Origin of the sequence: Cognatilysobacter terrigena, assembly GCF_004361065.1 — a bacterium.
GTDB classification, from domain to species: domain Bacteria; phylum Pseudomonadota; class Gammaproteobacteria; order Xanthomonadales; family Xanthomonadaceae; genus Cognatilysobacter; species Cognatilysobacter terrigena.
The window spans coordinates 1-56915 of sequence record NZ_SELT01000018.1 but is presented as its reverse complement, the minus strand read 5'-3'; the positions used below and the strand labels follow the sequence as shown (position 1 = coordinate 56915).

Annotated in this window: 53 protein-coding genes, 2 tRNA genes and 1 pseudogene (1 of these 56 running past the window's edge); 29 read left to right on the top strand and 27 right to left on the bottom strand. The window is 67.6% G+C overall.

The annotated features are described in order from the left end of the window. The 5 genes from EVS83_RS11150 to ykgO all read right to left on the bottom strand — a co-directional run. Positions 1-380, bottom strand: the 5' portion of a protein-coding gene (locus EVS83_RS11150; RefSeq protein WP_133501118.1) for a GNAT family N-acetyltransferase. The gene continues 169 nt to the left of window position 1, outside the view; the window shows 380 of its 549 coding nt (coding positions 1-380); its start codon is at positions 378-380; the stop codon falls past the left edge of the window. A 1-nt stretch (position 381) separates the two neighbouring features. After that, positions 382-1272: a carbon-nitrogen hydrolase gene (locus EVS83_RS11145; protein WP_133501117.1), complete on the bottom strand. Its 891-nt coding sequence runs from the start codon at positions 1270-1272 to the stop codon at positions 382-384. Continuing rightward, entirely contained in the window at positions 1272-2303 is a 1032-nt protein-coding gene (locus tag EVS83_RS11140; RefSeq protein WP_133501116.1) for an agmatine deiminase family protein, read from the bottom strand. The genes EVS83_RS11145 and EVS83_RS11140 overlap by 1 nt, the downstream gene beginning before the upstream one ends. 11 nt (positions 2304-2314) lie before the next feature. After that, on the bottom strand, positions 2315-2638 hold the full coding sequence (locus EVS83_RS11135; protein WP_133501115.1) for a hypothetical protein: 324 nt from the start codon (positions 2636-2638) through the stop codon (positions 2315-2317). Between the two features lie 176 nt (positions 2639-2814). Then, positions 2815-2940: a type B 50S ribosomal protein L36 gene (gene ykgO, locus EVS83_RS11130; RefSeq protein WP_010342887.1), complete on the bottom strand. Its 126-nt coding sequence runs from the start codon at positions 2938-2940 to the stop codon at positions 2815-2817. Between the two features lie 217 nt (positions 2941-3157). Between ykgO and cmk the strand changes: the two genes are divergently transcribed. From cmk to EVS83_RS11085, 9 genes are all read left to right on the top strand, one after another. Further along, entirely contained in the window at positions 3158-3829 is a 672-nt protein-coding gene (gene cmk, locus EVS83_RS11125) for a (d)CMP kinase (protein WP_133501136.1), read from the top strand. A gap of 195 nt (positions 3830-4024) precedes the next feature. Further along, complete coding sequence (gene rpsA / locus EVS83_RS11120) at positions 4025-5713, top strand: 30S ribosomal protein S1 (RefSeq protein ID WP_133501114.1); 1689 nt, start codon at positions 4025-4027, stop codon at positions 5711-5713. Between the two features lie 118 nt (positions 5714-5831). Further along, positions 5832-6134, top strand: a complete 303-nt coding sequence (locus EVS83_RS11115; RefSeq protein WP_027082170.1) for an integration host factor subunit beta — start codon at positions 5832-5834, stop codon at positions 6132-6134. Positions 6135-6212: 78 nt separating this feature from the next. Further along, entirely contained in the window at positions 6213-7388 is a 1176-nt protein-coding gene (lapB, locus tag EVS83_RS11110; RefSeq protein WP_133501113.1) for a lipopolysaccharide assembly protein LapB, read from the top strand. Then, positions 7295-8347: an MraY family glycosyltransferase gene (locus EVS83_RS11105; RefSeq protein ID WP_133501112.1), complete on the top strand. Its 1053-nt coding sequence runs from the start codon at positions 7295-7297 to the stop codon at positions 8345-8347. Before lapB ends, EVS83_RS11105 begins: the two co-directional genes overlap by 94 nt. A 13-nt stretch (positions 8348-8360) precedes the next feature. After that, positions 8361-10268, top strand: coding sequence for a polysaccharide biosynthesis protein (locus EVS83_RS11100; protein ID WP_133501111.1), 1908 nt, complete (start codon positions 8361-8363; stop codon positions 10266-10268). Between the two features lie 29 nt (positions 10269-10297). Next, complete coding sequence (gene galU / locus EVS83_RS11095) at positions 10298-11209, top strand: UTP--glucose-1-phosphate uridylyltransferase GalU (protein WP_133501110.1); 912 nt, start codon at positions 10298-10300, stop codon at positions 11207-11209. A gap of 38 nt (positions 11210-11247) precedes the next feature. Continuing rightward, the gene (locus EVS83_RS11090) at positions 11248-12537 is read left to right on the top strand and encodes an NAD(P)/FAD-dependent oxidoreductase (RefSeq protein ID WP_133501109.1); all 1290 of its coding nucleotides are present in this window, start codon (positions 11248-11250) and stop codon (positions 12535-12537) included. Between the two features lie 135 nt (positions 12538-12672). Then, a complete protein-coding gene (locus EVS83_RS11085; protein ID WP_133501108.1) occupies positions 12673-12984 on the top strand; it encodes a hypothetical protein in 312 nt (103 codons plus the stop codon). Positions 12985-13074: 90 nt separating this feature from the next. Here the strand turns inward: EVS83_RS11085 and EVS83_RS11080 are convergent, their stop codons facing one another. The 3 genes from EVS83_RS11080 to EVS83_RS11070 are packed head-to-tail and all read right to left on the bottom strand — an operon-like array spanning position 13075 to position 17375. Further along, on the bottom strand, positions 13075-14286 hold the full coding sequence (locus EVS83_RS11080) for an acetyl-CoA C-acyltransferase (RefSeq protein ID WP_133501107.1): 1212 nt from the start codon (positions 14284-14286) through the stop codon (positions 13075-13077). A 56-nt stretch (positions 14287-14342) separates the two neighbouring features. Next, positions 14343-16712, bottom strand: coding sequence for a 3-hydroxyacyl-CoA dehydrogenase/enoyl-CoA hydratase family protein (locus EVS83_RS11075; RefSeq protein WP_133501106.1), 2370 nt, complete (start codon positions 16710-16712; stop codon positions 14343-14345). A 24-nt stretch (positions 16713-16736) separates the two neighbouring features. Then, positions 16737-17375 (bottom strand): TetR/AcrR family transcriptional regulator, encoded by a 639-nt coding sequence (locus EVS83_RS11070; RefSeq protein WP_133501105.1) that lies wholly within the window; start codon positions 17373-17375, stop codon positions 16737-16739. A 208-nt stretch (positions 17376-17583) separates the two neighbouring features. Between EVS83_RS11070 and ndk the strand changes: the two genes are divergently transcribed. From ndk to tadA, 12 genes are all read left to right on the top strand, one after another. Next, complete coding sequence (gene ndk, locus EVS83_RS11065) at positions 17584-18009, top strand: nucleoside-diphosphate kinase (protein ID WP_133501104.1); 426 nt, start codon at positions 17584-17586, stop codon at positions 18007-18009. A 103-nt stretch (positions 18010-18112) separates the two neighbouring features. Next, positions 18113-19273 (top strand): dual-specificity RNA methyltransferase RlmN, encoded by a 1161-nt coding sequence (rlmN, locus tag EVS83_RS11060; protein ID WP_425456098.1) that lies wholly within the window; start codon positions 18113-18115, stop codon positions 19271-19273. Continuing rightward, a complete protein-coding gene (locus EVS83_RS11055) occupies positions 19260-20075 on the top strand; it encodes a tetratricopeptide repeat protein (protein WP_133501102.1) in 816 nt (271 codons plus the stop codon). Before rlmN ends, EVS83_RS11055 begins: the two co-directional genes overlap by 14 nt. Then, entirely contained in the window at positions 20072-20854 is a 783-nt protein-coding gene (locus EVS83_RS11050) for a helix-turn-helix domain-containing protein (protein WP_342774954.1), read from the top strand. The genes EVS83_RS11055 and EVS83_RS11050 overlap by 4 nt, the downstream gene beginning before the upstream one ends. A gap of 87 nt (positions 20855-20941) precedes the next feature. Next, the gene (locus EVS83_RS11045) at positions 20942-21565 is read left to right on the top strand and encodes a YfgM family protein (RefSeq protein ID WP_133501100.1); all 624 of its coding nucleotides are present in this window, start codon (positions 20942-20944) and stop codon (positions 21563-21565) included. 11 nt (positions 21566-21576) lie between these two features. Further along, positions 21577-22761 carry an outer membrane protein assembly factor BamB gene (gene bamB / locus EVS83_RS11040; RefSeq protein ID WP_133501099.1) on the top strand — a complete coding sequence of 395 codons (1185 nt, stop codon included), beginning with the start codon at positions 21577-21579 and terminating at the stop codon, positions 22759-22761. A gap of 91 nt (positions 22762-22852) precedes the next feature. Beyond that, a complete protein-coding gene (gene der, locus EVS83_RS11035; protein ID WP_133501098.1) occupies positions 22853-24250 on the top strand; it encodes a ribosome biogenesis GTPase Der in 1398 nt (465 codons plus the stop codon). 48 nt (positions 24251-24298) lie between these two features. Next, on the top strand, positions 24299-25426 hold the full coding sequence (gene moeB / locus EVS83_RS11030; protein ID WP_133501097.1) for a molybdopterin-synthase adenylyltransferase MoeB: 1128 nt from the start codon (positions 24299-24301) through the stop codon (positions 25424-25426). A 54-nt stretch (positions 25427-25480) separates the two neighbouring features. Next, a complete protein-coding gene (folD, locus tag EVS83_RS11025; protein WP_133501096.1) occupies positions 25481-26356 on the top strand; it encodes a bifunctional methylenetetrahydrofolate dehydrogenase/methenyltetrahydrofolate cyclohydrolase FolD in 876 nt (291 codons plus the stop codon). Between the two features lie 134 nt (positions 26357-26490). Then, the gene (guaB, locus tag EVS83_RS11020; RefSeq protein WP_133501135.1) at positions 26491-27948 is read left to right on the top strand and encodes an IMP dehydrogenase; all 1458 of its coding nucleotides are present in this window, start codon (positions 26491-26493) and stop codon (positions 27946-27948) included. 105 nt (positions 27949-28053) lie between these two features. Next, entirely contained in the window at positions 28054-29622 is a 1569-nt protein-coding gene (guaA, locus tag EVS83_RS11015; RefSeq protein WP_133501095.1) for a glutamine-hydrolyzing GMP synthase, read from the top strand. A gap of 118 nt (positions 29623-29740) precedes the next feature. Next, entirely contained in the window at positions 29741-30226 is a 486-nt protein-coding gene (gene tadA / locus EVS83_RS11010) for a tRNA adenosine(34) deaminase TadA (protein ID WP_133501094.1), read from the top strand. On the opposite strand, the gene EVS83_RS11005 is transcribed toward tadA, so the two are convergent. Continuing rightward, on the bottom strand, positions 30223-30681 hold the full coding sequence (locus EVS83_RS11005) for a DUF2721 domain-containing protein (protein WP_133501093.1): 459 nt from the start codon (positions 30679-30681) through the stop codon (positions 30223-30225). The two genes, tadA and EVS83_RS11005, sit on opposite strands and share 4 nt — an antisense overlap. A gap of 59 nt (positions 30682-30740) precedes the next feature. On the opposite strand from EVS83_RS11005, the gene orn reads away from it, so the two are divergent. After that, positions 30741-31313 carry an oligoribonuclease gene (orn, locus tag EVS83_RS11000; protein WP_133501092.1) on the top strand — a complete coding sequence of 191 codons (573 nt, stop codon included), beginning with the start codon at positions 30741-30743 and terminating at the stop codon, positions 31311-31313. Positions 31314-31755: 442 nt separating this feature from the next. Then, on the top strand, positions 31756-32001 hold the full coding sequence (locus EVS83_RS10995) for a hypothetical protein (protein ID WP_133501091.1): 246 nt from the start codon (positions 31756-31758) through the stop codon (positions 31999-32001). Between the two features lie 48 nt (positions 32002-32049). On the opposite strand, the gene EVS83_RS10990 is transcribed toward EVS83_RS10995, so the two are convergent. The 4 genes from EVS83_RS10990 to ppsR all read right to left on the bottom strand — a co-directional run bounded on the left by EVS83_RS10990 (position 32050) and on the right by ppsR (position 33701). Beyond that, positions 32050-32125 (bottom strand) — tRNA-Glu (locus tag EVS83_RS10990). 38 nt (positions 32126-32163) lie between these two features. Further along, positions 32164-32239: transfer RNA gene (locus tag EVS83_RS10985), tRNA-Ala, on the bottom strand. Between the two features lie 43 nt (positions 32240-32282). After that, a complete protein-coding gene (locus tag EVS83_RS10980) occupies positions 32283-32789 on the bottom strand; it encodes a DUF1249 domain-containing protein (protein WP_133501090.1) in 507 nt (168 codons plus the stop codon). A 90-nt stretch (positions 32790-32879) separates the two neighbouring features. Next, complete coding sequence (gene ppsR / locus EVS83_RS10975) at positions 32880-33701, bottom strand: posphoenolpyruvate synthetase regulatory kinase/phosphorylase PpsR (protein WP_133501089.1); 822 nt, start codon at positions 33699-33701, stop codon at positions 32880-32882. Positions 33702-33831: 130 nt separating this feature from the next. Between ppsR and ppsA the strand changes: the two genes are divergently transcribed. Further along, positions 33832-36207 (top strand): phosphoenolpyruvate synthase, encoded by a 2376-nt coding sequence (ppsA, locus tag EVS83_RS10970; RefSeq protein ID WP_133501088.1) that lies wholly within the window; start codon positions 33832-33834, stop codon positions 36205-36207. 72 nt (positions 36208-36279) lie between these two features. Here the strand turns inward: ppsA and EVS83_RS10965 are convergent, their stop codons facing one another. The 10 genes from EVS83_RS10965 to EVS83_RS10920 all read right to left on the bottom strand — a co-directional run bounded on the left by EVS83_RS10965 (position 36280) and on the right by EVS83_RS10920 (position 43593). Further along, positions 36280-37272 (bottom strand): tetratricopeptide repeat protein, encoded by a 993-nt coding sequence (locus EVS83_RS10965; protein ID WP_246022888.1) that lies wholly within the window; start codon positions 37270-37272, stop codon positions 36280-36282. After that, complete coding sequence (locus tag EVS83_RS10960) at positions 37272-37685, bottom strand: cytochrome c-type biogenesis protein (RefSeq protein ID WP_133501134.1); 414 nt, start codon at positions 37683-37685, stop codon at positions 37272-37274. The genes EVS83_RS10965 and EVS83_RS10960 overlap by 1 nt, the downstream gene beginning before the upstream one ends. Positions 37686-37710: 25 nt before the next feature. Continuing rightward, entirely contained in the window at positions 37711-38262 is a 552-nt protein-coding gene (locus EVS83_RS10955; protein ID WP_133501086.1) for a DsbE family thiol:disulfide interchange protein, read from the bottom strand. Further along, positions 38259-40229, bottom strand: a complete 1971-nt coding sequence (locus EVS83_RS10950) for a heme lyase CcmF/NrfE family subunit (protein ID WP_133501133.1) — start codon at positions 40227-40229, stop codon at positions 38259-38261. Before EVS83_RS10950 ends, EVS83_RS10955 begins: the two co-directional genes overlap by 4 nt. Before the next feature lie 11 nt (positions 40230-40240). Beyond that, positions 40241-40747 carry a cytochrome c maturation protein CcmE gene (gene ccmE / locus EVS83_RS10945; protein ID WP_133501085.1) on the bottom strand — a complete coding sequence of 169 codons (507 nt, stop codon included), beginning with the start codon at positions 40745-40747 and terminating at the stop codon, positions 40241-40243. After that, the gene (gene ccmD / locus EVS83_RS10940; RefSeq protein ID WP_133501084.1) at positions 40744-40914 is read right to left on the bottom strand and encodes a heme exporter protein CcmD; all 171 of its coding nucleotides are present in this window, start codon (positions 40912-40914) and stop codon (positions 40744-40746) included. The genes ccmE and ccmD overlap by 4 nt, the downstream gene beginning before the upstream one ends. Next, entirely contained in the window at positions 40911-41660 is a 750-nt protein-coding gene (gene ccmC / locus EVS83_RS10935; RefSeq protein ID WP_133501083.1) for a heme ABC transporter permease CcmC, read from the bottom strand. Before ccmC ends, ccmD begins: the two co-directional genes overlap by 4 nt. Positions 41661-41750: 90 nt before the next feature. Continuing rightward, a complete protein-coding gene (gene ccmB, locus EVS83_RS10930) occupies positions 41751-42437 on the bottom strand; it encodes a heme exporter protein CcmB (protein ID WP_133501082.1) in 687 nt (228 codons plus the stop codon). Next, complete coding sequence (gene ccmA / locus EVS83_RS10925; RefSeq protein WP_133501081.1) at positions 42434-43072, bottom strand: heme ABC exporter ATP-binding protein CcmA; 639 nt, start codon at positions 43070-43072, stop codon at positions 42434-42436. Before ccmA ends, ccmB begins: the two co-directional genes overlap by 4 nt. Before the next feature lie 32 nt (positions 43073-43104). Then, positions 43105-43593 (bottom strand): DUF3293 domain-containing protein, encoded by a 489-nt coding sequence (locus tag EVS83_RS10920; protein ID WP_166636885.1) that lies wholly within the window; start codon positions 43591-43593, stop codon positions 43105-43107. Between the two features lie 56 nt (positions 43594-43649). On the opposite strand from EVS83_RS10920, the gene EVS83_RS10915 reads away from it, so the two are divergent. Beyond that, on the top strand, positions 43650-44798 hold the full coding sequence (locus tag EVS83_RS10915) for a pyridoxal phosphate-dependent aminotransferase (protein WP_133501079.1): 1149 nt from the start codon (positions 43650-43652) through the stop codon (positions 44796-44798). Positions 44799-44836: 38 nt separating this feature from the next. After that, positions 44837-45637, top strand: a complete 801-nt coding sequence (locus EVS83_RS10910) for an amidohydrolase (RefSeq protein ID WP_133501132.1) — start codon at positions 44837-44839, stop codon at positions 45635-45637. Positions 45638-45649: 12 nt separating this feature from the next. Here the strand turns inward: EVS83_RS10910 and EVS83_RS10905 are convergent, their stop codons facing one another. Then, positions 45650-47053: a GntP family permease gene (locus EVS83_RS10905; protein ID WP_133501078.1), complete on the bottom strand. Its 1404-nt coding sequence runs from the start codon at positions 47051-47053 to the stop codon at positions 45650-45652. A gap of 167 nt (positions 47054-47220) precedes the next feature. Between EVS83_RS10905 and EVS83_RS10900 the strand changes: the two genes are divergently transcribed. Then, positions 47221-49443 (top strand): TonB-dependent receptor, encoded by a 2223-nt coding sequence (locus EVS83_RS10900; protein ID WP_133501077.1) that lies wholly within the window; start codon positions 47221-47223, stop codon positions 49441-49443. A gap of 163 nt (positions 49444-49606) precedes the next feature. After that, positions 49607-52921, top strand: a complete 3315-nt coding sequence (locus EVS83_RS10895) for a hybrid sensor histidine kinase/response regulator (RefSeq protein WP_133501076.1) — start codon at positions 49607-49609, stop codon at positions 52919-52921. Positions 52922-52924: 3 nt separating this feature from the next. Here the strand turns inward: EVS83_RS10895 and EVS83_RS10890 are convergent, their stop codons facing one another. Beyond that, positions 52925-53590 carry a response regulator transcription factor gene (locus tag EVS83_RS10890; RefSeq protein WP_133501075.1) on the bottom strand — a complete coding sequence of 222 codons (666 nt, stop codon included), beginning with the start codon at positions 53588-53590 and terminating at the stop codon, positions 52925-52927. Next, on the bottom strand, positions 53590-54369 hold the full coding sequence (locus EVS83_RS10885) for a 3-hydroxybutyrate dehydrogenase (protein ID WP_133501074.1): 780 nt from the start codon (positions 54367-54369) through the stop codon (positions 53590-53592). The genes EVS83_RS10890 and EVS83_RS10885 overlap by 1 nt, the downstream gene beginning before the upstream one ends. 95 nt (positions 54370-54464) lie before the next feature. Between EVS83_RS10885 and EVS83_RS10880 the strand changes: the two genes are divergently transcribed. Next, complete coding sequence (locus tag EVS83_RS10880) at positions 54465-56246, top strand: 3-hydroxybutyrate oligomer hydrolase family protein (protein WP_246022886.1); 1782 nt, start codon at positions 54465-54467, stop codon at positions 56244-56246. Between the two features lie 106 nt (positions 56247-56352). Here the strand turns inward: EVS83_RS10880 and EVS83_RS15690 are convergent. Further along, positions 56353-56915, bottom strand: a pseudogene (locus EVS83_RS15690) (hypothetical protein); the annotation flags it as partial.

Here is a 56915-nt window from a genome sequence, read left to right as displayed (position 1 = left end):
TTCGCCGCATCGCCGACGACAGCGATCATCTGCCGGTAGCCGAGCGCGGTGCAGTCGTCGATGAGCGATGTGAGAAGTGCCCGCCCGATGCCGAGCCCGCGCGCCGCCTCATCGACATAAACGCTGTTCTCGACCGTCCACCGGTAACCCTCGCGCGCGCGATACGCGCTGGCATACGCATAGCCGAGGACGCGGCCACCGACGGTGGCAACGCGGTGCGGATAACCCGCGTCGACGATCGCGCGCCAGCGGTCACGGAGCACGTCGACCGCCGGCACGTCGTACTCGTACGTCGCCGTGCCGTGCTCGACTTCGCGTGCGTAGATGCGATGGATCGCGTCGAGATCCGTCTCGCGGGCGGGACGGATCTCGGGCGTCATGTCAGTCGCGATAGCGCTTGAGCAGATCGCCGTAGGCGTCGATGCGGCGATCGCGCAGGAACGGCCAGATGCGGCGCACGTCTTCGCTGCGGCGCAGGTCGACCTCCGCCATCAGCACCTGCGACTGGTCGGTCGACGCTTCGGCGAGGACTTCGCCCTGCGGACCGAGCACGTGGCTCGAACCCCAGAAGTCGATGCCGCTGCGACCGATCGGCGACGGCTCGTGGCCGACGCGATTGCACGACAGCACCGGCAGCCCGTTCGCAACCGCGTGCCCGCGATGCGACAGGATCCACGCGCCGCGCTGGCGATCCTTCTCGTCCTGCTCGTCGTTCAGGTCCCAGCCGATCGCAGTCGGGTACAGCAGCATTTCGGCGCCCGCCAGCGCCATCAGGCGCGCGCCTTCCGGATACCACTGGTCCCAGCACACCATCACGCCGAGGCGGCCCACCGACGTATCGATCGGATGGAAGCCCATGTCGCCCGGCGTGAAGTAGAACTTCTCGTTGAAGCCCGGGTCGTCGGGGATGTGCATCTTGCGGTACTTGCCGGCGAGGGAGCCGTCGGCGTCGAGCACCACCGCGGTGTTGTGATAAAGCCCGGGGCCGCGACGCTCGAACAGCGAACCGACGATGACGACACCGTGCTGCTTTGCGAGCGCGGACAGGCGTTCGGTCGTCGGGCCGGGAATCGGCTCGGCGCTCTCGAATTCGTCGACGCACTGGTGCTGGCAGAAATACGCGCCGTTGTGCAGCTCCTGCAGCAGCACGAGCTTCGCACCGTTCTTCGCCGCGTCGCCGACGCGGCTGGCGATCACGTCGAGGTTGGCCTCGGCGGTGCCGTGATTCTTCTCCTGCACCAGCGCGACAGGCAGGACCTTCTTCTTCGACATCAGACCACTCCTTCCGGCAGCTGCATGGTGATGCAGTGCAGGCTGCCGTTCTGCCAGATCAGCGGACGACACGGGACCATCACGATCTCGCGGTCCGGAAACGCCTGCTGCAACACGGCCTTCGCGCGCGAGTCCGCCGCATCACCGTATGCCGGCGCGAGCACCGCGCCGTTGACGATCAGGAAATTCGCATAGCTCGCAGCGAGGCGACGACCTTCGTCGACGATCGGCTGCGCCCAAGTCAGTTCGAACAGCCGATAGGGACGGCCGTCCCTCGTGCGCAGCGCGGCGAGTTCCTCGCCCATCGCGCGCAAATGCGGGTAGTGCGAATCCGACGGATCGTCGCAGCCCTGGTAGACGATCGAGTCGGGCGATGCGAAACGCGCGAGCGTGTCGACGTGCGCGTCGGTGTCGTCGCCTTCGAGATAGCCGTGGTCGAGCCAGAGCACGCGATCCTGCGCCAGCCATTCGGCGAGGTGCGCGGACAGCATTTCGCGCGACGCCTCCGGATGACGCTGGTTGAGGCACTGCCACGTCGTCAGCAGGGTGCCGTCGCCGTCCGTGTCGATCGCACCGCCTTCAAGCGCGAACGGAATCGACTTGCGCTCGGCCCGCATGAACAGGCCACCGCGTTCCAGGGCTTCGACCAGCGCATCGTCACGGCTGGCCTCGAACTTGCCGCCCCAGCCGGTGAAACGGAAATCGAGCAGGCGGAAGCCGTCGTCCTTGCGCAACGTAATCGGCCCGGAATCGCGCAGCCACGTGTCGTCGTACTCGCTGCGCACGAAGCGCACGCGCGACAGATCGACGCCCGCGGCTTCCAGCAGCGAGCGCGCATGCGATTCAAGTGTGTCGTCCGCGACGCACACGATCGCGCGCTCGAAGCGAACGATCGCGGCGACGAGCGCGACGTACGTCGTCTCCACGTCCGCCAGGCGATCGGCCCAGTCGGTGTCGGCGTGCGGCCACGCGATGAGGACGGCGGACTGCGGCTCCCACTCGGCGGGGAGCCGTGCATCGTGTTGCGTCATCGAAATTCCTGTCAGCGGATCGCCGGCTTCGGGCCGATCTCTTCGGCGTCGACCTTGTTGGCGACGGCGTCGATCACACGGCCGTGTTCGAAGTAGACGGTGAAGGCGGGGTACACCCAGCGCTGGATCGCGGGCCACTGGCGCTTCTGGCCGCCGGCAGGATCGAGGCGCTGGCTCGGGGCGCCGTAGCGCTTCTCGACATCGGCGACGCGCATACCGCGCGCAGGCATCGCGGCGCTTTCCTGCTTCACGCGGTCGATGAGCAGGGTCTCGGCGCGAACGGTGCCGACGGACAGCAGGGCGAGGGCGGTGACAGCCAGAACGGTGCGAACCATGGAGTCTTCCTCGGGCGATGCCCGGAGCGGGATGAAGCCGCGATTGTATGCAGCGGCCGCATTGTCCGAAGGGCGGTCCCGGCGGACGGTGAAGGCGACGCAGCGATACGCACGTCCCAGAACGCGAAAAGCCGCCTTGCGGCGGCTTTTCGGCGAACCGGCAAGGTGTCGCGCGATCAGCGCTGACGGGCCTTGAAGCGCGGGTTCGACTTGCAGATCACGAAGACCTTGCCGCGGCGGCGGACGACCTTGCAGTCACGGTGACGGGCCTTCGCCGACTTCAGGGAGGACAGGACCTTCATGAGTAAAACCTCGGCAAAAGAGAAGAACGGGCAAACGAAGCCGCGCATTATAGCGGCCTAAGATTTTGAAAAACAATGGGATGTGCGGCCGACGCGATCCGGGCGGGTGAGAGTGTCGACCGGCCCGAATCACGGAGTCCGGATCCCGGAAGCGTCGACGGCCGCGGTCGCCCACGATGTCATGGGCATTTTCGCGTCGACCGGCGAGAATGGCGACATGGATCCCAACGTCCCCGTGCTCACCATCGATGGCCCGTCCGGTTCCGGCAAGGGCACCATCAGTCGCCTCGTCGCCCAGCGCCTCGGCTGGCATTACCTCGACTCCGGCGCGCTCTACCGCGCGGTCGGCGTCGCGGCCGGCTGGGCCGACCTCGACCTCAGCGACCCCGGCGCGCTGGTGCGCTGCGCCTTCGACAGCCGGATCGAGTTCATCGAGGTGCCCAACGAGGAACTCCGCATCCTCATCAACTCCCGGGACGCCACCGACGAGATCCGGACGGAGACGGCCGGGGCCGCTGCGTCGGCGATCGCCGCGATTCCGGAGGTCCGGACCGCGCTGAAGGAGCGGCAGCGGGTCTTCCGCCAGCCGCCGGGCCTGGTTGCCGACGGCCGCGATATGGGCACCGTCATCTTCCCGGACGCCGCCACCAAGGTGTTCCTGACCGCCAGCGCCGAGGAACGGGCCGAGCGGCGGTATAAGCAGTTGAAGGAAAAGGGAGTTTCCGTTAACTTGGGCGATCTGCTGCGGGAGATTCTCGCCCGCGACGCCCGCGATGCTTCACGCGCGGTGGCGCCATTGCGGCCGGCCGACGACGCCGTCTGCATCGACACCACCGGCACCGGCATCGAAGCGGTGGTCGAACGCGTGCTGTCCCTGGTCCAGCCATAACCGATACGAGCCGTTCGCGGCCTTCTCGGAAACGCTTCCGAACCAGAGCCTGTCAACGTCCGGCCGGCAGATCCGGCCCGTCGCGTCGTGCGACGGATCTTCCATACACGGTGCGATTTCCGCGCCCCCAACGGGTGGGCCCGCAATGACGCCACGGCGCATGCGAAGCCTGTGTGTCCAACAGAGCAATTTCCAATGACCGAATCATTTGCCGAACTGTTTGAACAGAGCCAGACCAATCTGGCGAAGCTGAAGCCGGGCTCGATCGTCACCGGTATCGTCGTGGATGTCCGCGGCGACGTCGTGGTGATCAACGCCGGCCTCAAGTCCGAGGGCATCGTGCCCATCGAACAGTTCCGGAACGACGCTGGCGAGATCGATGTCGGCGTGGGCGACGAAGTCAAGGTCGCTCTCGACTCGATCGAGAACGGCTTCGGCGAAACCGTCCTGTCGCGCGAGAAGGCCAAGCGCGCCATGGTGTGGGACGAGCTCGAGCAGGCGCTCGAGAAGAACGAGACCATCACCGGCCGCATCAGCGGCAAGGTCAAGGGCGGCTTCACCGTCGACATCAAGGACGTCCGCGGCTTCCTGCCCGGTTCGCTGGTCGACGTGCGCCCGGTGCGCGATTCGAGCTACCTCGAGGGCAAGGAACTCGAGTTCAAGCTCATCAAGCTCGACCGCAAGCGCAACAACATCGTCGTGTCGCGTCGCGCCGTCGTCGAGAGCGAGCACTCGGAAGAGCGCGAGCAGCTCATGGAGAAGCTGGTCGAGGGCGCGGTGCTCAAGGGCGTCGTCAAGAACCTCACCGATTACGGTGCGTTCGTCGACCTCGGCGGCATCGACGGCCTGCTGCACATCACCGACATGGCGTGGAAGCGCGTGCGTCATCCGTCGGAAGTGGTGGAAGTCGGCCAGGAGCTCGACGTCCGCGTGCTCAAGTACGACCGCGAGCGCAACCGCGTCTCGCTCGGCCTGAAGCAGCTCGGCGAAGATCCGTGGGACAACATCGCCCGTCGTTACCCGGCCAACAGCCGCGTGTTCGGCAAGGTCTCGAACGTCACCGATTACGGCGCGTTCGTCGAGATCGAGCCGGGCGTCGAGGGCCTGGTGCACGTGTCCGAGATGGACTGGACCAACAAGAACGTGAACCCGTCGAAGATCGTGCAGGTCGGTGACGAAGTGCAGGTCATGGTGCTCGACGTCGATGAAGACCGTCGCCGCATCTCGCTCGGCATGAAGCAGGTCACGTCGAATCCGTGGGAAACCTTCTCGGTCCTCCACAAGAAGGGCGACAAGGTCTCGGGCCAGGTCAAGTCGATCACCGACTTCGGCATCTTCATCGGCCTGGACGGCGGCATCGACGGCCTCGTGCACCTGTCCGACATCGCGTGGAATACCACCGGTGAAGACATCGTGCGCAACTTCAAGAAGGGCGACACGGTGGAAGCCGTCGTCCTGGCCGTGGATCCGGAGCGCGAGCGCATCTCGCTCGGCATCAAGCAGATGGAGCAGGACCCGATGGGTTCCTACGTCGCCACCAACTCGCGCGGCTCGATCGTGCGCGGCACGGTGACGGCGGTGGACGCGAAGGGTGCGACCGTCGAGCTCGACGGTGGCGTCGAGGGCTACATCCAGGCCCGCGACATCGCCCGCGAGCGCGTCGACGACGCCAGCACGCGCCTGAAGGTCGGCGACCAGGTCGAGGCGAAGGTGATCGGCAACGATCGCAAGTCGCGCCAGATGCAGCTGTCGATCAAGGCGAAGGACTACGCGGAAGAGAGCGAAGCGGTGGCGGACTACAACCGTCAGTCGTCGGAAGCCTCGAGCGGCACCACGCGCCTCGGCGCGCTGCTCCGCGAGCAGCTGGGTCAGAAGGGCGAGTAATCGCCTGCGGTAAAACCGGGACGGCCCGGCCCTGTCGGGCCGTCCTTTTTTATGCGGGGACGGTGATTTCGCCTCCCTGCGCACTCTTCCTATCCGACGCTCCCGAACCCGGCCGTTCATGACCAAGTCCGAGCTCATCGAGATCCTCGCCCAGCGACAGGCCCATCTGAAGGCCGAAGATGTCGAGCTGGCGGTGAAATCGTTGCTGGACATGATGAGCGGATCGCTGTCGGGCGGCGAGCGCATCGAAATCCGCGGGTTCGGCAGCTTCTGCCTGCATTACCGGCCGCCGCGCGTGGGCCGCAACCCTAAGACGGGCGAGTCGGTCGCGCTTCGTGGCAAGCACGTACCGCATTTCAAACCGGGCAAGGAACTGCGCGAACGCGTAAGCGGCGTGCAACCGATCGACGAGGACGTCTGACGTCCGCCGGCAGGGCGCGCGCCTTGCCATCCCGGCCCGGGCTGGGCGACTCTCCCGCCGACATCGACGGAGCCCACGATGGCGTTCATCAACGAATGGCTGTGGTTCTTCCTGCTGCTCCCGTTCGCCGCCCTGTCGGGTTGGGTGATCGGTCGACGCGGCGGCAAGCTGCACAGCGAAAGCCAAGTCAGTCGCCTCTCGACGACCTACTTCCGCGGCCTGAACTATCTGCTCAACGAGCAGCCGGACAAGGCGATCGAGCTGTTCCTGCACATCGCGGAGCTCGACAAGGAAACCTTCGAGACGCAGGTTGCGCTGGGCCATCTGTTCCGGCGCCGCGGCGAGGTCGATCGCGCGATCCGCCTGCATCAGGCGCTCGTGCAGCGCAACGACCTCAACGACGCACAACGCGTGCAGGCGCTTCTCGCGCTTGGCGAGGACTACATGAAGTCCGGCCTGCTCGATCGCGCCGAGACGGTTTTCAGCGAACTGGTGGCACTCGACATGTCGCCGCTGGCATTGCGCCATCTCATCGGCATTTACCAGGCCGAACGCGACTGGTCGAAGGCGATCGAGAACGCACAGCGCTTCGAATCGGCGACCGGCGAGCCGATGGGCAAGCTGATCGCGCATTTCGAATGCGAACTCGCGGATCGTTTCCGTGCGTCCGGTGATGTGGATGCCGCACGCGAGGCCGTGGCGCGCGCTTACGAAGCCGATGCGAACTCGGTGCGCGCTGGCATGCTCGAAGGCCGCATCGAAATGGACGCTGGACGCCATGCCGCAGCGATCCGTTCGTTCGAACGCGTCGCGCGCAGCGATCCGGACTATCTGCCGGAGGTCATGCCGCAGCTTCTCGAAGCGTACGAGGCGGTGGGCGACGTGCCGGGCGCGCGCAAGTTCCTCGCGGAGATGTGCGAGCACTATCGCGGCATTGCGCCGGTCCTCGCATTGACGAAGATGATCGAGAAGGAGGAGGGGGTCGCGCCTGCACGCGCCTACCTCGCCAAGGAATTGAAGGATCGTCCGTCGGTGCGTGGCGAAGCCGCGCTGATTGAGCTTTCGCTCGCCGAACAGGCGGATCCCACCGCGACGCTCGTCGACCTTCGCAACATCACCGACCAGCTACTCGTGCGGAATCCGAGTTATCGCTGCACGCGTTGCGGCTTTGGCGCTCGCAGCCACCACTGGCAGTGTCCGAGCTGCAAGGAATGGGGCTCGGTCAAGCCGCTGCTGAACTACGCGGTCGTGTGAGCCCGCTCCTGCTGACATTGACGGTGCTGGTCGTCTCGGCTGCCGGCACAGCGGTGGCGCGTGCTTATGCATTGCGGCGGCGCCTGGTCGACGAGCCGGGTGCGCGACGCAGTCATTCCATTGCGACGCCCCGTGGTGGTGGCGCCGGGCCCGGGGTGGCAATCGCCATCGCGATCTTGATGACCGCGGAGCGTAGCGAATTCGCATCCGTGGTGCTCTCGCTCGCTGGGTTCCTCGCAGTGGCCGCGATCGGCGCCTGGGATGACCACCGACCGCTGTCGGCCTCGTTGCGGCTCATCGTGCACGTCGGCGCCGGAGTACTGCTCGCGTTCGTGACGTTCGAGCCGTCGACGCAGCCGATGCTGTTCCTGGCGGTGATCGCCATGGCGGTCGTGCTGATCAACGTCTGGAACTTCATGGACGGCATCGACGGGATCGCGGCGTCGCAGGCGGCGATCGTTGCGGTTGCGGCGGCGGCACTAGGCGATGCGCCACTGGCGCTGGCCGTCGCCGCGGCATGCATCGGCTTCCTGCCGTTCAACTTCCCTCGTGCGCGCATTTTCATGGGGGACGTAGGAAGCGGCGCGCTCGGGTTCGTCATGGCGATGCTCGCGGCGCGGGCCGCGGCGCGTGCGCCGTCCGACGGCTTGCGCTTGCTGTTCCCGCTTTCTCCGTTCCTCGTCGACGCCGGCATGACCTTGCTTCGTCGGATGGTCCGTCGAGAGCGCTGGTGGGAAGCACACACGCAGCATCTGTATCAGGCTCTGGCGCGTCGCTATGGCCACGTTCGCGTAACGAGTGGCTACATCGCAGCGGCCGTCGTCGCATCGGTTATTGCGATTTCGATGCCGTCCGACCGGCCGGGCGTTACCATGGCGTCGCTGGGCGTGTGGTATACGGGCGCGGCCGTGCTCTGGCTGATCGCCCAGCGCGGCCCGCATGCGGCCGCCAAGGATTAACCGAGAAGGATCGATGCCCGGAACGCAGTCACTCTGGCAGGCCCGCCTGCCGCGCATCGCAGTCGCCGTCCACGACCTCGCTGTCGTCTGGGCGGTCTGGTACGGACTGCATTGGATGCGCTACGCGGTCGAGCCCAGCGCACCGGACCTTCCGCTGTGGTCGCTCGAGACCGCGCTCGTCTTGACGGTGCAGGGCGTCGCGTTCTGGCACGTCGGTCTCTATCGCGGCTTGTGGCGCTTCGCCAGCGTTCCGGACCTCTGGAACATCCTCAAAGCGTCGGTCATCGGCATCATCGGCGTGGTCGCCGCGTTGTTCCTCTACAACCGCATGGACGCCGTGCCGCGCGGCGTGCTCGTCCTTTACCCGATCGTGCTGGCGGCAATGCTCGGCGCGCCGCGCCTGATCTACCGCGCCTGGAAGGACGCCCAGTACGAAGGTCGCCGCACCTCGTCCACCCGCGTGCTCATCCTCGGCGCCGGGCAGGCTGCCGAAGCGCTGGTGCGCGACCTGCGCCGGTTCGGTACTTATCAACCGGTCGGGTTCCTCGACGACGCGCCGCGCCTTCGCGGCTCGAAGATGCATGGCGTCCCCGTACTGGGTGCGATCGACCAGCTTCCGGCCATCGCGCGCGAGACGGCCGCACAACTCGTGGTCATCGCGATCCCCTCGGCGGACGCGACCTCACTGCAGCGCATCGTCACGATCTGCGAGCGCAGTGGACTCCCATTCCGATCCGTGCCGCGCCTGCAGGACGTGCTCGAAGGTCGCTCGATGCCGGGCGAGCTCAAGGAAGTCGCGATCGAAGACCTGCTCGGTCGCAAGCCCGTGCTGCCGGACTGGAAGGCGATTCGAGGCTGGTTGGGTGGTCGGTCGGTTCTGGTGACCGGCGCGGGTGGCTCCATCGGTGCCGAACTCTGTCGTCAGTGCGCGCGCCATGGTGCGCGACGCATCGCGCTCGTCGAGATGGACGAGCTGGCGCTGATGACGACGGAGAGTGCGCTACGCCGAGATTTCCCCGACATCGAGATCATCCCGGTGCTCGGCGACTGCGGCGACACTGCAGCCATCGGCTATGCGATCGGCCTGGCGCAGCCGGAAGCCGTCTTCCACGCCGCCGCGTACAAGCACGTACCGGTGCTCGAAGCGCAGCTGCGCGAAGCGGTGCGCAACAATATCCTGGCGACGCATGCCGTCGCACAGGCCTGTCGCGACGCGTCGGTCGGCACCTTCGTCCTGATTTCGACGGACAAGGCGGTCGACCCGGTCAACGTGCTCGGTGCCACCAAGCGCATGGCGGAAATGGTCTGCCAAGCGCTGGCGGATTGTCCGACGCGCTTTGTCACTGTGCGCTTCGGCAACGTGCTGGACTCGGCGGGCAGCGTCGTTCCGCTGTTCCGCGAGCAGATCCGCGCGGGTGGTCCCGTCACCGTCACCGATCCCGAGGTGACGCGCTTCTTCATGACCATTCCGGAAGCCTGCCAGCTCATCCTGCAGGCGTCGGCGATCGGCACGCACGAAGCCGTCTATACGCTCGACATGGGCGAGCCGGTACCGATCCGTCTGCTCGCGGAGCAGATGATCCGCCTTGCCGGCAAGCAGCCCGGCCGCGACGTCGCGATCGTGTACACCGGCCTGCGTCCCGGCGAGAAGCTGCACGAGACGCTGTTCCACGCCGACGAACGCTATCGCCCGACGCAGCATCCGAAGATCCTCCAGGCCGAGCCGCGCACCGTCGTGTCGACGCATGTCGTGGATGCCGTGGCGCGTTTCCGCGACGCGTGCACGCGCTATGACATCGATGCACTTGCGCGCCTGCTGCGCGATGCGGTGCCCGAATTCGAGCCGCTGACGGCGTCGACCAATAGCGCATCGACCGCGACGGTCGTCGCATTTCCTGCACGGCAGTCGCGCAAAATCTGAGCGATTCCGGCCCCTCAAAAAAATCATCGATGACCCCGACTCCCCCGCGTCGCATTCGCAAGGCTGTCTTTCCTGTCGCCGGACTCGGCACGCGTTTCCTTCCGGCCACCAAGACGGTGCCGAAGGAAATGCTTCCGGTTATCGACAAGCCGTTGATCCAATACGCGGTGGATGAAGCGATCGAAGCGGGTTGCGACACGCTGGTGTTCATTACCAACCGCTACAAGCACGCGGTCGCCGACTACTTCGACAAGGCCTACGAACTCGAGCAGAAGCTCGAGGCCGCGGGCAAGTACGAGCAGCTCGAACTCGTGCGCCACGTGTTGCCGCCGGGCGTCAAGACGGTGTTCGTCACGCAGGCCGAAGCGCTCGGCCTCGGCCATGCCGTGCTGTGCGCCAAGGAAGTGATCGGCGACGAGCCGTTCGCCGTGCTGCTGCCGGACGACCTCATCTGGAACCGCGGCCCGGGCGCGCTGAAGCAGATGGCCGATGCCTCGGAGCAGAGTGGTTGCAGCGTGATCGCGGTGCAGGACGTCGCGCCGGAGAAGACGGCGAGCTACGGCATCGTGGCGACCACCGACTTCCAGAATCGACAGGGCCGCATCACGCGCATCGTCGAAAAGCCCAAGCCCGAAGATGCGCCGAGCTCCCTCGCGGTCGTTGGCCGCTATGTGCTGTCGCCTCGGATCTTCTCGTTGCTGGAGACCACCACGCCTGGCGCCGGCGGCGAGATCCAGCTCACTGATGCAATCGGACGGCTGTTGACTGAGGAGTTCGTCGACGCCTACCGCTTCCGCGGCACGCGTTTCGACTGCGGCACGCACATCGGGCTCATCGAGGCGACGATCCGCTATGCGCTCGATCACGAGAAGCTGAGCGACGCCGCGGCGGACATGATGCGCAACGCGCTCGTCGAACTCGGCGTCGTCGAGATCGCCTGAGGCTGGACAGGCCGGGCGGTGCGCGCCACGCTGGCGCGATGCCGCGATTCCAGGGTGACTACTACAACGCGAGCGCTGGCCCACCGCCGGCGCCGCGGCCGTTGGCGGGTGCCATCGACTGCGACGTCTGCGTCGTCGGCGGCGGATTCGCGGGTCTCAATACCGCGCTTGGACTGCTCGAACGTGGACGCGGCGACGTCGTTCTTCTCGAAGCGAAACACATCGGATTCGGCGCATCCGGGCGGAACGGCGGCTTCGTGTTCGGTGGCTATTCGCGCGGCGAAGATCGCCTGCTGGCGGACCTCGGCGCCGATGTCGCGCGCGAGGTCTATGGTTGGACGATCGATGCCGTACGACGCATCCGCGCGCGCATCGATCACTACGGCATCGACTGCGATGTAGTCGACGGCGGTGTGATCTGGGCGAACTGGTTCGAGGATCGCCAGCGACTGATCGCGCGCCAAGCCCTGCTTTCGGAACATTACGGCACCGAGTGGACGTGGCTGGATCGCGCGGCGATGCGCGAGCGCGTCGTCAGCGAACGCTATGCGGAGGGTCTGTTCGAGGCTGCGGCGTTCCATTTCCACCCGCTGCGTTATGCGCGTGGATTGGCCGGTGTGCTCGAAGACGGCGGCGGTCGTCTGCATGAGGCGACGCCCGCGATCGGACTGGATCGACACGGTGACGGCTGGCGCGTGCGCACGCCGGATGGCGAGGTGCGGGCACGCACGGTCGTGCTCGCGTGCGGCGGCTACCTCGCACGCCTGCATCAGCGCGTCGACGCGGCGGTGCTGCCGATCGCGACGTACGTGATGGTCACCGCACCGCTCGGCGATCGCATGCAGGACGTGCTGCGTACGCCGGCCGCCGTATACGACACGCGCTTCGCGTTCGACTATTACCGGCCGCTGCCCGACACGCGCCTACTGTGGGGTGGTCGCATCTCGGTGCTTGATCGTTCGCCTGCGGAGGTCGAAAAACTGCTCGTCGCGGACACGCTGCGGGTGTTTCCACAGCTGCGCGGTATCGCGATCGACTACGCGTGGTCGGGTCTGATGAGTTACGCGCCGCACGAGATGCCGCATGTGCTGCAGGCGGAGCCCGGCTTGTGGGTCGCGCAAGCATTTGGCGGGCATGGCGTGGCGCCGACCACAGCTGCGGGCGACCTGGTGGCGTCCGCCATCGCGGAAGGCGACACGCGATGGCAGCATCTCGGCCGATACGGGCTCGCGCCGGCGTTCAAGCCGGCCGGCTTCGTCGCTGCGCAGATGAGTTACTGGTGGGCGCAGGCCAAGGACGCCGCGAAGTCGCTTCGCGAACGCCGGTAAAGGCCTTGGCGTGACGCCAGCGACCCGTGCCGCGGTTGCTGCATGACGAATCGTTAATGCGGTCGCCATCGGCCGGTAGGCTCGCTATTGGCAACGTGCGAGGCGTGGCAATCCGCCACCCACAGGGCTTCCGCCATGCGCCGCTTGTTCGCCATTGCCGCTGCAGCCGTCCTCGCGATCAGCCTGTCCGCCAACGCGGCTCCGCCTGCGACCTCGACACCCCACACGAGCACGACGACGACTGCGTCCGCCAAGGCTGACGCCGCTGCAAAGAGCTCGACGCCAGCGACGCCGCGTCCAGCGCCGGCGAAATCCACAAGTGGCGCACCGAAGGCATCGCACTGCCGCGACGCTAAGGGCAAGTTCGTCGCATGCCCGACAACGGCCGTGGCCAAGAAGGCGCCGTGCCGCGACGCGAAGGGCAAGTTCGTCGCCTGCAAGACCTGACTGCACGCGTCGCACCAGGCAAAACGGGCGACCCGAAGGCCGCCCGTTTTGCATTTGCACCGTCGCGATCGACTGCGACCGGATCGCGCGTCAGATCGCTTCCAGGATCCCCGCCGCGCCCATGCCGGTGCCGATGCACATCGTCACCATGCCGTACTTCTGCTGGCGACGGCGCATGCCGTGCACGATGGTCGCGGTGCGGATCGCGCCGGTCGCGCCGAGCGGATGGCCGAGCGCGATTGCGCCGCCGAGCGGATTGACCTTCGACGGATCGAGTTCGCTGTCCTTGATCACCGCGAGCGCCTGCGCCGCGAACGCTTCGTTGAGCTCGATCCAGTCGAGCTGATCGCGCGTCAGGCCGGCCTGCTTCAGCGCCTTCGGGATCGCCGCGTTCGGGCCGATGCCCATGATGTGGGGCGGCACGCCGGCGACCGAGAAGCTTACGAAGCGGGCGAGGGGCGTGAGGCCGTACTGCTTGATGGCCGCTTCGGAGGCGATCAGCACCGCGGCCGCGCCGTCGCTCATCTGCGACGCGTTGCCGGCCGTCACCGAACCGCCGAACTGGCCGTTCTTGAACACTGGCCTGAGCTTGGCGAGGCCTTCCATCGACGTGTCGGCGCGCGGGCCTTCGTCGGTGTCGACGATGCGCTTCTTGAGCCGGATCGCATTGCCCGCCAGGTCGGGGACGTGCGAGACAACTTCGTACGGCGAGATCTCGTCCTTGAACTCACCCGCGGCGATCGCCGCAAGCGCCTTGCGATGCGATTCCACCGCGAACGCGTCCTGCGCCTCGCGCGAGATGTTCCATTCCTTCGCGACGTTCTCGGCGGTGATGCCCATGCCGTAGGCGATCGCGATGTGGTCCTCGTCCTTGTTGAAGACGCGCGGATTGAGCGCGATCTTGTGGCCCATCATGGGCACCATCGACATCGATTCGGTGCCGCCCGCGAGGATCAGGTCGGCATTGCCGAGCCGCACCTGGTCAGCCGCGAGCGCAACGGCCTGCAAACCGGACGAGCAGAAACGATTGATCGTCTGCGCGGCGACGACGTCCGGCAGGCCCGACAGCAGCACGCCGATACGCGCCACGTTCATGCCTTGCTCGGCTTCCGGCATCGCGCAGCCGATGATGGCGTCGTCGATCCGGTTGACGTCGATGCCCGGCGCCTGCGCGACCACGCTGCGCAGCACGTGCGCGAGCATGTCGTCGGGGCGGGTGTTGCGGAAGAAGCCGCGCGGCGCCTTGCCCACCGGCGTGCGGGTGGCGGCGACGATGTAGGCGTCCTGGACTTGCTTGCTCATGTTCGGTTCTCTGTGTCGAGGTTCGAAGGGGATTCGGAAGGACGGGCCTTCGAACCTCAGTTCCGCAGCGGCTTGCCGGTCTGCAGCATGTGCGCGATGCGCTGCTGCGTCTTCTCCATCTGCGCGAGCTCGACGAAGTGCTGGCGTTCGAGCTTGAGCAGCCATTCCTCGTCGACCACCGAGCCGCGATCGACCGCGCCGCCGCACATGACGGTGGCGATGCGCGTCGCGATCTCGTAATCGTGCGGCGAGATGAACATGCCCTCGAGCATGTTGATCAGCATCATCTGCAGCGACGCGATGCCGACATCGCCGGCGACCACGACGTTGCGCGCCGGCAGCGGCGGGCGGTAGCCGGCTTCGGCCATCGCGCGCGCCTGCGCCTTGGCGACGTGCAGCAGCTCGTGGCTGTTGAACGTCACGACGTCCGATTCCCGCGCGAGTTTCAGCGACTTCGCCTCGAACGCGGACGTCGACACCTTGGCCATCGCGACGCTTTCGAACGGCGCCTCGAGCTGCGCGAACACGTCGCCGCCCGGGCCCGCGGCCTGCGACGCGCGCACGGCGAACTCCTTCAGGCCACCGCCGGCCGGCAGAAGGCCCACGCCCGCTTCGACGAGGCCGACGTAGCTCTCGAGCGCGAACACGGTGCGCGCGGCATGCATCTGGAACTCGCAACCGCCGCCGAGCGCGAGGCCGCGCACGGCCGCGACGACCGGTACCAGCGAATACTTGATGCGCTGGCTGGTGCGCTGGAAGTTCTCGACCATCGCCTCGAAGCCGGCGACGTTGCCGGCCTGCAGCAGGCCGAGCGCACCGGCGAGGTCGGCACCGGCGGAGAAGGGCTCCTTCGGCTGCCAGATCACCAGGCCGCCGAAGTCGCGCTCGGCAATCCCGATGGCCTCCTGCAGACCGTCGAGCACCTTGTCCGACACCGTGTGCATCTTGGTCTTGAAGTTGACGACCGCGATGTCGTCGTCATCGGCCCACAGGCGGATGCCGTCGTTCTCGAACAGCGTCTTGCCGGGCGCGAACTGCTCGCCGAGCAGCGGATCGGGGAAACGCTGGCGTACGTAGACCGGATTCGACGAGCGCGCGACCGCCGCGTTCTGCGCCGGGCTGAAGCTGCCCGTTGCCTCGTGCACGCCGTTACGCGCGGCGACCCATGCCGGCAACGGCGCGTTCGCCATCGTCTTGCCCGCGGCGACGTCCTCGGCGATCCACTGCGCCACCTGCTGCCAGCCGGCCGCCTGCCACGTCTCGAAGGGGCCCTGCGACCAGCCGTAGCCCCAGCGCATCGCGAAATCGATGTCGCGCGCGGTGTCGGCGATGTCCTGCAGGTGGTAAGCGCTGTAGTGGAACGTGTCGCGGAATACCGACCACAGGAACTGCGCCTGCGGGTTCTCGCTGGCGCGCAGGGCGGCGAACTTCTTCGCCGGGTCGCGCTCCTTGAGGATGGCAGCGACGTCCGGATCGAGATCGCCCGCGGTCGGGCGGTAATCACGCGCCGCGACGTCCAGCACGAGGATGTCCTTGCCACGCTTCGTGTAGAAGCCTGCGCCGGTCTTCTGGCCGAGCGCGCCCTTCTCGACGAGGCCGGTGAGCCACGCCGGCGCCTTGAAGTGCTGATGCCATGGATCGTCCGGCAGCGTGTCCGCCATCGTCTTGATGACGTGCGCCATGGTGTCGAGACCCACGACGTCCGCGGTGCGGTACGTCGCCGACTTCGGGCGGCCGATCGCCGGGCCGGTCAGCGAATCGACCGTGTCGAAGCCGAGGCCGAGGCGCTCGGTGTGGTGCATCGCGGCCAGCATCGAGAACACGCCGATGCGGTTGCCGATGAAGTTCGGCGTGTCCTTCGCGATGACGACGCCCTTGCCGAGCGTGGTCGTGAGGAAGGTCTCGAGGCCGTCGAGCACCTCGCGATCCGTGGTCTTCGCCGGGATCAGCTCGGCGAGGTGCATGTAGCGCGGCGGGTTGAAGAAGTGCACGCCGAGGAAGCGGTGGCGCAGCTCTTCCGGCAGCACGTCGGCGAGCGCGTTGATGCCCAGGCCCGACGTGTTGCTCGCCAGCACCGCATGCACCGGCACGAACGCCGCGATCTTCTTGTAGAGATCCTGCTTCCAGTCCATGCGTTCGGCGATCGCTTCGATCACCAGGTCGCAGCCGCGCAGCAGCTCAAGCCCGGTCTCGTAGTTCGCCGGCGTGATGCGTTCGGCCAGCGACTTGTCGGCCAGCGGGGCAGGGCTGAGTTTTGCGAGGTTCGCGATCGCCTTGGTCACCACGCCGTTCGGATCGCCTTCCTTCGCAGGAAGATCGAACAGCACGGTATCGACGCCAGCGTTGGTCAGGTGCGCGGCGATCTGCGCTCCCATGACACCGGCACCGAGCACGGCAGCGCGGCGGACGAGCAGTTTCTTCGACATGTCGGTGGTAGTCCCGGTTGGGAATCAGGAAAGGTCGGCCGGACGGCAGCGGAAGCCGGCGGCGGCGAAGCGGATCAGTTCCCGCGCTGCGCTGGCGCGGTGGGCGGATTCGGAGGTGCCGGACGGACGCTTGATCAGCCCGAAATCGGACATCGCATAGGTGAGCGCCCCGGCGAGGAAGTCGAGGCGCCAGTACAGCTCCTCCTTCGACAGCTCCGGCACCACGGTCGCGATCGCCTTGGCGAACTCGCGCAGCACGTGGCCGTAGTGGTCGGACAGGAACTTGCGTAGCGCCTCGTTCTTCTCGGCGTAGGCGCGGGCGATGACGCGCATGAACGACGCACCGCCGTGGCGGTCCTGCGCCATCGCGAGCGCCGGCTCGACGAACGCGCCGAGGATCGGCTCGAGATCGTTGGCGCCTGCGTCTACAGCGGCCTTGAGCGCGGACAGGCGCTTCTCGCTCATCTCGTCCATGCGACGACGGAAGACCTCGTTGACCAAGTTCTCCTTGCTGCCGAAGTGGTAGTTCACGGCGGCGATGTTGACGTCCGCGCGGCTCGTGACCTGGCGCAGCGACGTGCCGGCGAACCCGTACTGGGCGAAGAGCTCCTCGGCGGCGCCGAGGATGCGGTCCTTGGTGGAGAAGGGGGCAGGGACGGACATGGACACACCGGAATCAAACGCTTGTTTGATAGTAGGGGTGAACCATACGGGGGTCAATGGTGAGCTGCAGCCGCTTTCATCGACCCCGCCTGAACGCGTAGAATCCGGCGCTGCCAGTTCGGCTAAACCCGCGTAGCTACGCGGGTTTTTCTTGTTATCTTGGGCGCTGAGACGCATCCGGCGCCCGCCAACCTCGGAGAGCAGTCCCATGGCGCTGGAGCGCACGATTTCCATCATCAAGCCCGACGCGGTCGCCAAGAACGTCATCGGCCAGATCTACGCCCGCTTCGAGCAGGCCGGCCTCAAGATCGTCGCAGCCAAGATGAAGCAGCTGTCGCGTCAGGAGGCCGAAGGCTTCTACGCCGTGCACCGCGAGCGTCCGTTCTTCAACGCGCTGGTCGAGTTCATGGTCTCGGGCCCGGTGATGATCCAGGTGCTCGAGGGCGAGAACGCGGTCGCCAAGAACCGCGAGCTGATGGGCGCCACCAACCCGAAGGACGCCGCGCCGGGCACGATCCGCGCCGACTTCGCGGATTCCATCGACGCCAACGCCGTCCACGGCTCGGACAGCCTGGAGAACGCCGCGATCGAGATCGCGTACTTCTTCCCGCAGACCGACGTCTACGCGCGTTGATCCGACTGCAGTGAGTGAAATGACGAACACGTCCCGCGACATTGATGCCACGCTGATCGACACGGCCTCCGCCGTGCCGGCGGACGCGGCTGCACGCGCGGACGTGGCCGTCGCCGCGCCCGAGGCGAAGAGGACCAACCTCTTCGACCTCGAGCGTGTGCAGCTCGAGGATTTCTTCGAGCAGGTGCTGGGCGAGAAGCGGTATCGCGCCCATCAGGTGATGAAGTGGATCCACCACCGCTACGTCACCGAATTCGACCAGATGACTGACCTCGGCAAGGCGCTGCGCGCCAAGCTCGAGCAGCATGCGCACGTGCATGCGCCGTCGGTGGTGTTCGACAAGGCCTCCGAAGACGGCACGCACAAGTGGCTGCTCGGCATGGACCCGAAGAACGCCATCGAGACGGTCTACATCCCCGACAAGGGCCGCGGCACGCTGTGCGTGTCGTCGCAGGTGGGCTGCGCGCTCAACTGCCAGTTCTGCTCCACCGCCACGCAGGGCTTCAACCGCAATCTGTCGACCGCCGAGATCATCGGCCAGGTCTGGGTCGCGGCGCGCCACCTCGGCAACGTGCCGCACCAGCAGCGCAAGCTCACGAATGTCGTGATGATGGGCATGGGCGAGCCGCTGGCGAACTTCGACAACGTCGTGCGCGCGATGAGCATCATGCGCGACGACCTCGGCTACGGCCTCGCGAACAAGCGCGTCACGCTGTCGACCGCCGGCATGGTGCCGATGATCGACAAGCTGGGCGAAGTCAGCGACGTGTCGCTTGCCGTTTCGCTGCACGCACCGAACGACGACCTGCGTAGCGAACTCGTTCCGCTCAACAAGAAGTACGGCATCGAAGAGTTGGTGGAGTCCTGCGTGCGCTATGCGCTGCGCAAGGCCGGCACGTCGGTGACGTTCGAATACACGCTGATGAAGGGCGTCAACGATCAGCCTGCGCACGCGCGCGAGCTGGTTCGCCTCATGAAGGCATTCGATCGCGCCGTGCAGATGAAGGGCGCGGCGAAGATCAACCTCATTCCGTTCAACCCGTTCCCGGGCACGCGTTTCGAACGTCCGACCGATCAGGCGATCCGTGCGTTCCAGAAGTTGTTGAACGATTCGGGCATGATCGCGCCGGTGCGCCGCACGCGCGGCGACGACATCGACGCGGCCTGCGGTCAGTTGAAGGGTCAGGTGATGGATCGCACGCGACGCAATGCGGAGTTCCGCAAGCAGGTCGCACAACGGGAGCGTGGTGATGCCGCAGCGTAAGGTCGTGAGGACGTCGACGGTCGTGTTGCTTCTCGGTTCCGTCCTCCTCGCGTCCGCTTGCAGCCGGCTCACCTTCGTCCGCCAGGACACATCGCGCGGCAAGTACGAGCAGATCGCGCCCGAAGTCCACATCGATCCGAAGAACAACGCGCGCGATACCGCGTACACCATGACGCAGGTCGCGCAGTCGCGCTTGATGAGTGGCAACACGCAGGGCGCCGTCGATGCCGCGGAGCGCGCGCTCAAGGCCGACCCGAATTCCGCCGAAGCACACAGCCTGCTCGCGCTGGGCCTCGATGCGCTGGGCCGTCCGCGCGAATCCGGTCCGCACCATCGTCGGGCTGCCGAGCTGGCGCCCGAACGCGGCGCGCTCCTCAACAACTACGGCATATGGCTGTGCTCGAACGGGCAGGCCGCCGCATCGCTGGACTGGTTCGACCGCGCGGCCAACGCCACCGGCTACGACACGCCGGACGCCGCGCTCGCCAACGGGGCCGCGTGCGCGCTGCAGGCCGGCGAGGGCATCCGGGCCGAGCGCAACGCGCGCCAGGCGCTGGCCGCCGTGCCGACCAACCCGCTGGCCTTGCAGACGCTGGCGCGCATCGAATTCAACGCCGGCCACGGCCTCGAAGCCCGCGCATTCATCCAGCGACGTCTCGCAGCGGCCGCCGCTGATCAGGAAACCTTGCAGCTCGCGTCACAGATTGAACAATCCCTCGGCGACACGGCTGCGGCTGCACGCTACGTTCAGCGTATGCGGACGGAGTTTCCCCCGGACTCCCGTCCCGTTGGGGAAAAATGATGACGACTACGCACTCCGCCGGGGCTGCCGCCGGCGAGCGTCTGAAGCGGGCCCGTGAAGCGAGCGGTGTGAGTCTGGCCGACCTGTCGGCACGGACGCGGCTTTCGGTGCATGTCCTCGAAACGCTGGAGTCGGGCGCCTGGGAGCGTCTGGGTCCACCCGTATTCGTTCGTGGCCAGGCACGCGGCTATGCCCGCGCGCTGGGCATCTGCGTCGATGACGAGGCGCTGCCCAGCCCATTCACGACGACGCAGATTCCAACGCTCGTCAGCCACGCGCACGTTCCGCGCTACCGTTACATGGCCGAACAGCTCGCACGCCGAGCGGTGTACGCCGTGCTGACGGTCGCGCTGGTGGTGCCGGTGTGGCTCGCCACGCGCAGCAACCACGGCGACAGCGCGCCGCCGGTGGAATCGCTCGACGTCGCGCCGTCGCAGGCGCAGGTCGTCGAAACGCCGGCACGCACGCCGATGGTCGCGTCGCTCGCGCCGATCGCGTCCGCGGCGCAGTCCGCCACGCCGCTTCGCATCGAAGTGGCCGGGGACAGCTGGGTCCAGCTGTTCGGGTCCGACGGCAGCGTCGTCGAGAAGGGCCTGATGCATGCGGGCGACGCCCGCGACGTACAGCCGGGCGAAATCTCGCGTCTGGTGCTCGGCAATGCATCCTCGGTGCAGGTCACGCTGCACGGCCAGCCCGTCGACCTGACGCCCTACATCCGAGCGAACGTCGCGCGCTTTACGTTATCCTCTGACGGTTCCCTCGCGCCGTCCGCGCCCTGATTCCGCCGCTCGGCCGGATCACCCGGCCGACACCGCGCGAGGCCCAGTCCTCCAGCGGTTCCTGCGCATGGCGCAGGGCGAGACAGCATGGCGATCGACGAACTTCTCGACGAACACGAACAAAGCCGCCGCGTCCAGGAATGGCTGCGTCGCAATGGCGGCGGCCTGATCGGCGGCGTGGCCCTTGGCTTGGCTGCGGTGGCGGGCTGGAAGTACTGGCAGCAGCATCAGGCGCAGGCGTCGATGCGCGAGGCCGACACCTTCCAGACCGCGATGGACTCGGTCGACCGCGACGGCGCCAAGGCCGCGCCGGCCGTCAACGGCTTGCCCGCGGGCACCTACCGCAGCCTCGCGGCGTTGCGCCTCGCGAAGTCGCAGGCGGACCTCAACGACAGCGCGGCCGCAATCGCGACGTTGCGCGGCTCGATGCCGCAGGACACCACGCTGCGCCCGATCTTCGAGCGCCGCATCGCACAGCTGCAGATCCAGTCGGGCAAGGCGCAGGACGCACTCGCGTCGCTGACGGCCAACGATGGCCCGACGCTCGACCTGCGCGGCGACGCGCAGTTCGCTCTCGGTCAGGTCGACGCCGCGCGCGAGTCGTACCGTAAGGCGCTCGCGCTGACCGACGTCGGCTCGCCGCAGCGCAAGCTGATCGAGCTCAAGTACACCCAGGTCGGCGGCACGCCCGCTCCGTCGCAGACACCGTGAGGCCCTCATCGATGAAGTCCGCCCGTTCCCTTTCTCCGTCCTTGCGCGTCGCGCTGCTCGCGGCCGCGGTCATCGCGATCTCGGGTTGCTCGACCGTCGGCGGCTGGTTCAGCAGCAAGGACAAGAAGGCGGCCAAGCCGACCGAACTCGCCGCGATCACGCCGACGATCAACGTCGCGCAGTTGTGGAGCGCGAACGTCGGTGGGGGCGAAGGCCGTCTCGGCCTGCGTCAGGCGCCGGTGGTCGACGGTGGTCACGTCTATGCCGCGGCGGTGAAGGGCGGCGTCTACGCGCTCGACCTGCAGACGGGCAAGGCGCTGTGGCATCACGACACCAAGGTGCAGGTCTCCGGCGGCCCCGGCGTCGGTGACGGCCTGGTCGTCGTCGGTGGCCTCGAGGGCGAAGTCATCGCGCTCGATGCGTCGACCGGCGAAGAGAAGTGGAAGGCGAAGGTCGGCAACGAAGTCATCGCCGCGCCCGCCATCGCGCAGGGCCACGTGTTCGTGCGTTCGGTCGATGGCCGCGTCACCGCGTTCGACTCCGCGAATGGCGAACGCCGCTGGTTCTGGAACCACGACCTTCCGACGCTGACCGCGCGTGGCAACGACGGTGTGACCGTCGGCCCGGGCGTCATCTTCGTCGGCAACGACGACGGCACGGTGACCATGCTCGCGGTCAACGACGGTCGCCCGCTGTGGGATCTGCCGATCGCGCAGCCTGAAGGCCGTAACGAACTCGAGCGCATGGCCGACGTCGACGGCACGCCGGTGCTGGAAGGCGGCACGCTGTTCGCCACCAGCATGAAGAAGACGACGGCCGCGATCGACGCACCGAACGGTCGCCCGATCTGGAGCGCCGAGCATGGCGGCCCGGGTCGTCCGGCCGTGTCGAGCGATCGTGTCGTCGTGACGGAAGCCGATGGCGGCGTGTTCGGCCTCGACAAGCAGAGTGGCGGTGCGCTGTGGCAGCAGCCGGGCCTGGTGCGTCGCGACGTAACCGCGCCCGCGGTTGCGGGCGATGCCGCGGTGGTCGGTGACCTCGAAGGCTACGTGCACTGGCTGCGCCTGTCCGACGGCGCGTTCGCCGCGCGCATGCGCGCCGGCAGCGATGCCATCCTCGCGCCGCCGGTCGTCGCAGACGGCATCGTGCTCGTGCAGAACGTCGACGGCCGCCTGACCGCGTTCCGCGCGCAGTAATCGTTCGCGCGGGCCGCGCAGGTGGCGACGCCACCGCGCGGCCCGTTCGTTTTTCGGATCCACCGATTTCAGACCCAACCGAGGTCGCACCATGCTCCCGCTCGTCGCCCTCGTCGGTCGTCCCAACGTCGGAAAATCCACGCTGTTCAACGTGCTGACGCGAACGCGCGACGCGCTCGTGCACGACGAGCCCGGCGTGACGCGCGATCGCAACTACGGCGTCGCGCGTCCCGAAGGGCGTCCTGCCTTCGCCGTGGTGGACACCGGCGGTATCGCCGGCGAGGACGAAGGCCTTGCAGGCGCGACTGCGCGCCAGGCGCGCGCGGCGGCGGAAGAAGCGGACCTCGTTCTGTTCGTCGTCGACGGCCGCGAAGGCCCGTCCGCGCTGGACGACGAAATCCTGCAGTGGCTGCGGCGTACCGGCCGGCCGACCCTGCTCGTGGTCAACAAGACCGACGGCATCGACGCGCACCAGGCGATCAACGAGTTCGCACGCTACGGCTTGGACGACCGCATCGCCGTCGCAGCGTCGCACCGCCACGGCATGGACGACCTGTTCGCGCGCATCTACAAGCGGTTGCCGGAAGAGGGCACCGCCCCGGTGCTGGACGAGGATCCGACGCGCATCCGCGTTGCGTTCATCGGCCGTCCGAACGTGGGCAAGTCCACGCTGGTGAATCGCCTGCTCGGCGAGGAACGCATGATCGCCTCGGAGGTGCCGGGCACGACGCGCGATTCCGTCGCGATCGACATGGAGCGCGATGGTCGCCGTTATCGTTTGATCGACACCGCCGGTTTGCGTCGCAAGTCGCGCGTCGATGAGGCGGTCGAGAAGTTCTCGGCATTCAAGACGCTGTCGGCGATCGAGCAGTGCCAGGTCGCGGTCGTGCTGCTCGACGGTTCGGAAGGCATCACCGACCAGGACGCCACGGTTCTCGGCTACGCGCTCGACGCGGGCCGCGCGCTCGTCATCGCGGTCAACAAGTGGGACGGTCTGACCGACTACCAGCGCGATCAGGCCGCATCGCTGCTGTCGCGCAAGCTCGGTTTCGTCGAATGGGCGGAAGCGGTGCGCATCAGCGCAAAGCACGGCTCGGGCCTGCGCGAACTGTTCGCGGCGATCCACCGCGCGCATGCGTCGGCGACGAAGGAATTCAGCACGAGCGATGTCACCCGCGCGGTCGAGATCGCCTACGAAACGAATCCGCCGCCGACGGTGCGTGGGCATGTCGCCAAGATGCGTTTCGCGCATCCGGCCGGCAGCAATCCGCCGACCTTCGTCGTGCACGGCACGCGCCTGCGCACGTTGAGCGACACCTACCGGCGCTACCTCGAGAATTTCTTCCGCAAGCGCTTCAAGCTCGTCGGTACGCCGGTGCGCTTCGTCTTCAAGGAAGGCAACAACCCGTACGAAGGCAAGAAGAACGTGCTGACGGAGAAGCAGGTCGCGAAGAAGCGCCGTCTGCTTCGCCACGTCAAGCGAAAGTAAGGCTTTCGCGACGCGGCGTTTCACTCGCGTCGCACCCAGCCCCGTGCACTGCGGGACAATCCATCGATGATTCCGACCCTTGCCCCGTCCGAAGCCTTCGAGCGCCAACGCGCTGGGGCGGTGCTGGTGGACGTGCGCGAGCGGCACGAACGCGCGAGCGGCATGGCGACCGGCGCCATCGCGTGCGCGGCTGGGGACATTGCGTCCACGTTGACCGATCGCAGCCGCGAGATCGGTGTGATCTGCGAGTCCGGCGTGCGGTCGGCGAAAGCCGTATCGCTGCTCCTCGATGCCGGTTACACGCGAGTGTTTTCCGTCGCCGGCGGCACGCGTCGCTGGCGTGCGGATGGTCTGCCGATCGTGCACCCCGAAGGCGATGCGGACTTCTTCGATCGCTACTCGCGCCACCTGCGGCTGCCGGAAGTGGGCGTCGACGGACAGGAACGTCTGCACCGTTCGCGCGTGCTCGTCATCGGCGCGGGCGGGCTCGGCTCGCCTGCTGCGTACTACCTCGCGGCAGCGGGCGTCGGCACGCTGCGGATCGCGGACGATGACGTCGTCGATCGCAGCAACTTGCAGCGGCAGATCCTGCACACTGATGCGCGGGTCGGTGTCGCCAAGGTTGAATCGGCGACGGCCGCACTGCATGCGCTCAATCCGCGCCTGCGTATCGAGGCGGAACGCGTGCGCGTCACATCGGACAACGTGGATGCGCTCGTCGACGGTGTCGACGTCGTCATCGACGGCGCCGACAACTTCCCGGCGCGTTACCTGCTCAACGACGCCTGCGTGCTCCACGCGAAGCCGCTCGTCTACGGCGCCGTGCACCGTTTCGACGGCCAGCTCTCGGTGTTCGACGCCGGCCGGCATCGCGGCGAATGCCCGTGCTATCGCTGCCTGTTCCCCGAACCGCCACCGGCTGAAGCCGCGCCGAACTGCGCGGAAGCCGGTGTGCTCGGCGTGCTGCCGGGCGTGGTCGGCCTCCTGCAGGCGACTGAAGCCATCAAGCTGCTGCTGGGCATCGGCGAATCGCTCGCCGGCCGCCTGCTTCACTTCGACGCGCTCGCCATGCGTTTCAGGGAGACGCGCCTGCGACCCGATCCGGATTGCCCGGTCTGCGCACCCGGCCGGCCGTTCCCCGGCTACATCGACTACGCCCAATTCTGCGCGGGCTGACCGGGCCGCGGTCCGAGCGGCGATAATGCGCGCCCGTTCGCAGCTTCCCCGCCGATGACCGACGCTCGCCCGACCGCCCGCATCCTCGACGGCAAGCGCATCGCCGAGACGCTGCTCGATGAGCTCAAGGCGCGGGTCGACACACGCCTCGCGGCAGGCAAGTCCGCGCCGGGCCTCGCGGTGATTCTTGTCGGCGATGACCCGGCCTCATCGGTCTACGTGCGCAACAAGCGCCGCGCCGCGCAGAAGGTCGGCATCCGGGCGGTCGACCACGACCTGCCGGCGGATACGACGGACGCGGAGCTGCTCGCGCTGATCGACCGCCTGAACGCGAACCCGGACATCCACGGCATCTTGCTGCAGCTGCCGCTGCCGGATCGGCGCGATGCATCAGCGCTCATCAACCGCATCGACCCGCGCAAGGACGTCGACGGCTTCCACCCGCAGAACGTCGGCGCGCTGGTGCTGCGCGAATTCGGCCTTCGCCCCTGCACGCCGCGCGGCATCACCACGCTGCTGGGCTACACGGATCGTCCGGTGCGCGGGCAGAGCGCGACCATCGTCGGCGTCAGCAACCATGTCGGCCGCCCGATGGCGCTGGAGCTGCTGATCGCGGGCTGCACCGTCACCTGCTGCCACCGCTTCACGCCTGCGGAAACGCTGGAGGCGGCGGTGCGCGGCGCGGACATCCTGGTCGTCGCGGTCGGGAAACCCGGCCTGATTCCGGGTGAATGGGTGAAGCCGGGGGCGGTCGTCATCGATGTCGGCATCAACCGGCTGGACGACGGCCGCCTCGTCGGTGATGTCGGCTTCGACGCCGCTGCGGAGCGCGCCAGCTGGATCACACCGGTACCGGGCGGGGTGGGGCCGATGACCGTCGCCACGCTGATGGAAAACACGCTGGACGCGGCCGAAGCGCTGGATCCCTGAGTCGGCCCGACGCGCATCGCGCGGGAGCCTGCACCCCGCGATTCCTCCCATAAGCCGGCGCGTTCCACGCAGCAGCGTGTGAAGGCGACCGCGCCCGCGTTACAATGACGCGCTTCATCCTCCCGGGGCCGCCCATGCTGCGCATCCAGGCTGAAGCGCTTACTTTCGACGACGTCTCGCTCGTCCCCGCGCACTCGACGGTCCTGCCCAAGGACGTCTCGCTCGCGACCCGCCTCACCCGTGACCTGACCATCCGCCTGCCGATCCTCTCGGCGGCGATGGACACCGTGTCCGAAGCGCGCCTCGCGATCGCGATGGCGCAGCTCGGCGGCATCTCGATCATCCACAAGAACATGGGTGTCGAGCAGCAAGCGGCGCAGGTCGCGCAGGTCAAGAACTTCGAAGCTGGCGTGATCAAGGAGCCGTTCACCGTCGGCCCGCAGACGACGATCGCCGAAGTGCTGAAGCTGACGCGCGCCCGCAACATCTCCGGCGTGCCGGTGGTGGACGAGAACGGCCAGCTGGTCGGCATCGTCACCAGCCGCGACATGCGCTTCGAAAAGCAGCTCGACGATCCGGTGCGCAACATCATGACGCGCAAGGATCGCCTGGTGACCGTCAAGGAAGGCGCGTCGGACGACGAAGTGCTCGGCCTGCTTCACAAACACCGCATCGAGAAGGTGCTCGTCGTCAACGACGACTTCGCGCTGCGCGGTCTGATCACGGTCAAGGACATCCAGAAGAAGCGCGACAACCCGAGCGCGGGTTATGACCCGAGCGGTCGCCTGCTGGTCGGTGCGGCGGTGGGTGTTGGTGGCGATACCGAAGCGCGCGTCGAGGCGCTGGTCGCCGCAGGCGTCGACGTCATCGTCGTCGACACCGCGCACGGTCATTCGCAGGGCGTGCTCGAGCGCGTGAAGTGGGTCAAGACGAAGTTCCCGAAGTGCCAGGTCATCGGCGGCAACATCGTCACCGGCGATGCCGCGCTCGCGCTGATGGATCACGGCGCGGATGCCGTGAAGGTCGGCGTCGGTCCGGGTTCGATCTGCACGACGCGCATCGTGGCCGGTGTCGGCGTGCCGCAGATCACCGCGGTCGACATGGTCGCCGAGGCCCTGCATGACCGCATTCCGCTGATCGCGGACGGCGGCATCCGCTACTCGGGAGACATCGGCAAGGCGATCGTCGCCGGCGCATCGAGCGTGATGATCGGCGGCCTGTTCGCGGGCACCGAGGAGTCGCCGGGCGAAACCGAACTGTTCCAGGGCCGCAGCTACAAGAGCTATCGCGGCATGGGCTCGCTTGGCGCGATGGAAAAGGGGTCGAAGGACCGCTACTTCCAGGACGCGTCCGACGCCGACAAGCTCGTGCCGGAAGGCATCGAAGGGCGCGTCCCATATCGCGGCCCACTGCGTGGCGTGGTGCACCAGCTCGCCGGCGGCCTGCGCGCGACCATGGGCTACGTCGGCTGCGCGACCATCGAAGAGATGCGCAAGAAGCCGAGCTTCGTGCGCGTCACCAGCGCGGGTACGCGCGAAAGCCACGTGCACGACGTGCAGATCACCAAGGAACCGCCGAACTACCGCACGTAGTTTGCGGCGCGCCGGCAACGGCGCCACACGATGTCGACGGCCGCGACGTCGGGCCGTCGGAGAGTTTCAGTCCCGCAGCGCGGGACGCACTGGAAGACCGAGCGCGTGCACGACATCCACAGCGACAAGATCCTGATCCTTGACTTCGGCGCGCAGTACACGCAGCTGATCGCGCGCCGCGTGCGCGAGCTCGGCGTCTACTGCGAGATCTGGGCATGGGACCACGATCCCGCGGAGATCGCGAAGTTCGCGCCGAAGGGCATCATCCTTTCGGGCGGTCCGGAATCGACGACGCTGCCGGGTGCGCCGCGTGCGCCGCAAGAGGTGTTCGACTCGGGCCTTCCGATCCTCGGCATCTGCTACGGCATGCAGACGATGGCCGTGCAGCTCGGCGGCGCGACGGAAGCCGCCGACGCGCGCGAATTCGGACATGCGACGGTCGAGCTCGTCGCGCAGGACTCGCTTTTCGGCGACCTCAAGGATCATCCCGGAGCGCCGCCGCGCCTCGATGTGTGGATGAGCCACGGCGACCACGTGTCGAAGGCGCCGCCGGGCTTCGTCGTCACTGCGCGCACCGATCGCATTCCGGTCGCCGCGATGGCGAACGAGGCGAAGCGCTGGTACGCCGTGCAGTTCCATCCGGAAGTCACGCACACGAAGTCGGGGCAGGCGTTGCTGAGCCGCTTCGTGGTCGACATCTGCGGCTGCGAGACGCTGTGGACGGCGGCGAACATCATCGAAGACCAGATCGCGCGCGTGCGTGCGCAGGTCGGCAGCGACGAGGTGATCCTCGGCCTGTCCGGTGGTGTCGACTCGTCGGTGGTGGCCGCGCTGTTGCATCGCGCGATCGGCGACCAGCTCACCTGTGTCTTCGTCGACACCGGCCTGCTGCGCTTCCAGGAAGGCGACCAGGTCATGGACATGTTCGCCGAGCACATGGGCGTGCGCGTCATTCGTGTCAATGCTCGCGACCGCTATTTCGATGCGCTGAAGGGCGTCGACGATCCGGAGGCCAAGCGCAAGATCATCGGACGCCTGTTCGTCGAGATCTTCGACGAGGAGTCGCACAAGCTCACGAACGCGAAGTGGCTCGCGCAGGGCACGATCTATCCGGACGTGATCGAGTCGGCGGGCAGCAAGACCGGCAAGGCGCACGTGATCAAGAGCCACCACAACGTGGGCGGCCTGCCGGAGGAGATGAACCTTGGGCTGGTCGAACCGCTGCGCGAGCTGTTCAAGGACGAAGTGCGTCGTCTCGGCGTCGAACTCGGCCTCCCGCGCGCGATGGTCTATCGCCATCCCTTCCCGGGCCCTGGTCTTGGCGTACGCATCCTCGGCGAAGTGAAGCCGGAGTACGCGGAGATCCTCGCCAAGGCCGATCACATCTTCATCGACGAACTGCGTCGCGCCGATCTCTACGACAAGGTCAGCCAGGCGTTCGCGGTGTTCCTGCCGGTGCGTTCGGTCGGCGTCGTGGGCGATGCGCGGGCGTACGAATGGGTGATTTCGCTACGCGCGGTCGAAACCATCGACTTCATGACCGCGCACTGGGCGCACCTGCCGCACGAATTCCTCGGCCACGTGTCGAACCGGATCATCAACGAAGTCCGCGGCGTGTCGCGTGTCGTGTACGACATCAGCGGCAAGCCGCCCGCGACGATCGAATGGGAATGAGCGACCTGCTTGCGCGGCACTGCCGCGCAGGTCGCTCATTGCCCCGCCGAGTAGGCGGGGCCGGGCGTTCGCACTAACCGTCGCGCGACAGATCGCTCTTGCCTCCGCGGCTCCCAGAATGACCCTCCTCAGCACCATCGACCAAACATTCATGCGCGAAGCCCTCGCGCTAGCCGAACACGCCCGCGACACCCACGACGAGATCCCCGTCGGCGCGCTCGTCGTGGACGCAAGCGGCGAGGTCATCGGCCAAGGCTGGAACCGCAACATCGGCGACAACGACCCGAGCGCACACGCCGAGATCGTCGCGATGCGCGAAGCGGGCAGGGCGCTCGGCAACCACCGCCTCGTCGGTGCGACGCTCTACGTCACGCTCGAACCTTGCGCCATGTGCGCAATGGCGATGATCCACGCGCGACTGGCACGCGTCGTGTTCGGTGCCTTCGATCCCAAGACCGGGGCAGCGGGCAGCGTGTTCGACCTGCTCGCGGACCCGCGCCACAACCATCGTGTCGATGTCACGGGCGGCGTCCTCGCCGACGAAGCCGGCTCGATGCTCACGAACTACTTCCGCGCCAAGCGCGGCAAACCTGCGACGTCCTAGCTGCGGTGCCGCTGGATCTCGTGATCCAGCTCCTCGTCGAAACTGCGCACCGCAAGGCTCACTTCGATGCCGAGCAGCAGGCTCGCACCCAGCAGCACGATCACGCCGACGATCGCAAGCGCGGTCGGCAGCACGTCGAGGTGGTAGCGCAGGAACGTGTCGATCGCGAGCGTCAGGCTGGTTCCAACGAAGCAGCCCAGCGCGATGTAGAGCATCTGGCATGCGCGCAGCACCAGATGGGCGCGACGTCGGTGGCGACGGATGCGCAGATCGCGCGCGGCCTGGTCCGGCGCCACGTGCTGCCATTCGACGATCAGCCCGCGCAGTCGGTCAACCACGCGGGCCAGTCGCGCGTTGGCGGACACCAGCATCGAACCCGTCGCCGTCATCAGCAGGGCCGGCGCCAGCATGGTGGTCAGGACTGCGTAGTGGCCGTCGTTGAGGATCGAATTCATCGCGTCGTGCCCCGGGGACGCTGGATTATGATGCGCAAATCACCGCAAGGACCATGCGCATGAGCGACCTCCGCACCCAAGGCCAGCGTCTCATCTGGATCGACCTCGAGATGACCGGCCTCGACACCGACAAAGATTCGATCCTCGAGATCGCGACCATCGTGACCGATGCGGAGCTCAACATCCTGGCCGAGGGCCCCGAGTTCGCGATCGCGCATCCGGTCGAGCGGCTGGAGGCGATGGACGACTGGAATCGCAACCAGCATCGCCGCTCCGGCTTGTGGGATCGGGTGGTGTCGCAGGGCGTGTCGATGGCGGAAGCGGAAGCGCGCACCGTCGAATTCCTCGACCAGTGGGTCGCGCCGAATTCGTCGCCGATGTGCGGGAACTCGATCTGCCAGGACCGCCGCTTCCTGCACCGCCTGATGCCGCGCGTGGAGAAGCACTTCCACTACCGCAACCTCGACGTCAGCACCATCAAGGAACTCGCGCGCCGTTGGGCGCCGCAGGTGCTGTCCGGCGTGAGTAAGGAATCTGCGCATACCGCGCTGAGCGACACGCGCGACTCCATCGCGGAACTGCGTCACTACCGTCAGTTCATGGGCGAACTCGGCGGCCCGAAGCAGGGCTGATCGCGGGGAACCGTCGCCGCGAGTCGCGGTCGATGCCTGTCGTGGACGACAGGAGTCGGCAATGGCGGAACGGAGGCGTGGGGATCGGGATCGCGTCGTTGCGGTTGTCGCGACGATCGTTTTGCAGCTCGCGCTGGGCGCTGCGGTGCTTCGCTTGAAGCCGGCGGTTTCGACCGCATCCGCATCGAAGTGGGATGATGCGATCCGCGTGGAGTTCATCCGACGCACGACAGCGCCACAGACAGCGACACGCGATACGCCTCGCTTGCCCGTCGGTGCGACCGTGGCGCGCACCGTAGCCGTCGTCCCGAAGTCAGCGGCCAGTCCGTTGAGGGACACGCCCGCTGACGCTCGCGATGATTCAAGTTCGACGGGTCCTGCGGCACTCGACCTGCACGTCCGCGAGCGCTCGTCGTCTTCGACGCGCGTCGACACACGTGACGTGTTCGAGCGTCGCCCCGGAGTCGATGCGCGACGCACTCGCTTCGAGCACGCATGGGCGCCGTCCGGGAATGTGCTGGAGCAGGCTCGCTTCCGATCGAAAGCCGCGGGGGTGGCGCTCGGCTTGTTCGGCGGGCCGCCGCGGAAATGTACGGAGGTCGAGCGGCGCCTGCGCAAGCCGGACTGCATCTCGCTTCACGGCCAGGAGCTCGACGACGAACTCGCGCGCACCGGGGGCGAGCCATGACCTTTTGACACATAAAAAAAGACCCGCTTTCGCGGGTCTTTGAAAAGTTGGCGTCCCCACGGGGATTCGAACCCCGGTCGCTACCGTGAAAGGGTAATGTCCTAGGCCTCTAGACGATGGGGACGTCGTGGCAGGTCGGATGTTCTCGACACGCCAGAACTTTGGTGGAGCCAGCCGGGATCGAACCGGCGACCTCTACAATGCCATTGTAGCGCTCTCCCAGCTGAGCTATGGCCCCACGCGCTGGAGAGCCGGCATATTAGTGAGCGGCCTTCGAAGCGTCAAGCGTCGTCGACGACTTCTTCACGCTCTTCCGCAGGAATCGCACCTTCGAACCGCAGCGTCGCCGCACCGTGACCGCGGTCGCCGAGGTACTGCAGCCATTTGCCCAGAAACGTGTTCATCCGCATGCGATGGCCGAGCAGCCGCTCCGGCGTCGGGTTGAGCCCGATCACGTCCTGCCAGCGGCGACCGACATAGCAGTGCGTGGCCTCGGCCTGCCGCGCGTCGTGGTAGAGGCGCACGTAGGCCGACGGATCGGATTCGCCGGTGACCGGATCGACCATCGCGTAGCTGAGGCTGATTTCGGTCGTGTAGGGATGCTGGCCCATCACGTCGATGCGCAGCGGCACGCCGTCGCCGATATCCGAAATCCAGCGGCCCTCGCCGAGGTGCCGGATATCGAAAAGCCGCCCCAGGCGGCCGTGGTTTTCGGCGTACAGCGCCATCAGCCAGGCGAAGCGGCTGAGGCGCGGGATGAGCTTCTTGCGGGCGACCAGTTGGGACATGGACCGACTCTACACGCCGGTCGTCCCGGAAAGTGCGACGAAAAGCCGTGTCCGTTCAGGCAGCGTCACGCCGCCGCGTGAACCGACGCCTCAGAACATTTCGCGCTGCAGATTGAGGGTCGTCAGCACCTTGCTCGCGATCTCCTCGATCGAGGTATGCGTGGTGCTCAGGGTCGAGATCCGCTCGGCGCGGAACATGGCTTCTGCCGCGGCGACCTCGCGGCGGCACGTCTCCAGCTGCGCGTACCGGGAATTCGGACGGCGTTCCTGACGGATCTGCTGCAGGCGCGCCGGATCGATCGTCAGGCCGAACAGCTTATGGCGGTAGGGACGCAGCCGCGGAGGCAGGCGGTCCTGCTCGAGGTCTTCCTCGGTGAGCGGATAGTTCGCCGCACGCACGCCGTAGTGCAGGGCGAGGTAGATACAGGTCGGCGTCTTGCCCGCGCGGGACACCGCGACGAGCACGAGATCCGCTTCGGAATAGTCGAGGCTCTGGCCGTCGTCGTGCGTCAGCGTGAAATTGATGGCGTCGATGCGGCGGTGGTACTTCTCGAAGTCCACCATGCCGTGCGCGCGGCCGACGTGGCGCTGGCGCGTCTGTTCGAGTTCGCGCTCCAGCGGCTCGATGAAGGGCGCGAAGACGTCGAGCATGAGTGCGCCGCTTTCGATGAGGGCGGCGCTGACTTCGGGATCCACGCACGAGTTGATCACGATCGGTCGGACACCATGGCGCTGGCCCGCTTCGCGAATGCGCGCGACCGCGTCGTGGGCGCGATCCAGTGAATCGACGAACGAAATGCGCGTCGTATCGAAGCGCGTTTCGGTGAACTGCGTGAGCACGCTGTGGCCGATCGTTTCGGCGGTGATTCCGGTGCCGTCGGAGACGTAGAAGACGGGACGCACGTCGCTCATCGAAGCTCGCTCGGTTCGCTGTCGGAACAGGAAAAACCCCGGCAAATCAAGCTTGTATGCGCGGGTCGCAGGGGCGATCATATCCGGATTCGGCCGGCGATCGCGCCCGCAAACCCCCTCGGAGACGGTCTTGAACGAGAACATCCTCTGGTTGAACGCGCTTCGCCTGACGGACCTGGCGCGCGTCGGCGGCAAGAACTCCTCGCTGGGCGAGATGATCGGCAACCTCGCCGGCCTCGGCGTGTCGGTGCCGGGCGGTTTCGCCACCACCGCGGAAGCCTTCAAGGCGTTCATCGCGCACAACGATCTGCATCAGCGCATCTACGATCGCCTCTCCACGCTCGATGTCGAAGACGTGCAGGCGCTCACCGCTGCCGGCGGTCAGATCCGCGGTTGGGTGATCGATGCGCCGCTGCAGCCCGACCTCGATCGCGACATTCGCGATGCGTACCGCAAGCTCGCCGCCGAGAATGGCGGCGGCGATGTCGCCGTCGCGGTGCGTTCGTCCGCGACCGCGGAAGACCTGCCCGACGCGAGCTTCGCCGGTCAGCAGGAAACCTTCCTCAACGTCACCGGCGAGGACGACGTCGTCCGCAAGGTGAAGGAAGTTTTCGCCAGCCTCTACAACGACCGCGCGATCGCGTACCGCGTGCACCACGGCTTCAAGCACGAGGACGTGTTCCTCTCCGCCGGCGTGCAATTGATGGTGCGTTCCGACGTCGGTTCGTCCGGCGTGCTGTTCACGCTCGACACCGAATCCGGTTTCCGCGACGTCGTGTTCGTCACCGCCAGCTACGGCCTCGGCGAGATGGTCGTGCAGGGCGCGGTGAACCCCGACGAGTTCTACGTTTACAAGCCGACGCTGCGCGAAGGCAAGAAGGCGATCCTGCGCCGCACGCTCGGCGCGAAGCAGCTGCGCATGGTGTATTCCGACGTGCCGGGTGAGCGCGTGCGCACCGAGCCGACGCCGGATGATCTGCGCAACCGTTTCTGCATCTCCGACGAGGACGTGCAGGAGCTGTCGAAGCAGGCGCTCGTCATCGAACAGCACTACGGCCGCCCGATGGACATCGAGTGGGCGAAGGACGGCGTCAGCGGCAAGCTCTTCATCGTGCAGGCGCGGCCGGAGACCGTGAAGTCGCGCGCGAAGGCGACGCAGATCGAGCGCTACCAGCTGATGCAGCGTGGCCCGGTGATCTGCGAAGGCCGTGCGATCGGCCAGAAGATCGGCACGGGCGTCGCGCGCGTCGTGCGTTCGCTCGACGACATGAGTCGCGTGCAGCCGGGCGACGTGCTCGTCGCCGACATGACCGACCCCGATTGGGAGCCGGTGATGAAGCGCTCGGCCGCGATCGTCACCAATCGCGGTGGCCGCACGTGCCATGCCGCGATCATCGCGCGCGAACTCGGCGTGCCGGCGGTCGTCGGCACCGGCAACGCGCTCGACACGATCAAGGACGGCCAGCAGGTCACCATCAGCTGTGCCGAGGGCGACACCGGTTTCATCTACGAGGGCGAGCTGCCGTTTGATCGCAACGTCGCCGACCTCGAGCACATGCCGCCGGCGCCGCTCAAGGTGATGATGAACGTCGCGAACCCGGAGCGCGCGTTCGACTTCGCGATGCTGCCGAACGCTGGCGTCGGCCTTGCGCGCCTGGAAATGATCATCGCCAGCCACATTGGCGTGCATCCGAAAGCGCTGCTCGAATACAGCCGCCAGGATGCGGAAACGAAGAAGAAGATCGACGCGAAGATCGCGGGCTATTCGAGCCCGGTCGACTTCTACGTCGATCGTTTGGCGGAAGGCATCGCGACGATCACGGCGTCGGTCGCGCCGAACCCGGTCATCGTGCGTCTTTCGGACTTCAAGTCGAACGAGTACGCGAACCTCATCGGCGGCGCGCGTTACGAGCCGCATGAAGAAAACCCGATGATCGGCTTCCGCGGCGCGAGCCGGTACGTCGATCCGTCGTTCGCCGAAGCGTTCGCATTGGAATGTCGCGCCGTGCTGAAGGTGCGCGACGAGATGGGCCTCAAGAACTGCTGGGTCATGATTCCGTTCGTGCGCACGCTGGACGAAGGCCGCAAGGTCGTCGAGGTGTTGCGTGCGAACGGGCTCGAGCAGGGCAAGGACGGCCTCAAGATCATCATGATGTGCGAAGTGCCATCGAACGCGCTGCTTGCCGACGAGTTCCTCGACATCTTCGACGGGTTCTCGATCGGCTCGAACGACCTCACTCAGCTGACGCTCGGGCTCGATCGCGACAGCGCGATCGTCGCCAACCTGTTCGACGAGCGGGATCCGGCGGTCAAGAAGATGCTGTCGATGGCGATCCAGGCCGCGCGTCGCAAGGGCAAGTACGTCGGCATCTGCGGCCAGGGCCCGAGCGACCATCCGGATCTCGCGCAGTGGCTGATGGAAGAGGGCATCGAGTCGGTGTCGCTGAACCCGGACACGGTCGTGGACACCTGGTTGCGCCTGGCCAAGGCGAAGGCCGCGACGTAAGACATCGGTCGATACCAAGAAGAAAGCCCCGCTTCGGCGGGGCTTTTTCGTTGCGGCGTGGGGAACGTGGCGTCAGCGCACGTGGTCGATCGTCACCGCGGTTTTCGCATCCGACGCAACCTGCACCGGCGCAGATTCCAGATCGCCGGGCTGCGCATTGGCGACGCCCGTGCGCGACACGCGAGCGATGACTTCGACCTTCGGCAGCTGCGAGAGGCGGCGCGTCGGCATCGGACTATCGGCGTCGGACAGCGTGACCGTGGCGGGCAGGTCGGCGAGCGTCAGGCGCTTGGCCGCGACGGGCATCGGTATGCCGCCGCGTTCGCGCGCCAGCACGAATACGGCCGCATCGGCAGGCAGTCCATCGCGCAACGCGGGCGCGATGTCGATACGGACCCTGAGGACGCGTGCCTTCGGTATTGCGGAGGCGGGAAGCGGCGGCAAACCGGCATCGCGACGCGCGTTGTCGATCTGCGTCTTCAGCGCGTTCGCCGTCGCGGGGTCGACGTTCGCAAGCAGTGGCTCCCACGTCGCCGCCGCATCGGCAGCATTCCCGGACTGGCGCTGCGCGACACCGAGGAACCAGCGCGAGCGCTGATGAGCGGGCTGGGTTTCCAGCGCACGCCGAAGCATGGCGATCGCCTCGGCGTCGAAGCGACGTTCGGGCGCCGCGATCGCGCGCGCTTCCGCCGCCTGCGCGAGGAGATCGGGATCCTGCGGCGCGTAGCGCAACGCCTGCGCGTAGGCGCGCGCGACGTCGGCGCTGCGGCCTTCGGCGCGATAAGCGTCCGCGAGCAGGCGCCAGCCGTCGGGCTGCGCGGGATCGCGTGCGAGTTCGGATTCGAGGCGGGTGACCGCCGTCGACAGCGTGTCGACTGGCTTCACCTTCGCCGGATCGAGCGCCGCGGGCGTCCCGACGAGCAGGTAGAGCGCAGATGCTGCGACGAGTCCCGCGCCCGCGACAACGCCGCCGATCGCAGGGCGTCGTCGGATCAATGGCCAGAACGCGAATACGAGGACGACGAGGCCGAGCGTCAGCGCGGCCGCGATGAACAGGTTGGTCATCACCACTCTCCGCCGTCGTCGGTCGCGACGGGAACGTCGCCGCGGTTTCGCGCGCGGTCGCGCACGACGTGCCAGACGACACCGCCGCCCGCCAGCAGCACCAGCACCGGGCCGAACCACAGCAGCCACGTCGACGGCTCGACCTGCGGCTTGTACAGGACGAACTGGCCGTAGCGGTCGACCAGGAAGCGACGGATCTCGTCGTCGCTGCGGCCCTCGCGCATCAGCTGCAGGATCTCGCGGCGCAGGTCGACCGCGATGAGTGCCTCGGAATCCGCGATCGACTGGTTCTGGCACATCACGCAGCGCAGTTCGTGCGTGAGATCGCGGAAGCGCGCCTCCTCGGCGGCATCGCGGAACTGCAGAGGGCGGCGATCCGCGACCTGCGCCGTGGCGGCGCCGATCACAAGCATCGCGGTAAGCAGGACCAACAGGAGCTTACGCACCACGTTCGGTCTCCAGCGCCTTCAGCTGCGGAAGCAGTTCATCCGCGATGATCGCGTCGGTCAGCGGGCCCACATGCTTCCAGCGGATGCGGCCGCCGGCGTCGATGAGATAGGTCTCGGGCGCGCCGTAGATGCCGAAGTCGATCGCGGTGTTTCCCGCTTCGTCGGCGACGACGAGCCAGTACGGATTGCCGAACTGCTCGAGCCAGCGCAGCGCATCGTCGCGCGCGTCCTTGAAGTCGTAGCCGATGACGCGCACGCGCTTGGTTTCGGCGAAGCGCGTGATCACCGGATGCTCTTCGCGGCACGCCGGGCACCAGCTGCCCCAGACGTTGAGCACGTAGGGTGCGCCGCGCAGGTCCGTCGCGCGAACGATGCGATCGGGCTGATGCAGCGACGGCAGTGCGAACTCGGGCGCCGGCTTGCCGATCAGAGGCGACGGCAGCGCTTCGCGATTGGGCTTGCGGCTGAGCCACACGCCGGCCGCGAGCAGCACCGCGAGCAGGCCGAAGACGGCGAGGGGAATCCAGCGCGCGCGCGTCACGACGTCGCTCCGGCAGTCGCGGTGTCGCTCGCGTCGATCGCGCTCGACGCGACGCGCGCGTTGCGGAAGCGTCGATCGGTCGCGGCAGCGAACCCGCCGAGCGCCATCAGCAACGCACCGCCCCAGATCCAGCGCACGAACGGCTTGACGTGCACGCGCACCGCCCACGAACCGCCACCGAGCGATTCACCGAGCGCGACGTAGAGGTCGCGCGCGACGCCGGGAACGATCGCGGCTTCCGTCATCACCTGGCCACCGCTCGCGTAGTTGCGCTTCTCGGGGTGCATGGTGTCGACAATGCGACCCTTTTCGGAGACCACGATCGTGCCGCGATCAGCGACATAGTTCGGGCCTTGGAGACGCTGCACGCCGTCGAAGCGGAATTCGTAGGCGCCGAGTGCGACCGTTTGCCCCGGCTTGAGCGCGAGTTCGTGCTGTTGCGCGAGACCTTCGACCAGCAGCGCGCCGGCGAGGAATACGCCGAGCCCGGTGTGCGCGAGGATCATGCCGACCATCTCGGCGGTGAAGCGACGGCCCGCGTTGCGCACGCGCTGCAGCACGAAGCGCGCGGTACCGAACGTCACCCACACGGCGCCCGCGATGCCGAGCGCGCTCTTCCAGCCACCCTGCGGCAATGCGACGAATGCGCCGATGCCGGACAGCAGCGCAAGCACCACGAGCGGTGCCAGCAACTTCGCCGGACGCGACGGTTCCTCACGCTGCCAGCGCGTCAGCGGCCCGAACGGAAGCAACGCCGCGAGCAGCGCCATCAGCGGAATGAAGAACGACGCGAAGTAGGGCGGGCCGACCGAGATCTTGCCCATCTCGAGCGCGTCGGCCAGTAACGGGTACAACGTGCCGAGCAGCACCATCGCGCAGGACGCACTGAGCAGCACGTTGTTCACCAGCAGCAGCGTGTCCCGGGAGAACATCGCGAAGTAGCGGTTGGGCGTCGACGTCGCATCCGGCGCCTTCAGCGCATAGAGCAGCAGCGAACCGCCGACGACGATGCCGAGGAAGATCAGCACGAACGTGCCGCGCGTGGGGTCGGCCGCGAACGCGTGAACGCTGGTCAGCACGCCCGAGCGGACGAGGAACGTGCCGAGCAGCGACAGCGAGAACGCCGCGATCGCGAGCAGCAATGTCCAGCCGACGAAACCGCCGCGCTTCTCCGTCACCGCCTGCGAATGGATGAGCGCCGCGCCGGCCAGCCACGGCATGAAGGAGGCGTTCTCGACCGGATCCCAGAACCACCAGCCGCCCCATCCGAGTTCGTAGTACGCCCACCACGAACCGAGCGCGATGCCGACGGTGAGGAACGCCCACGCGACGTTCGTCCACGGACGCGTCCAGCGCAGCCACCGCGTGTCGACGTCGCCTTCGAGCAGCGCCGCGATCGCGAACGCGAATGGCACTGAGAAGCCGACGTAGCCCGTGTAGAGCATCGGCGGGTGCACGATGAGGCCGGGATCCTGCAGCAGCGGATTGAGATCGCGGCCTTCGAGCACCGCGGGCAGCAAGCGCGTGAACGGGTTGCTGGTGAAGATCAGGAACGCGAGGAAGCCGACGGCGACGATGCCCATGACGCCGAGCACGCGCGCGACGACGTGACGCGGCAACGCCTTGGAGAACGTCGCGACCGCGCCGGTCCACAGCGCGAGAACGAGCGCCCACAGCAGCAGCGAGCCTTCGTGCGAGCCCCAGACCGCGGAGTAGCGATACGCCATCGGCAGCAGCGAGTTGCTGTTCTCGGCGACGTACTTGACCGAGAAGTCCTGCGTCACGAACGCGTGGGTCAGCACGCCGAACGCGATCGCGATGCAGCCGAGCTGCGCGTACGCGGCGGGACGCGCGACGTCCATCCACGACGTGATGCCGCGTTGCGCGCCGATCAGCGGAAGCGTGGCCTGCGCGATCGCGACGACGAACGCGAGCAGCAGCGCGAACTGGCCGATCTCGGGCAGCATCACCATGGCGTTCACTGCATCGCTTCGGTGGGCGCGGCCTGCGACGGCGTCGTATCCGCCTCCGCGGCGACGTCGTGCTTCCGATGCGCCTTGCCCATCTTCTCGGCGACTTCCTTCGGCATGTAGGTCTCGTCGTGCTTGGCGAGCACCTGCTCGGCGACGAAGCGGTCACCCTGCATGCGGCCGGTCGCGATCACCGCCTGATCCTCGCGGAACAGGTCGGGCAGGATGCCGGTGTAGACGACGGGCATCACGCGGTCGCCGTCGGTGACGTCGAAGTGCGCTTCCATCGAGCCTTCCGCGCGCTTGAACGAACCACGCGCAACCATGCCGCCGAGGCGGAACTTCGCCTCGCCGTCGCGCACCTTGGCGCCGGCCTGGCCGGACAGGATCTCGGCCGGCGTGTAGAGGTAGGCGACGTTGCGCTGCAGCGCCATCGCGACGAGCGTGGCGGCGAGGCCCGCGCCCAGCACGAGCGCGACGAGCCACATCAGGCGGCGGCGACGGATCGGATTCATTGTGTTTCCACGGAACGGTTCGGACGCGCGCGCACGGCGTCGCGCTGCTCGCGGCGGCGCGCGGCGCGAAGGTGGCGCAGGATCTGCACGCGCGTCGACAGGAAATCCCAGCCCAGCACGACGGCGAAGACCGCATACGCGGCGGTGACGTAATTCGCGTAGCTCATCGCGCGCCTCCCGCAGCCTGCGCGACCCAGCTCTTGCCGGCTTCGCGACGCAGGTTGTCGGCGCGCGCACGTGCGAGCAGTGCACCTACGAACCAGACGTGCGTGCCGATCACCATCCAGATCAGCGGCGTCATCATCGACGCGTCCATCGACGACTTGCCGAACAGCCGGATCGTCTGCCCCTGGTGCAACGAGTTCCACCACACCACGGAGTAATGAATGATCGGCAGCAGCACGACACCGACGACCGCAAGGAACGACGCCGCACGCGACGCGATGCGGCGATCGTCGATCGCGTTGTAGATGCCCATCACGCCGAGGTAGAGGAACAGCAGGATCAGCTCGGTGGTCAGGCGCGGATCCCAGTCCCACCACGTGCCCCACATGGGCTTGCCCCAGATCGAGCCGGTGAGCAGCGTGATCAGCGTGAATGCGGCGCCGATCGGTGCGCAGGCCATCGCGAGGATCTCGCACAGCTTGATGCGCCAGATCAGCGCGATCGCGGCGTAGAGCGCCATCGCGGCGAACGCGGCCATCGACATCCAGGCCGACGGCACGTGGATGTAGAGGATGCGGAAGCTGTCGCCCTGCTGGTAATCGGCCGGCACCGTGAACAGCGCGCCGTACATGCCGATCAGCATGGTCAGCAGCCCGATGCCGTACGCCCACGGCGCCCAGCGCGCGGCGAAGCGGTCGAAGTACGGCGGCGAGCCGAGTTGGTGGAACCAGCGGACCAGCGGATTCATGCGGACATCGGAGCAGGCAGGACGCCCGCGTAGGGGGAAGTGTCCCGGGCCGTGGCCGGCGGGCGCTTGATCAGACTCAATTCGACGGCCTCAGTTCAGCGCGATCCGCAACGCGGCGGCCGCGGCGACCGGGGCCAGCAGCAGGCTCGCGACCAGTCCGGCACCGAGCAGCAGCAGTGCGCCGGTCGGGTCCAGACCCTGCGAAGCGGCGACGACGCTTCCCGCGCCGAAGACGAGCACCGGCACGTAAAGAGGCAGGGCCAGCAGGGCCACAAGTATACCGGAGCGCTTCATTCCGACGGTCAGCGCAGCCACCACCGCGCCGATGAGACTCAGCAACGGTGTACCCAATGCGAGCGACGCCATCAGGACGGGAAGCTGGCTCGTCGGAAGGTGCAGCAGCAGGCCGAGCACCGGCGTGGCGACGAGCAGGGGCAAGGCGGTCGTCGCCCAGTGCATCGCCGTGCGGACCAGGACGAGCCATGGCAACGGGACCGGCGCGAGCATCCACTGCTCGAGCGAGCCGTCCTCGGCATCGGAGCGGAACAGGCCGTCGAGCGACAGCTGGCCGGCGAGGAGCACCGCGAGCCAGAGCACGGCGCTCGCCACCTTCGGCAGCAACTTTTCCTCGACACCGAGGGCGAGGGCGAACAGGACCACGACCAGAACGGCGAACAGCGCCGGCTGCAGCGCGTCGCTGCGTCGACGCCAGAGCAGGCGGAGGTCGCGGCGGACGAGCGCGACCGCAGCCGTGGCGAGTCCCGGACCGCGCATCATGACGGCCGCTCCAGTTCCAGCAGCCGGGTGCGAACCGGTGGCGCCGCATAGGCGCCGTGGGTCGTCAGCAGGGTCGCGCCGCCGTCGTCGAGATGCAGCCGGATCAGCCGGTTGACCAACTCGATGCCCTCGAGGTCGAGGTTCGCGTAGGGCTCGTCGAGCAGCCAGAGCGGGCAGGGCGACAGCCAGAGCCGGGCGAGGGCGAGGCGCTTGCGTTGGCCCGCGGAGAGCTGTCGGGCGAGCTGGTCCTCGTAGCCCGCGAGGCCGACGAGATCGAGCGCGTCTTCGGCGGTGAGCCCGGGGCGGCGGCCCTGCAGGCCGGCGAGGTAGTCGAGATTCTCGAGCGTCGACAGGTCGCCCTTGAGCCCGGACAGATGGCCGACGTAGCCGATGACGCCGGCCCGCTCGGCAGGCGTCGCAAGGCGGCCGTCGATGCGGACATCGCCGGCATCCGCGCGCAGCAGCCCGGCGAGGACGCGAAGAAGCGTCGTCTTGCCGGCGCCGTTGCCGCCCTGGACGAGCAGCACTTCGCCCACGTCGACCGACAGGTCGAGCGGCCCGAAGACGGGTTCGTCGTCGCGGGAGAAGCGCAGGCCGGTGGCGTCGAGCAGCGGCGGTCGGGAGGCGTCGGGCATCGGCGTTCAAAACGGCCGATGGCCGCAGCCGCTCATTCTATCCAGTCGACATCCGGCAGGTCCGCGCCGCCGGGTGGCTTCGGCATGAGCATGTGCAGGCGCACCGGTTCGCCGGTCAGCCAGGCGAGCACGCCGGCCTGGCCGAACTCGCGGCCGAGCGCGTCGGCGCGGTCAGCGTCGAGCCCGCCGATCAGCCAGCCGGCCTCGCGATATGCGCCGTCGGGTGCCTGCGCCCAGGTGCGACGGCATTCCGCGCCAAGGGCGGCGATGTGCGCGGCGAGCGCGTCGTCGGCCTCGGCGTTGTCGCGGACCGGTTGCGATTCCGCGGCCGGATTCCATGCGGTCACGAACGCATACATCGACGCGGGAAACCGCGCCTCGACCTCCGCCGCGCGTTCGCCCACGCCGAGTTCGAGCGCCGTTTCGCCGAACTCGACGCAATACCGCGCGGCGGCAAATGCGCGCGCGAGCGCGATGGGATCGTCCTGCGTGGTGTCGTCCTGCGTCCCGTGATCGCTCATGCCGCCATCCGTCTCCATTCCGTACACTCGTGGCCCCTTCGACAGGCCCCGCGCGAATGACGCCCGAGACCAAGCTGCCCAAGGTCGGTACGACCATTTTCACCGTGATGTCGCAACTCGCCGTCGAGCACGGCGCGGTGAACCTGGGGCAGGGCTTCCCCGACTTCGACGTGCCGGCGCGCCTGGTCGAAGCACTCGATCGCGCGATGCGCGAAGGCCGCAACCAGTACTCGCCGATGACGGGCGTGCCGCCGCTGCGCCTCGCGATCGCAAACAAGACCGAGCGCTGCTACGGATATCGTCCCGACGCTGATGCCGAAGTGACGGTGACGTCGGGTGCGTCGGAAGCGATCTTCGACGCCGTGCACGCGGTGGTGCGCCCGGGCGATGAAGTCATCGTCCTGGACCCCTGCTACGACTGCTACGAACCGGCGATCGATCTCGCCGGCGGCGTTGCGGTGCATGTCGCGCTGCATCCGGAGACGTTCGCGCCGGACTGGCCCGCCATCCGCGCCGCGGTGACGCCGCGTACGCGCATGATCATGATCAATTCGCCGCACAACCCGTCGGGTGCGATGTGGTCGGCGGACGACATGCAGCAGCTGATCGCGCTGCTCGACGGCACCGGCATCTACCTGCTGTCGGACGAGGTGTACGAGCACATCATCTTCGACGGCCGACGCCACGAGTCGGCGTTGCGATATCCCGAGCTTCGCTCGCGCGCGTTCGTGATTTCCAGCTTCGGCAAGACCTATCACTGCACCGGCTGGAAGATCGGCTATTGCATCGCGCCGCCGGCGCTTTCGGTCGAATTCCGCAAGGTGCACCAGTACAACACCTTCTGCACGTTCACTCCGGCGCAGTTCGCGTTCGCCGAGATGATCGAGGCGGAGCCCGAACACTACGAGCAGCTTGGCGCGTTCTACGAAGCCAAGCGCGATCGCTTCCGCGAGCAGCTGCTGACGACGAAGCTTCGTCCGCTGCCGGTACCGGGCGGCTATTTCCAGCTCGTCGACTACTCGGCGGTAAGCGATCTGCCGGATGCCGAGTTCTGCCGCTGGCTCACGATCGAGAAGGGTGTCGTCGCGATTCCGCTGTCGCCGTTCTACGGCACGCCACCTTCCGGCCAGCGCCTTGCGCGCCTGTGCTTCGCCAAGAACGAAACCACGCTCGACGCCGCGATCGAGCGTCTGCAGAAGCTTTGAGGTCCGCCATGGCTCATCACCATCCCGACGATCGCGAAATGGCCCGCGCACTGCGCGTCAGCCTCGTGCAGGGCGACACGCGCTGGCACGACCCGGACGCGAATCGCGAGTACTACGGCGACCTGATCGGCGCGCTGCACGGCACGACCGACTTGGTCGTACTGCCCGAAACCTTCACCAGTGGCTTCTCCAACGACGCGATCGACCGCGCCGAGACGATGAAGGGCCCGACTGTCCAATGGATGCGCGACTGGGCAAAGAAGCTCGATGCCGCGGTGACCGGCAGCGTGCAGCTGCGCACCGAGAATGGCGTCAGCAATCGCCTGCTGTTCGTCACCCCCAACGGCGGCGTGCAGTACTACGACAAGCGCCACCTGTTCCGTTACGCCGGCGAGCATGAGCGTTACGCGGCGGGGCGCGATCGGCTGGTGCTCGAGTGGCGCGGCTGGCGCATCTGCCCGCTGGTCTGCTACGACCTGCGCTTCCCGGTGTTCTCGCGCAACCGTCTCGACGTCGAGCGCCCGAACGATCTTGACTACGACCTGCTTCTGTACGTCGCCAACTGGCCCGGAGTGCGCGGCCACGCATGGCGCACCTTGCTGCGTGCGCGTGCGATGGAAAACCTCTGCTATGTCGCCGCCGTGAATCGCGTCGGCACGGACGGCAATGGCCTGACGTACGCGGGCGACAGCGCCGCGATCGACTTCCTCGGCAATCCCGTTAGCGAATGCGGCGAAATGGAAGTGGTGACGACGACCACGCTGCTGCTCGACGAGCTGCACGCGCACCGCAAGCGCTTCCCCGCGATGCTGGACGCCGATCGCTTCGAACTGCTGTGAGCGCCGCCGACCTCAGACGAGGCCGGTCAGGTAGTAGAGCGCGATAACGACGAGCACCGCCGCCGTCTTGATCAGCGTGACGGCGAAGATGTCGCGATAGGCCTGACGGTGCGTCAGGCCCGTCACCGCGAGCACGGTAATGACCGCGCCGTTGTGCGGCAGCGTATCCATGCCGCCCGACGCCATCGCGGCCACGCGGTGCAGCACGTCCATGGGAATCCCCGCAGCCTGCGCCTGCGCCATGAACTGCTGGGCCATCGCGGCGAGCGCGATCCCCATGCCACCCGATGCGGAACCGGTGATGCCCGCGAGCGACGTCACCGTCACCGCCGTATTGAGCAGCGGGTTCGGAATCGACGACAGCGCGTTCGATACGACGAGGAACCCCGGGAGCGCGGCGATCACCGCGCCGAAGCCGTACTCCGACGCCGTATTCATCGACGCCAGCAGCGCGCCACCGATAGCAGCCTTGCTGCCTTCGACGAAGCGCGACGTCACCGGCTTCCACGCGAGCACCAGCACGCTCGCGATGCCGATCAGCAATGCGCCTTCCACCGCCCACACGCCAGCGACCTTCGCGGTTTCCTGCACGACGGGCGCGGCATCGCCGATCACCGCGGGATCGAAGCTCGTCGACTTGCCGTAGAAGCCCGGAATCCACGCCGTGAACAGGCGGTTCGACACGCCGACCAGGATCAGCGGCAACAGCGCGATCCATGCACTCGCGAGGCGGTCGCCCTCGAAACGTACGGGCTCGTTCACCAGTGTCGCGGGGTCGCCATAGCCTTCGCCCGCAGCCGCCGCTTTGCGGCGTCGCGATTCGAGATAGATCAGGCCGACGATCAGGATGAACACGCCGCCGAGCGTGCCGAGGAGCGGCGCGGCCCAGGCCGTCGTGCCGAAGAACGTCGTCGGAATGATGTTCTGGATCTGCGGCGTGCCGGGCAGGGCGTCCATGGTGAACGTGAACGCGCCGAGCGCGATCGTGCCGGGTATCAGGCGCTTGGGAATGTTGCTCTGGCGGAACAGCTCCGCGGCGAACGGATACACCGCGAACACCGCGACGAACAGCGACACGCCGCCGTAGGTGAGCAGCGCGCAGACCAGCACGATCGACAGGATCGCGCGCTTCGCGCCTACGACGCGGATCGTGGCCGCGACGATCGCGCGGGAAAAGCCCGAGAGTTCGATGAGCTTCCCGAACACCGCGCCCAGCAGGAACACGGGGAAGTAGAGCTTGAGGAAGTTCACCATCTTGTCCATGAACAGGCCGGTGAACATCGGCGGCACGAGCGATGGATCGGTGAGCAGCACCGCGCCGAGCGCGGCGATGGGGGCGAACAGGATCACGGAGTGGCCGCGGTAAGCCACGAACATCAGGAAGGCCAGCGCGGCCAACACGATCAGGAAGGCCATTGCGGCTCTCGTCCCCAGGATGCGCGCCAGTATCCGGAGCGCCGGCGACACCGGCATTGTCCGAACGTACAACTGCCGGCCGCGAGGGCCCGCGACTACCGTGCACCGCATCACGGCGCGGTCCGTCCGCGCGATCACGTCATCCGGTCACTGGGGAGAGTCCTTCGATGCGCCGCAAGAACTTCAGCCGCAACCATCTCGGTTTCGCCATCGCCTGTGCGCTGCTCGCGCCGGCCGCGTGGGCGCAGGACGCTACCACCACCAACGACCCGACGGCCGAGCGCAAGCTCGACCAGATCACCGTGACCGCCCGCAAGCGCGAAGAGACGCTGCAGGAAGTGCCGGTCGCGGTGACGGCATTCACTCCGGAAGCGCTCGACAAGCTCAACGTGCGCGACCTCGGCGATCTCGACACGCAGGTGCCGAACCTCACGATCTATGCCGCACGTGGCTCGACCAGCACGGTGACGGCGTACATCCGCGGCGTCGGCCAGGCCGATCCGCTGTGGGGCGTCGATCCGGGCGTCGGCATCTATCTGGACGACGTCTACCTCGCGCGTCCGCAGGGTGCGCTGCTCGACGTGTTCGACGTCGACCGCATCGAAGTGCTGCGCGGCCCCCAGGGCACGCTGTACGGCAAGAACACCATCGGCGGCGCGATCAAGTACATCTCGAAGGGCCTGCCGAAGCAGCTCGACGGTTTCGGCTCGGTGACGATCGGCAACTACAACCGCCTCGACGTGAAGGCCGGTATCGGCGGCCCGCTGTTCGGTGACGACAGCGGTCTGCGCGGTCGCGTGTCGGTTGCGAGCATGAATCGCGACGGCTACGGCACGAACCTCTACACGGGCCAGGACGTCAGCGACAAGGAGATCAACGCGATCCGCGCGGAACTCGGCGCGTTCGCCGGCGACAACTTCGACGTGCGCTTCGCGTTCGATTGGATGGACGACCAGTCCGGCGTGCGCGGTGCGCAGATGCTGGCGAAGAACCCGCTCGCGCCGACGTACGCGCCGCTGGACAGCCGCTACGACATCCGCAGCGGCATGGGCAACGTCAACGACACCCAGATGAAGGGGATTTCGGCGACGGTCAACTGGAAGCTCCACGACAACTTCGCGTTGAAGTACGTCGCCGCCAAGCGCGAGTCGGACACCGACACCAACATCGACTTCGACACGCTGCCGCAGCCGCTGGTCGACGTGCATGCCACGTACTTCGACAACCAGGTCAGCAACGAGCTGCAGCTGAACTACGACGCGGGCGGCCGCGCGCGCGGCGTGATGGGCATCTATGGCTTCAACGGCGATGCCGGCGGCCAGGTGCTGAACCACTTCTACAATCCGCTGCTGGCGACGTCGCTAACGAACCCGCTGTTCGGTGATACGCAGGGCTACGTCAACACGAAGTCGCTCGCCGTCTATGCCGACTGGACGTTCGACCTGACGCAGCAGCTCAAGCTCGACGTCGGCGCGCGTTATACGGACGAGGACAAGCACGCCGTCGCGCTCAACCGCTTCTACACCAACGGCAGCTACACCACGTCGTGGGGCACGGCCGCCAACTTCGACAAGACGGTCAACTTCAAGAACGTCTCGCCGAAGGTCTCGCTGGATTACCAGATCACGCCGGGCATCATGGTCTACGGCCTCGCGTCGCGCGGTTTCAAGTCGGGCGGCTACAACCTCCGCGCGAACACCACCGCGGTGCCGCGTTCGGGCGAGCCGTTCCAGGACGAATCGGTCGACAGCCTGGAGCTCGGCAGCAAGATGTCGCTGCTCGACGACACGCTGTTCCTGAACCTTGCGTACTTCCACAACAACTACAAAGACATCCAGCTCTCGGTCTTCACCTCGTACACGTTGCCGAACGGCAGCCAGAGCTTCTTCGGCGACTTCACGAACGCCGGCAAGGGCACCGTGCAGGGCGTGGAAGTCGAGTACCAGTGGCTGCCGACGCAGCACTGGGCGATCAGCGGCAACCTCGCATGGCTGGATGCGAAGTACGACGAATTCATCACCTCCGGCGTCAATGTCGCGAGCACGCAGTACTTCACGAACGCGCCGGAGTTCTCGGGCGCGCTCAACGTCGAATGGCGCACGCCGCTCGCGAACGGGGGCGACCTGTCGGCGCGCCTCGGCTACGCGTACCAGACGGCGGTGTGGCCGACGACCGACCTGAGTCCTGCGATCCGCCAGGGCGCGTATGGCCTCGTCAACGCCGGCGTGATCTGGAAGATGAACGACGCATGGTCGTTGTCGCTGCAGGGCTCGAACCTGACCGACACCGAGTACCGCACGACCGGCTACAACATCGCCGCCTATGGCGTCCTCACGGGCTTCTACGGTCCGCCGCGCGAGTATTCGCTGACTGCACGGTATGACTTCTGACCGACGCCGAAGGCGGTCGGAGTCGCGACGGCGGGCCCCCGGGCCCGCCGTTGCTTTTTGCGCCTGGCGTGCAGCCACACGGCGCAGCGACTAAGCTCGCGGGGCAGGGGACGTCCGTCCGCGACGCACGCGAAGCCGCACCATTCATGTCCATGACGCCGCGATGCTGAACCCCGGCATCGTCACCGCCGCGAGCCTCGCCTGGCTCGGCCTGATGTTCTTCGCCGCGTTGCAGGCGGAACGTCGGCCGGCACTCGGCGCACGCCATTGGCGTTACGTCTACGCGCTCTCGCTCGCGGTGCATTGCACCTCGTGGACGTTCTACGGAACGGTCACGCAGGCCGCGCGCTACGGTTGGCCGGTGCCGCCGACGTTCATCGGCGCCATCCTGCTCTACGCGGTCGGCATCGGCGTCATGCTGCGGCTCATCCGATTGGCGCGCGATACGAACGCGGCGTCGCTCGCCGATCTCATCGCGACGCGTCTCGGCAAGGATGCGTGGCTCGCCGCAACCGTCACGCTCGTCATCGCGCTCGGCCTCGTGCCGTACATCGCGTTGCAGCTGAAAGCCGTTGCGATGAGCTTCTCGACGCTGGCGGTCGGGCGCATTTCGAACGGCGGGCCGCCTTGGCGTGACAGCGCGCTGTACGTGGCGATCGTGCTGTCGGTATTCGCGATCCTGTTCGGCGCGCGACATGCGAAGGCGACGGAACACAACCGCGGCCTCGTGTTCGCGATGGCGCTGGAATCCGCGTTCAAGCTCGGCGCGATGCTCGCGGTGGGCGCGTTCGTGCTGTTCGGCGTCGATGTGCCGAACGTTGCGCCGGTCGCGCCGACACCGTCCGGCGGCTTCACGCCCTTCGTCGTGCTCGGCGCGCTGGCGATGTTCATCCTGCCGCACCAGTTCCACGTCGCGGTCGTCGAATGCCAGGAGGAACGCCACGTGCGTACCGCGCGCTGGCTGTTTCCGCTCTACCTGCTGCTGATCGCGCTGCCCGTCTTGCCGTTGGCGCGTGCCGGTGCCGCGTTGCTGGGCGATCGCGTGCCGTCGGACCTGTACGTGCTCGCGTTGCCGCTGTCACAGGGGCACGAAGGTCTCGCCCTCACCGCGTTCCTCGGCGGTCTCAGCGCGGCGACGGGCATGGTCGTCGTCAGCACGCTCAGTCTCAGCCTGATGATCGGCAACCACTGGTTCGCGCCCGGTCTCCTGCGCGGTGCGTGGACGCGTCGCGGCGACGGCGATCTCAGCGGCCGCGTGCTCGCATTGCGTCGCACCGGCATCGTCGTCGTCATGCTGCTGGCGTGGGCGTACAGCCGCGTCATCGGCGGCAGCGAAGCATTGGCCGACGTCGGCGCCGTGTCGTTCTCGGCGCTCGCCACGCTCGCACCTGCACTCGCGTTCGCCGTGTGGCGTCCGCAGACGCCGCCGCGCGCAGCCATGGTGGGCATCCTCGTTGGGTTCGCGACGTGGGCGTGGGTGCTGGTCGCGCCGTCGTTTCTCGACGCGGCGACCGTTGCGCGCGGCCCGTTCGGTATCGACTGGCTATCGCCGGACGGGCTGTTTGGTCTCACGGGCTGGACGCGCCTGGGCCGCGCGGTCGGCGCGAGCCTGTTCATCGGCACGTGCGCGACGCTGGTAGGCGCCGCGTCGTGGACCGGCACGCCGCGTCGCGCCTATCGCGGTCTCGACGCCGCGACGTTGCGCGCCGCCGGCCTGCGATTCCTGCCGCGCGAGCGGGTTGCGCAGTTGTTGCACGGTGTTGGCGCAGGGCCCGTCCCGGCGCCCGTGGAGGAGCGCGTCGAACGCGAACTCGCGGGCGTGCTCGGCGCGGCGTCGGCGCGTGTGCTGCTCGATGCCGTACGTCGCGAATCGCGCGACCTCGAAACCGTCGCGACGATCGTCGGCGAAGCGTCGGCCGACCTGCGCTTCAACCAGCGCCTCCTCGAAGCCGCCCTGCAGAACATGAGCCAGGGCATCAGCGTCGTGGACGCAAGCCTGCGGCTGGTCGCTTGGAATCGACGCTATGCCGAGCTGTTCGGGTTCCCCGACGAGCTGTTGCAGGTCGGCCGCCCGATCGCGGACCTCGCGCGTTGGGCGATGCGCGAAATCCGCTACGAAGGCGACATCGAACGCGCGCTCGATCGACGTCTCGCCTTCATGCGTGCCGGCACGCTCCATCTGTCCGAGCGCGTGCTGTCTGACGGCAGCATCATCGAGATCCGCGGGAATCCGATGCCGGGTGGCGGATTCGTCGCGACCTTCACCGACGTCACCGCGTTCCGTCGCGCGGAGTCCGGCCTGTTGCTCGCCAACGAAACGCTCGAGCAACGCGTCGTCGAGCGCACCATCGAACTCGAGATCGCGACGCGCGAAGCCGAGCGTGCGAACCACGCCAAGAGTCGTTTCCTGGCCGCGATCGGCCATGACCTCATGCAGCCGCTGCACGCGGCGCAGCTGTTCGTCGATGCGCTGGGTGACGACCTCCAGGATCCGCGACAGCGCAACACCGTCGTGCAGGTGCGCGGTGCGCTGGAGTCGACGGTCGAGCTGCTGTCGGGCCTGCTCGACATGTCGCGGCTGGAAGCCGGTGGGCTCGTGCCGCAACCGCGCGCCTTCGCGCTCGCCGACGTGCTCGACCCGCTCGCTTCCGAGTTCCAGGCGATCGCCGCGGCGCGCGGCCTGCGCTTCCGATATGTGCGCACGGCGACGTGGGTCAGGACGGACCCCCAGCTGCTGCGTCGCGTGCTGCAGAACGTCCTCGCGAATGCGGTGCGCTACACGTCGGAAGGCGACGTCCTGCTCGGCGTGCGGCGGCACGGCGCCACCGTGCGCATCGAAGTGCACGACACCGGCCCCGGCATCGAGATTTCGCGACAGCGCGAGATCTTCGAGGAATTCCGTCGTGGCGACGACGCACCGGGGCAGGGCCTCGGCCTGGGTCTTTTCATCGCGGACCGCATCGCCGCGTTGCTGCGCGCGCCATTGCATCTGAGCAGCCGACCCGGTCGCGGGACGATGTTCGCGATCTCGCTCGATGCCACGCCCGTGCCGCAGCGTGCGCCGGTGCCTGCGATCCCGCAGCGCCTTGCCGGCCTGCGTGTATTGCTGCTCGACAACGATGCCGCCGCGCTGTCGGCGACACGCGGCCTGCTCGAACGCTGGGGCTGCGAAGTGGCGGCTGCACGCGATCGTCGCGAGGCGATCGCGGCCTGCGAAGCGATCGATCCGGCGCTCTGGCTGCTCGACTATCACCTCGACGACGGGGATACGGGTCCCGACGTCGCGCGCCTGCTCGAAGGCCGCTTCGGTGCCCGGCCCACGCTCGTCGTCAGTGCGGATGCGAGCGCCGACGTCCGCCGTCGCGTCGAGGATTGCGGCTACCACCTGCTCGCGAAGCCGTTGAAGCCGCTGGCGCTGAAGTCGTTGCTGGATCGGCTGGTCGTCGCGGGCGAACGCCCCGCGCTGTCGATCGACTGACGATCAGGGCTCGACGAGTCGCGCCGGATCGCTGAGTTCGAGCTCGCGCAGCACGACGCTGGCCTGCGTGCGGTTGCGCACGCCGAGTCGCTCGAAGATCGCGGACAGATGCGCCTTCACCGTGCGCTCCTGCACGTCGAGCCGGTCGGCGATCTGCTTGTTGAGCAGCCCCTGCGCGACGAGCGTCAGCACGCGGAACTGTTGCGGCGACAGGCTGGCGAGACGCGCCGCGAGGTCCGCATCGGTCGATGAACTTTGCGTGCGTGCGACCGACACACGCAGCGCCGCCGGCAGCCACTGCTCGCAGGCCAGCACGGCGCGGATCGCATCGCGCAGTTCGTCGAGGCCCGAACTCTTGGGCAGGTAACCTGCGGCGCCGTGATCGAGTGCGCGACGCACGACGCGCGGGTCGTCGTTCGCGGAGACCACGACCACCGCCACATGCGGATACTGCGCACGAACCGCCGCAAGCCCCGCAAGCCCGTGATTACCGGGCATGTGCAGGTCCAGCAGCACCAGATCGATGTCCGGCTCGCGCTCCAGCACCGACAGCACGCCGTCGAGCGAGTCGGCCTCGTGCACGACGAGTCCGTCCACGGCATCGCGCGCAGCGCCGCGGAGTGCGGCCCGGAACAGCGGGTGGTCGTCGGCGACGAGGAGGGCGGGCATTACTGGACCGTCCAACCCCCGTCGACGTCGATCGTGTGGCCGGTGACGTTGCGGGCCGCCGACGACATCAGGAACGCCGTGATGCCCGCCAGTTCCTCGAACGTGATGAACACGCCCTTCGGCATCGGCTTGAGCATGACGTCGCTCACCACCTGCGACTCGGGAATGCCGCGCGTCTTTGCCTGGTCGGCGATCTGCTTGTCGACCAGCGGCGTCTTCACGTACGTCGGGCAGATCGTGTTGATGGTGATGTTGGTGTCTGCGGTTTCCAGCGCGATCACCTTCGAGAAGCCGAGGAGACCGTGCTTCGCCGCGACATACGCGCTCTTGAACGGACTCGCGACCAGCGAATGGATCGAGCCGATGTTGATCACACGACCGAAGCCGCGTTCGCGCATGCCCGGCAGCACCGCGCGCGTGAGCCGCGCGACACCGATCAGCATCACCTGCACGAGCAGTTCCCATTTCTCCATCGGGAAATCCTCGAGCTTCGACACGTGCTGCAGGCCCGCGTTGTTGACGAGCACGTCGACTGGTCGCGACACGGCGGCGAGCACGGCGGCGACGCTCTCGTCCGACGTCACGTCCAGTGCATGCGCTTCGGCGCTGCGGCCTTCGTCGCGTATGGATTTCGCGACGGCCTGCGCGGCATCACCCGACAGGTCAGTAACGACGACATGGTGGCCGTCGCGCGCGAGTTCCGTCGCGATGCCGGCGCCGATGCCGCTGCCGGCACCGGTCACGAGCACGCAGCGCGGCGTGGATGCGAATTCGGTCATGGGATCCTCCTGCGCCCAGCCTACCAACGCGCCGTGCCGGCCGCGTGGTACGAACGTACGATGCCGCCGCGCCGGCCGCTTGCTAGGGTGGCCGCATGAACACGACCCGATCCTTCGCCACGCTGCTGTGCGCGGGCGCGCTCGCTCTGGGCAGCTGCGCCAGTCTTCCCCAGGATGCACGGATGGACACGTTCGCCACGCCTCGCGTCACCATCCATCGCGACGGCGACGACCTGCTGACCGCCGGCCTCGGGCTCGCGGGCCTGCGTGCCGTGGCGCCGACGTTCGCGGACCCCGCGCATCCGACGCCTGCCGAACTGCGCCGCCGCGCGATCTGGTCGAACTGGCACGGCATCGCCGACCTGACGCCCGCCGGTGGTTACGGCACGTTGTACGGCTCTACGGCGAACGTCGTCGGTCGCGAGTACGCCACGTTCGCACGCGTTCCGGGCGCAACGCAGCCGCATCGCGTGACGGTGCAGGTGCCGGACAACTTCGATGCGTCGAAGCGCTGCGTCGTCGTCGCGCCGTCGTCGGGCTCGCGCGGCGTGTATGGCGCGATCAGCGTCGCGGGCGCGTGGGGCCTGCCGAAGGGATGTGCCGTCGCGTACACCGACAAGGGCGGCGGCACCGATTACTTCGACCTCGACGCGGGGCAGGGCGTCGCACTTGACGGCACCGTGCAGGCCGCAGGCAGCGCGCCGCTTGCGTTCGAGCCGTCGCAGCCCGGCGGTCACGGCGTCGCGTTCAAGCACGCGCATTCCGGCGACAACCCCGAGAAGGACTGGGGCGTGCACGTGAAGCAGGCCGCCGAGTTCGCACTGCGTGCGCTCGACGAGGCATTCCCGCAGCAGGCGCCGTTCCGCTTCGACAACACCAAGGTCATCGCGGTCGCGATCTCGAATGGCGGCGGCGCGGTGTTGCGCGCAGCGGAACTCGACGGCGATTGGCTCGATGCCGTCGTCGCGGGCGAACCGAACATCAACGCCGGTGACGCGCCGCCGCTCTACGACATCACCACCGAAGCCGCGCTGCTGATGCCGTGCGCACTCGGCCACCTGCAGATGCCGCTGCCGCCGACGGCGGGCCCGAAGTGCGGCGAACTCGCGGAAGCGGGGCTGGTCAACGGCGCGACGGATGCCGACCGCGCAAGCGATGCGTACGACCGCCTGCGCACGCGCGGCTGGACCGATGACGCGTTGCGTTCGGGCGCGCTCAGCGTGTCGTTCGACTTGTGGAAGTCGATCGCCGCGACGTACGCCTCGGCCTACGGTCGATTCGGCGCGAACGAACATCCCTGCGGTTTCACCTATGCCGCAGTCGACGCATCGGGCACGCCGCGCGCCGCGACCGACGTCGAACGTGCCGCATGGTGGGCCGACGCCAGCGGCATTCCGCCGGGCGCGGGCGTCATGCTTGTTCCGCCGAAGCAGGCGCCGATCGATGCATTGCGCTGCCTGCGCGATCTGTGGGCGGGCAAGGGTGCCCCGTCGGATCGCGTGCGTGCCGGGGTTCGCGAGACGCACGCATCGCTGCCGCGCGCCGGCATTCCGATCACGATCGTGCACGGCGTCAGCGACGGCCTGATCCCGGTCGCGTTTACCAGCGCGCCCTACGTGCAGGCCGCGCGTGCGGCGGGTCGCGACGTGCGCTTCTGGCAGGTACGCAACGCGCAGCACTTCGACGCCTTCCTGCAGCTGCCGCCGGTGGGTGCGAATTACGTGCCGCTGCTGCCGTACGTGTATGCCGCGCTCGATCGCACGTGGTCGCATCTGTACGACGGCGCGCCAATGCCTGCCGATGCAATGATTGCGACGACGCCACGCGGCGCAGCGGCGGAACTCACCGCGCAGAATCTCGCGATTCCGACGAACTGATCCAACGGGCGCGCGACGCGATCGCGCATCGCCGCGGCGGAAGCACGCGTCGCCCGGATACAAACGAAAACGGCCGCCCGAAGGCGGCCGTTTTCTTTAGCCGATCTCAGCCCCGCGGGCCGCGTCCGCCACCCGGACGACCGCCACCACGCGGGCCACCCGGACCGCGACCGCCCGGGGCGCGCCCGCCGGGGCCGCTCGGACCGCCGGGACCACGAGCACCCGGCGGACCCGAACGCTGCGGACGCGGGCCGCGTGGACGGTCGTAGCCGCCGGCGCCCGGGTTCGCATGATCGGACGGGAAGCTCGGTGCATTGCCCGGATGTCCGTAGAGATGCGAGCGCTGGCCGCCCGGCTTCGGGCCGCCCGGCTTGCGACCGCCGCCCGCGCCATAGGGACCACCGCCGCCGCCGGCGCGATCGTCGCGCGGACCGCCCGGACGTCCACCGCCGCCACCGTAAGGCGCGCCGCCACCACCGCCTGCGCGGTCATCGCGGAAGCCACCGCCGCCCGGTCGACCGCCGCCACCGGGGCGACCGCCCGCCGGACCGCTGCCGCCCGGACGCGGACCGCCCGGCTTGCCGCCGAACGGCTTGCGGCCGCGGGCGTCGGGATTGCGATGCCCGCTCGGGCCGGTGTCGACACCGTCCGGCACGTACCAGGTGCGGA

Coding starts and splice junctions, on each gene's coding strand:
- EVS83_RS10880 (WP_246022886.1), top strand. CDS start 54,465: ATGAACACGACCCGATCCTTCGCCACGCTGCTGTGCGCGGGCGCGCTC.
- ykgO (WP_010342887.1), bottom strand. CDS start 2,940: ATGAAGGTCCTGTCCTCCCTGAAGTCGGCGAAGGCCCGTCACCGTGAC.
- ccmC (WP_133501083.1), bottom strand. CDS start 41,660: ATGAATCCGCTGGTCCGCTGGTTCCACCAACTCGGCTCGCCGCCGTAC.
- EVS83_RS10905 (WP_133501078.1), bottom strand. CDS start 47,053: ATGGCCTTCCTGATCGTGTTGGCCGCGCTGGCCTTCCTGATGTTCGTG.
- EVS83_RS11055 (WP_133501102.1), top strand. CDS start 19,260: ATGCCGCAGCGTAAGGTCGTGAGGACGTCGACGGTCGTGTTGCTTCTC.
- EVS83_RS10980 (WP_133501090.1), bottom strand. CDS start 32,789: ATGTCCCAACTGGTCGCCCGCAAGAAGCTCATCCCGCGCCTCAGCCGC.
- EVS83_RS11090 (WP_133501109.1), top strand. CDS start 11,248: ATGCCGCGATTCCAGGGTGACTACTACAACGCGAGCGCTGGCCCACCG.
- EVS83_RS11075 (WP_133501106.1), bottom strand. CDS start 16,712: ATGTCGAAGAAACTGCTCGTCCGCCGCGCTGCCGTGCTCGGTGCCGGT.
- rpsA (WP_133501114.1), top strand. CDS start 4,025: ATGACCGAATCATTTGCCGAACTGTTTGAACAGAGCCAGACCAATCTG.
- galU (WP_133501110.1), top strand. CDS start 10,298: ATGACCCCGACTCCCCCGCGTCGCATTCGCAAGGCTGTCTTTCCTGTC.
- EVS83_RS11145 (WP_133501117.1), bottom strand. CDS start 1,272: ATGTCGAAGAAGAAGGTCCTGCCTGTCGCGCTGGTGCAGGAGAAGAAT.
- ndk (WP_133501104.1), top strand. CDS start 17,584: ATGGCGCTGGAGCGCACGATTTCCATCATCAAGCCCGACGCGGTCGCC.
- der (WP_133501098.1), top strand. CDS start 22,853: ATGCTCCCGCTCGTCGCCCTCGTCGGTCGTCCCAACGTCGGAAAATCC.
- ccmB (WP_133501082.1), bottom strand. CDS start 42,437: ATGATGCGCGGTCCGGGACTCGCCACGGCTGCGGTCGCGCTCGTCCGC.
- EVS83_RS11135 (WP_133501115.1), bottom strand. CDS start 2,638: ATGGTTCGCACCGTTCTGGCTGTCACCGCCCTCGCCCTGCTGTCCGTC.
- ccmD (WP_133501084.1), bottom strand. CDS start 40,914: ATGAGCTACGCGAATTACGTCACCGCCGCGTATGCGGTCTTCGCCGTC.
- EVS83_RS11085 (WP_133501108.1), top strand. CDS start 12,673: ATGCGCCGCTTGTTCGCCATTGCCGCTGCAGCCGTCCTCGCGATCAGC.
- EVS83_RS11140 (WP_133501116.1), bottom strand. CDS start 2,303: ATGACGCAACACGATGCACGGCTCCCCGCCGAGTGGGAGCCGCAGTCC.
- EVS83_RS10910 (WP_133501132.1), top strand. CDS start 44,837: ATGGCCCGCGCACTGCGCGTCAGCCTCGTGCAGGGCGACACGCGCTGG.
- folD (WP_133501096.1), top strand. CDS start 25,481: ATGACCGACGCTCGCCCGACCGCCCGCATCCTCGACGGCAAGCGCATC.
- cmk (WP_133501136.1), top strand. CDS start 3,158: ATGGATCCCAACGTCCCCGTGCTCACCATCGATGGCCCGTCCGGTTCC.
- orn (WP_133501092.1), top strand. CDS start 30,741: ATGAGCGACCTCCGCACCCAAGGCCAGCGTCTCATCTGGATCGACCTC.
- lapB (WP_133501113.1), top strand. CDS start 6,213: ATGGCGTTCATCAACGAATGGCTGTGGTTCTTCCTGCTGCTCCCGTTC.
- EVS83_RS11050 (WP_342774954.1), top strand. CDS start 20,072: ATGATGACGACTACGCACTCCGCCGGGGCTGCCGCCGGCGAGCGTCTG.
- EVS83_RS10915 (WP_133501079.1), top strand. CDS start 43,650: ATGACGCCCGAGACCAAGCTGCCCAAGGTCGGTACGACCATTTTCACC.
- EVS83_RS10900 (WP_133501077.1), top strand. CDS start 47,221: ATGCGCCGCAAGAACTTCAGCCGCAACCATCTCGGTTTCGCCATCGCC.
- EVS83_RS11070 (WP_133501105.1), bottom strand. CDS start 17,375: ATGTCCGTCCCTGCCCCCTTCTCCACCAAGGACCGCATCCTCGGCGCC.
- EVS83_RS10895 (WP_133501076.1), top strand. CDS start 49,607: ATGCTGAACCCCGGCATCGTCACCGCCGCGAGCCTCGCCTGGCTCGGC.
- guaB (WP_133501135.1), top strand. CDS start 26,491: ATGCTGCGCATCCAGGCTGAAGCGCTTACTTTCGACGACGTCTCGCTC.
- bamB (WP_133501099.1), top strand. CDS start 21,577: ATGAAGTCCGCCCGTTCCCTTTCTCCGTCCTTGCGCGTCGCGCTGCTC.
- EVS83_RS10885 (WP_133501074.1), bottom strand. CDS start 54,369: ATGACCGAATTCGCATCCACGCCGCGCTGCGTGCTCGTGACCGGTGCC.
- EVS83_RS11045 (WP_133501100.1), top strand. CDS start 20,942: ATGGCGATCGACGAACTTCTCGACGAACACGAACAAAGCCGCCGCGTC.
- EVS83_RS10965 (WP_246022888.1), bottom strand. CDS start 37,272: ATGACCAACCTGTTCATCGCGGCCGCGCTGACGCTCGGCCTCGTCGTC.
- ccmE (WP_133501085.1), bottom strand. CDS start 40,747: ATGAATCCGATCCGTCGCCGCCGCCTGATGTGGCTCGTCGCGCTCGTG.
- EVS83_RS10950 (WP_133501133.1), bottom strand. CDS start 40,229: ATGCTGCCCGAGATCGGCCAGTTCGCGCTGCTGCTCGCGTTCGTCGTC.
- EVS83_RS11080 (WP_133501107.1), bottom strand. CDS start 14,286: ATGAGCAAGCAAGTCCAGGACGCCTACATCGTCGCCGCCACCCGCACG.
- ccmA (WP_133501081.1), bottom strand. CDS start 43,072: ATGCCCGACGCCTCCCGACCGCCGCTGCTCGACGCCACCGGCCTGCGC.
- EVS83_RS11005 (WP_133501093.1), bottom strand. CDS start 30,681: ATGAATTCGATCCTCAACGACGGCCACTACGCAGTCCTGACCACCATG.
- ppsR (WP_133501089.1), bottom strand. CDS start 33,701: ATGAGCGACGTGCGTCCCGTCTTCTACGTCTCCGACGGCACCGGAATC.
- tadA (WP_133501094.1), top strand. CDS start 29,741: ATGACCCTCCTCAGCACCATCGACCAAACATTCATGCGCGAAGCCCTC.
- EVS83_RS10890 (WP_133501075.1), bottom strand. CDS start 53,590: ATGCCCGCCCTCCTCGTCGCCGACGACCACCCGCTGTTCCGGGCCGCA.
- EVS83_RS11115 (WP_027082170.1), top strand. CDS start 5,832: ATGACCAAGTCCGAGCTCATCGAGATCCTCGCCCAGCGACAGGCCCAT.
- EVS83_RS11100 (WP_133501111.1), top strand. CDS start 8,361: ATGCCCGGAACGCAGTCACTCTGGCAGGCCCGCCTGCCGCGCATCGCA.
- EVS83_RS10960 (WP_133501134.1), bottom strand. CDS start 37,685: ATGCTTGTGATCGGCGCCGCCACGGCGCAGGTCGCGGATCGCCGCCCT.
- EVS83_RS10920 (WP_166636885.1), bottom strand. CDS start 43,593: ATGAGCGATCACGGGACGCAGGACGACACCACGCAGGACGATCCCATC.